Here is a 57,125-nt window from a genome sequence, read left to right as displayed (position 1 = left end):
CCCGGCCTCATCCCGCACGCCGCCGCGTCGAACTCGACGCCGCCGAGCAGACCGTAGGTGCGGACGTCGCGGACCAGCGGGGCGCCGAGGAACTTGTCCAGCGCGTTGGTGAGCACGGGCGCGGCGGCGCGGACCCGGCCGGGGATGTCGCGCTCCTGCACGATCGCGAGCGTCTCGCGGGCCACGGCGGCCGCGACCGGATGCCCGGAGTAGGTGAAGCCGTGCCCGAACGACCGGATCTCCTGCGAGCCCTTCGCGAGCACGTCGCAGACCTCGCCGGACACCAGCACCGCCGAGATCGGCAGGTAGGCCGACGACAGTCCCTTCGCGACTGTGATCATGTCCGGCCGCAGCCCGAACTCGGTCGTGCCGAACATCGAGCCGGTGCGGCCGAAACCGGTGATGACCTCGTCGGCGATGAACAGGATGTCGTGCCGCTTCAGCACTTCCTCGACGCGGGCGTAGTAGCCGTCCGGCGGGATGACCAGGCCACCGGCACCCATGATCGGCTCCGCGATGAACGCGGCGATCGTGTCCGGGCCCTCCTGGCTGATCAGCAGCTCCAGCTCGTCGATCAGCCAGTCCACGAACTCCTCGTCCGTCAGGCCGTTGGCCTGCGTGGACAGCACGTCCGGCGTGTGCATCCGGAGGAACCCGGGCAGCGGGATGCCGAACCCGTTGTGGATGTGGGCCAGCCCCGTCGCGGAACCCGCCGCGGTGGTCGCTCCGTGGTAGCCGCGGTGGTGCGACAGGATCTTCTTGCGGTGCGAACGGCCCTTGGCGCAGTGGTAGAACCAGGCGAACTTGATCGCGCTGTCGTTCGCGTCGGACCCGGAGTTGCCGAAGAACACCCGTCCCATCGGGATCGGGGACAGCGCGGCCAGGTCGTCGGCGAGCGCGACGGTGACGTCGGCGGTGCGGTGGTTGAACGAACCGTAGAACGGCAGCCTCTCCAGCTGCTTCGCGGCGGCCTCCACCAGGCGCGGCTCGCTGTAGCCGAGCGTGACGCACCACAGACCGGCGACGCCGTCGACGTACTCCTTGCCCTCGGTGTCCCACACGCGCACACCCTCACCTCGGGTGATCACGTGCGGTGCGGTCGGCAGGCCCACTACGGTGTGCGGTTCCAGCAGGGTCGAACTGTCCATCTCGGACTCCTCAGACGTGGTGGGGAAGGAGGTTCACCGGCCTCCGCCGACTTCGAGCACGGCTCCGGTGGTGTAGGAGGACGCGGGCGAGAGCAGGAACCACACCGCTTCCGCCACCTCGTCCGGCTCGCCGATCCGCCCGAGCGGAACCGAGGCGCGCAGCCGCGCCGGCCGGTCGGGAACGCCGTTGTCCTCGTGCAGATCGGTCTGCACCAGGCCGGGGGCGACGGCGTTGACGCGGATGCCCTCGCCGGCCAGTTCCTGCGCCGCGCCCCAGGTGAAGGTGTTGACCGCGGCCTTCATCGCCGCGTAGTGGACCCACTCGCCACCGCCGCCGGTGCGGGCTCCGGTGGACGACACGTTGACCACGACACCGCCATCACCGCCACGGCTGCGCGCCATCCGCCGCGCCGCCTCCCGCGTGCACAGCAGGGTGCTGCGCACGACGGTCCGGTACGCCTCGTCGGCCTGACCGAGGTCGAGATCGAGGATCCGGGTGAGTCCCCCGGTGGTGCCGGCGTTGTTGACCAGCGCGGTCACCGGGCCGAGCGCGGCGGTGGCGGTGTCGAACAGGGCGTGCACGTCCTCCTCGACCGCGACGTCCGCGCGCACCGCGATGGCCGTGCCGCCCACGTCCGCGATCTCCCGTACGAGGGCCTCGGCCGCGTCCTTGCTGGCGCGGTAGTTGACGCAGACGGGCCTCCCGGCGGCGGCAGCCCGCCGGGCGACCGCGGCGCCGATGCCGCGGCCCGCCCCGGTGACCACGATCATGACCGCGCTCAGCCGTTCACGACGCCGAAGCGCTCGGGCAGGAAGAAGCCCTCGAACGCCTGCAGGCTGTAGACGTTGTGCGTCTTGAGCAGCCAGCGCTGCTTGAGCGACTCGATGTCGCGGATCTCGTGCACCTCGCGGCCGTGGATGACGTGGTGGTTGGAGAACGTCACCGAGTCGCCGGGCCTGGAGATGCGAACCTGCTTGCGCTTGTGCAGTGCGGCGAGGAACCGGTCGAGCGCGCCCTGGGCCTCCTCGTCGAGCCCCTCCGTGCGGCCCTCGAACACCTTGGCGCCCTGACCCTCGATCAGCACCGGGTGGTCCTTGGCGCGGCCGAGCTCCATCGACGTCGTGGAGACGTCGTCGAACGGCGTGTAGAAGCGCTCCTGGCTGAGGACCTCGACGTCGCGGTCCGACAGCTCCTCCACCGCGTGCCGGGTCACCGTGAACGTGGAGTAGACCTCGTTCTCCGGGGTGTCGCGCAGGGTCAGCGTGTTCACGAAGTCCGGGCACACGAAGTGGTTGGTGAAGTCGCGGTGGAACTTCAGGGTCTTGAGCGTCTTCTGCGACTGCGTGTCGAACATCGACTCCTTCGGGTAGATGTCGTGGAAGAAGTCGCCGTCGTTGACGCTGAGGTGCCCGATCATCTCGGTGCCGGTCAGCAGCGCGTACATGCCGAGGAAGCCCTCGGCGACCCAGGTCTTCTTGAGCTGGTACTTGTCGTGCACCGGGTTCTCGGTGCCGAAGCGCGGCAGCTCCGGGTCGATGGGCGCGTTGCCGATGACCACGAACGGCTCCTTGGCGAAGTCGCGCAGCATCGAGGTCTCGCAGAAGTCGACGAACCGCGTCGGCACCTTGCGGTCGTCCCGCAGCTGCGAGAGCTCGTGCATGAACTTGTCGTAGTCGGTGTACGGGTGCGACTCGACGTCCAGCAGCACCTTGCCCAGTGCCTCGGACTCCTCGCGGGTGAACACGAAGCCGTAGTCGATGAACTTCACCGTTTTCCTCCAGGGTGGGGCGACGGACGGGCGGAATGCCCGGCCGTTCGTGTGGGAAGCGGGATCAGACGAGCTCGAACACCGTTGCGGCGTCGAGGAGGTCGAGGTCGCGGCGCAACGCCGCGTAGTCGTCGTTCCACAGCAGCACCGACGCGGCGAAGTCGCGGATGTCGGTGGCGTCGGCGAGGGTGTCGCCGGGTGCGAGGTTCCAGGTCCAGCGGTGGTCGGAAGCGATCTCCGGCCGGGTCAGGGCGGCGACGGTGCCGGCCTTCTTCGGGAAGTACACGTAGGCGGCGAACGGGCCGCGGTGGTTCTCGGGCGTGGTGAAGGGTTCTCCGCGCTGCAGGGTGAACAGCGCCTGCTCGATGTCGACGCCCCAGCGGATGCGGCCGGTCATCGGGATCAGCGCGGCGGGTGCGCGGGCGGCGATCTCCAGGAAGATCGGCTCACCGGCGGCGTTCAGGAAGATCTCGTGGTGGAACACCCCGTCGCGGGGCTTGTTCTCGAGGGTCGCGAGCACCTTCTCGTTGAACGCCTTGAGAACCGGCACGACCGGGTCGTCGTCGGGCAAGGTGAACGAGCCGTTCACCTTGCCGTAGGCGTATTCGTGGCAGGGGTGCAGGTCCTGGTTGACGTGCACGTGCACGACCTCGCCGTCCCGCACGGCGGAATCGACGTGGTAGAGGGTTCCCTCGACGAACTCGTCGACCTCGAACTCCCACGGTCCCGCACTCGCCGCCCAGGCCCTCAGCTCGCCGACCGTGTCGATGCGTGCGGCACCAACGGCACCGGACTCGTTGACAGGCTTGACGAACGCGGGAAGACCGACGGTGTCGAGCACCCGCGCCACGTAGGAGTCCGGGTCCTCGGCGTGGGCCTCGGCGTCCCACGCCAGGTGGCGCGGCACCCGGATGCCCGGCAGCGCGGCCTTCATGGCGAGCTTGTCGGTGAACGGTCCCACGTTCACCGGCCGGTCGCCGCTGATGCCGAGCTTCTCCCGCACGGCCGCGACCGCGCCCAGCACGTATTCGTCGTGGCACAGCAGCCGGGTCTCCCCCGCGTGCTCCTCGATGAGCGCGCCGACGGTGCGGGCAAGACCGTCGGGGGTGAAGTCCGACGTCACGACGACCTGGTCGAAGACGTCCGCCCGTCCGCGCTGGCGCAACGCCTTTTCCTTGACAGGACTGCAGATCAGGACCAGCGACCGGTCGGGCCGAGCCAACGACGCCGGATCGATGCGAAACGACGCGACGTTCTGGACGACGATGTCGAGCTTTCCGATGCGGTCGAACCGTTGCTCGTTCTCAGGCATGCCACGAATCTGGCACGCGTTCCGCGGCCCGGACAGCGCCTCGGCGGACATCAAGCTGCAGGCGTGTCTGCAGCTTGATGTCAGGGCTCCGGCGGGCGCTGTCCGGTCACGTGTTCGACGACGGCGGCAGGCGGATTCCGCACCGCTGTCGATCTGCCGCCCACCTGGTCCGTCGTGGGGTGGAGGCCGCCGGAGGAGGTGCCCGCACCGAAGGGTTGACGACGTGGCGAAGTACAGGATCCTCATCCACGGCGACGCCGAGCAGTGGGACGCGATGACCGAGGAGCACCGGAAGGCGCACAACGCCGTCACGCTGCGTTCGTGGACGAGGCCGGTGCCCCGCCCTCGGCGGCCGGCAACTCGAGACGGCCCCGGTGGCCACGTCGCCACCGGCGTCGAAGATCCACCCCCGGACGTCGTCCACAACAGGTTCGACGCGGGTCGCGGAAGTTCGCCCATCTCACCAGAGGTGTTCGTCGAATGCCTCACCATTCTTGTTCGGCAAAAATTTGACGACCGTCGCGGATCTGAATACCTTTTGCCTCTCGGTTCCGGAATCCCTGACCGGAGGTCGGCTTTGACCGCGCGCAGATCCACTTTCACGGCCCTCGTCGGCACGCTGCTCACCTTCGCCGGGATCCTGGTGGCACCACAGGCTTCCGCCGCGTCCCTCGTGGAGGTGACCGCCTTCGGCGACAACCCCGGCGGCATGCGCATGCACGTCTACGTGCCGGACAGCCGCCCGGCCAGTCCGGCGACAGTGGTGGCCATGCACGGCTGTGGCGGTTCCGGACCCGGCTTCTACTCCGGCAGCGAGTTCGCCTCTCTCGCCGACAGGTACGGCTTCATCGTCATCTACCCGAGCGCGCAACAGGAAGCGGGGTTCGGCAAGTGCTTCGACACCTGGTCCGACGCCGCCAAGCGGCGCGGCGGTGGCAGCGATCCGGTGTCGATCGTCTCGATGGTGACCTACGCCCAGCAGCGCTACGGCGGTGACCCCGGCCGCGTCTTCGCCACCGGGTCGTCCTCCGGCGGCATGATGACCAACGAGATGCTCGCCCTCTACCCGGACGTCTTCAAGGCCGGCGCGGCGTTCATGGGCGTGCCCTTCGGGTGCTTCGCCAACGCCGCCGACTACCCGCCCGGCGCCAGCAGGTGCACGGGCAACGGCGGCGCGAACCGCACCCCGCGGCAGTGGGGCGACCTCGTCCGGCAGGCCTACCCCGGCTACACCGGCACCCGTCCGCGGATGCAGCTGTGGCACGGTACGGCGGACACGCTCGTGCCGTACTCCTTGCTTCAGGAGGAGATCGAGCAGTGGACCGACGTGTTCGGTCTCAGCCAGACACCGACCTCCACCGACACCCCGCGAGCCGGGTGGAACCGCAGTCGCTACGGCGACAAGGTCGAGGCCTACAGCATCCAGGGTGCCGGGCACAGCCTGCCGTCGTCCGGCATGGCCGCCGCAGCCCTCGAGTTCTTCGGCATCACCGGCACCCCCGATCCGGACCCACCGGTACCGGGTACGTGCAGCGTGAAGCCGACCGTCAACGCCTGGAACAACGGCCTGACCGCAAGTCTCGCCATCACCAACAACGGCACCGCCGCGATCAACGGGTGGTCACTCGCCTTCACCCTGGCGAGCGGGCAGACCATCACCTCCGGCTGGAACGCCACCTACGCACCGTCGACCGGACAGGTCACCGCGCGCAACGCCGGCTACAACGGCACGATCCCACCCGGCAGATCCGTCGACATCGGGTTCCAGGCCACCCACACCGGTAACGCGGCAGCGCCTTCCTCGTTCGTCCTCAACAACACGGCCTGCTCCACCAGCTGAGCGGACACGAAAACCCGCTGGATCAACTCCGGTCGAGGAGCGGCAGGGTGAGGCGAAAGCAGGCGCCCTCACCCAAGGCCGTGTCGAGCGAGACGTCGCCGCCGTGGGCGCGGGACAGGGCGCGGGCGATCGCCGGCCCGAGGCCCGCGTTGGCGCCGCTCCCCGCGTGCGTGAGTGGTCGGCGCGGTAGAAGCGGTCGAACACGCCGGCCGCGTGGTGGGCGGCCAGGCCGGGGCCCCGGTCCGCGACGCGGTCACGGCGGCGGATTCACGGGGAACTCCCAGACCCCGGGCGGAGGAGAACCGCTCTCAGTTGGCGACGAGCCGCCACCGGTTGTCCGCGCTGCCGTTGTCCGAGTCCTGCACGATCTGCGCGCCCGCGCTGGTGGACCCGTTGAGAACGCCCAGCAGCTTGCCGCTGTGGGCGTTGCGGACCTTGTGGGTGCCGTCGCCGTTGGCGATCAGCGTCCACCGGTGGTCAGCGGTGCCGGTGTCGCTCCACTGCAGGACGCGGGCGTTGTCGGCGGTCGACATGTTCTCGACGCCCAGCACCTTGCCGCTGTGGACGTTGCGCAGCCGCACGTCGGACCCGTCGGTGATCAGCTGCCAGTTGTGGTCGGCGGTGCCGCTGTCGTGCCACTGCACGGCCAGCCCACCGTCCGAAGTGGACATGTTCTGGACACCCAGCACCATGCCGGTTGCGGCGTTGACCAGGCGGTAGCTGGTCACACCTCCACCGCCGGCGTTCCAGTAGACGGTGTAGTTGAAGCCGTGCGCGTCGTGGAACGGGCCGAGGTTCACCCGCGTCCCGTTCGCCGTCGCGGTGAACGCCAGCGACGACGTGCTGGTGCGGGTGACCGAGGCGATGTCCAGCGAGGGCAGCGACGACAGGGCCGTGTTGCCGTAGTTGCCCGCCAGCACGGCCGGGCCGCAGGTCAGCGCGACGACGTTGCTGTTGTCGTTGGCGGGCTGGGCGATCACGCGCATCGGCAGTCGCAGGGTCACCACGTCGCCGGACGTCCACGACCTCGTCAGCGCGGCGTAGGTGCCCGGTGTGGTGATCACGTTCTGCGCGGCGCCGTTGACGCTGATGGTGGCGCCGGAGGTCCAGGCGGGGATGCGAAACCTCATCGTCCACGAGTCGCCCGCTGTGCCGGTGATGGTGAACGTCGTGGTGTCGCTCGCCGGGTAGGTCGTGCTCTGGGTGACGGTGATGCCGCGAGCCGACCACGTCAGCACTGATGGTGCGTACAGGTTCACGGTGAGCGTGGTGCCGTTGTGGAAGTAGATCGAGTCGGCGAGTTTGGTGTTGGTCTCCAGCGCGGTGCCCTGGCAGCACCAGAACGTGGTGTAGTCCGTGCTCCAGTTGCCGCCGCCCCACGCGGGACCGGTGTTGCCGCGCCGGTGGCCGGGGTTGAGGCCGGTGAAGTAGCAGATGTGACCGTGGGCGTCCGCCGGGTTCTGCTGGCCGATGAGGTGGTTGACCAGGGCGCGCTCGTAGTAGTCGAAGTAGGCGGCCCTGCCTGGGTCGGTCAGCCACAGCTCGCGGGTCAGGTCGAGCATGTTGTAGGTGTTGCACGCCTCGCACGCGTCGGTGCTCAGATATCCGGCGATGGCGTTGGGGGCGCGGAAGTGCTCGGCCTGGCTGTTGCCGCCGATGACGTAGGTGTGCGCGCCGACGGTGATGTTCCAGGCGTTGAGGGCGATGTCGCGGTAGCGGGTGGTGCCTGTCGCCTTGTACTCGCGCGCCGCGCCGATCCACTTCGGCACCTGCGTGTTGGCGTGCAGGCCGTTCAGCCGGTCCTGGTTGGACGCCAGCGGGTCGAACACGGCCGCGTGGTCGAACCGCTGGGCCGTCGTCAGCCAGCGGGAGTCGCCCGTCTGCTGGTACAGGTCGGCGAGCACCGCGTTCATGCCGCCGAACTCGGTTCCCAGGACGCCCTGCATCTGACTGCGGGACAACCGGGCGGTGCGCCAGTCGACCCAGCCGGCGAGGCGCAGCAGCACGTCCCGCGCCTGGGTGTTGCCTGTGAGGCGCCAGGCGTCCAGCAACCCCGCCAGCGTCTTGTGCAGCGAGTAGTACGACACGGCCTTGGGCGAGCCGGCCTCCAGTGCGTCGAAGTCCGACTCCGGGAAGCCCGCCAGATAACCGGCGGTGAACCCGGCGGCCGCGTTGTTCGCCTGGCACTTGGCCAGTTCGGCGACCATCTGGTTCGCCCGGTCGCGGCACGTCGTGTCGCCCAGCACTGCCCACGCCTGCGCCCACGCGGTGAGGAAGTGCCCTTGGCTGTGCGTGCGGAACGGGAAGTCCGGTGCCTCCCACCCGCCCAGCGGCGCGGCACCGCCGGTGGACAGGCGGTGGTTGGCGCGGAAGTTGTAGAGCAGCCGGTCGACGTCGACGAACTTCAGGTACGACAGCGTCCTGTTCTGGTTGTCCATCCACCGGCCCGGAGTCAGCCGGACCTCGGACAGGTCGAACGCGAAGGCCGACACGCCCGCGTCGCCGCGGACCGGTGGCACCGCGGCGGCCTGCGCCGGACTCGGCGTCAGCACCGGCGCGGTGGTCGCCAGCGCGGCCACCCCCGCTGCCTGCAGAAGCCTGCGCCGACTCAACGATGAGGACATGGGTGCTCCAGCCACTCGGCAACGCTGCTCGTACAGGTGTAGCCACGTCACCACGCACAGTCAATGCTAAATGTGAGCGTTCACTTTAGCTTTGAAAGGACCAGTAGCGGTCGTCAGTGTTATCGCTCACATGGGCCAGCCGCTGACGGTTCGGGCTCCCGCTGGTCAGGACCACGACGTCTCCCCGTCACGGGAGACGAACCTGCCCGTACCGGCTTCCGGTCCCCGGGTGGCGAGCGCGACGGTGCCTTCCGCGACGGTCTGGAACCCGCAGTTCCCGTTCAGCTCGGAGCCGTGTGAGCCCACGACGGCGTTGACCCGGACGCTGCGCGGCGTCCAGTTCGGGCAGGTCGAGGTCGACGATCGGCTTGAGCCGCACCACCCGGCGGTGGGCACCACGACGTCGACACCGCCGAAGGATTCCTCGACCGCGTTGAACGCGGCGGTCGTGGCAGTCCCGTCGGCGACGTCACCGCCCACGGCGGTCGCCTGCCGCCTTGATGCCCTCGACGACGGCCCTGCCGATCCGTCACCCACCGCCTACCCCGGTATCGACCGCGACTCGGCTCCCCCGTATGGCGCCGGGCGCACAACCTCCACCGCACAGTTCACACGTCGTCGGGGAGACCGCGAAGGGACGGCACATGAGGTTGCGCAAGGGTGAGCGGCGTGAGACGGGCGATCCCGGACTCGCCGTCGAGCTGCGTGAGGTCCGGAAGCGCTACGGCCGCGGTTCGGGGGCCGGGCAGGCCCCCGCGGGCGTCGACCCAGCCCTGCCGCGCGGCACGTTCACCCGCTGCATGACGTCGAGGACCTCCTCGGCGACGAGGATCACCGCGGAGGCGGCCTCGCCCGAGGCGACGGCTTTGAACACCCTGGCCAGTTCGACCGCGGCCCGGCGGGGACGGTACGCGGTCGGGGTGAGCCGCGGCACGACCGCACGTGGTGTCAGCTGAGCGTTGAACGTCCCGCCGGAGATCGCGAAGTCGTTGTAGAGGTCGAGGTTCGCGCTCGCGCTCGTCAGCCAGGTCGAGGCCGTCGCGGAACCGGTGTCGCGGATGGTGAACACGGGGTCCACCGGCGACGTGTTCTCGTTGATGGCCACGATGACGATCCCGGACCCGCTCTTGAACGCCGAGATGCAGGCGTTCGACTGCGGGTTCCCGGTCGCGGTCATCCGCGAGTAGCCGGGGCGGACCCACTTCGCGAAGTGCGCCATGTCGGCCCCGCGCTTGCTGATCTGCCCGTCCTCGCGCATGGGGCAGTGGGAGCGGCGGATGTACCACCACACGTAGGTCTGGAACCGGCCGTCCACCAAGGCCCGGTGGATGTGCTCGCCCACGTCGAGGGCCTGCGGCCACAGAACAGCGGAGTCGCTGCTGTTGGGGTGGTAGACCTCCGTCATCCACAGCTCCTCGCCGGCGCCCTTCCGCCGGAAGGGCGGGGAGGGAGGTCCGCCGGCTGGGTGCCGCAGAGGTGCGCGCCGATGATGTCCACGTTCGCCAGCGCGGCGGGGTCGTTGAGGACGGGGGCGGAGAGGTTCTTGTGGTCCTCGCGGCCGCATCGGTGGATCCACCCCGCCCAAGGCGTTCCGGGAGGTCTGCACCGGTCAGGTGAACAGGCCGTCGACCTGACCGGCGTGGTCCCCGAGCACCCGGCCGGGCTCCGTCCCGAGCACGCGGTCGAGCACGGTCGCGTACACGTCGCGGAAGTCCGTGGTCTGCTTGAGGTCGCCGTCGTCGAGGTCGGTCAGGCTCGGCTGCGCACCGTGGAACCCGCCCTGGACGTTCGCACCGAGCAGGAAGACCGGTCCCGCTGTGCCGTGGTCGGTCCCGTCGCTCGCGTTGGCGCGCACCCGCCTGCCGAACTCGGAGTAGACCAGCACGGTCGCCCGTTTCCCCACCCTGCGGACGAACGGCGTCAGGGCACCGTCCAGTTCGGACAGGAGGCGTTGCTGGGTGGCGCGCTCGTCGGAGTGCGTGTCGAACCCGCCCAGGGAAGCCGAGTAGACCCGGCACGGTGCCCCGGCCTCGATCAGACGGGCGACCACGTCGAGCTGAGCGCCGAGCGCGCCCCCTCCACCGGCCGAGGAGCCCTTGTCACGCTGCTCGTCCGGGTCGTCGCTCGGGATCTGCCCGCCCGTGGGAGAGCCGGTGAGGGTCGTGGCGGTGTGCCGGACGTCCGCGATGGAGCGGGCGACACGCGCCTGCCACTGTTCCTCGCCGTCCGATGTCCGTCCCAGCGCGGAGAACGCGTCTCCCAGAGGGCCTGATGGCAACTTCAGGCCGTTGAGCGGGAACGACGCCGCCGCGGTGCGTTCGCCTGCGAGCAGCGGTGGCAGCAGGGGTTCCACCGACAACGCGCGCAGCGGGTCGTCCCCCGCGGTCTCGTCGAGCCAGCGTCCCAGCCAGCCGGACGGCACCGACGTCCGCGGTGAGGCGGTCTGCCAGATGGCCATCGAGCGGAAGTGGCTGTGGTCGGGCTGGGCGTAGCCCACCCCGCGCACGATGGCGAGGCCCCGCTCGTCCCAGAGCTGTTTGAGGCCGTTCATGCCGGGGTTCAGGCCGAGCCCCTCCCCCAGGCCGAGCACCTCGTCCGGCTGGTAGGCCAGATCGGGGCGCGCGTCCTGGTAGGCGCGGTCCTCGGCGGGAACGACGGTGTTGAGGCCGTCGTTCCCGCCGTAGAGCGTCACGACGACCAGCACACCCTGGTTGGGGTCGAGCGGGTTGTCGGCCGCAGCGCTCATCAGGTCGTCCCAGTTCACCCGCGTGGCGCCGAACGCGAGGGCGCCGGCCGCGGTGACACCGGACAACGTGAGGAAACGGCGTCGGGTCAGGGTGTTCACGAGATCACCTGCTCACCACGTACTCGGGGGCGCTCGCCGCCACGACGACGAGCTGCACCGGATTGCCCTCGACCTTCTGCAGCGCGGCTTTCGACCGGTCGGACCAGGAGTCGACGCCGAGCAGGCGCCGCACGCCCTCGATCTCGTCAGCGCCACCGAGAGCGGACTTGAGGTCCGCGCGCTCGGCGACGAGCTTCGCGAGGTCGAGCCGGGAGGGCCACGCGGCCGTCGTCAGCCACGCGCCGCCCGCCGGCCAGCCACCCACGCTCGGCGGCCGGAACGGGACCTGCCCAAGGCCGCGCAACGAACGCAACAGCAAGTCGGCCTGCTTCTTGTTCAGGTCAAGCGGTTTCACGCCAAGTGCGCGCATCAGCCCCACGGCCCAGTCGACGGGTTGCTTCACCAGCACGTTCGCGGGATCGCGGAACGCGGCCTCGGAGGCGAGAGCGCGCAGCAACGACCGCGTGTCGCGCCGGAACGCGGAGACCAGCCGATCGAGGACGTCACGGGCCGGCGGCTGCGCGGACACGAGCCGGAACCACACCCTGCCCACGACGAACTCCGGGCTCTCCGGCCTGTCCAGGATGAGCGTCATCAGCGACTGCGCCGTGTACCGGTCGGTCTTGCCGAAGACTCTCTTCGCGCCGTCGTCACGGCGTTTGGCCACCAGCTCCGCCTTGCCCGTGTCCGCACGCACCGTCCACCCCGTCAGCGAGCGCGCGGCCTCCCTGACGTCGACCTCGTCGTAGTTGCCGATCCCCAGCGTGAACAGCTCCATCAGCTCGCGGGCGAGGTTCTCGTTCGCCGCGCCGACCCGGTTGTCGTTGCCGTCGAGCCACACGAGCATCGCCGGATCGACGACGAGGGCCTGGGCCAGGTCCGCGAACGGCCCGAGGCCGAGCCGCCGGAACGTCTCGTTCTGCGCGAGCATCAGCGCGGGCGACCGCACCTTCTGCTCGCTCGTCGCGAAGTGACCGTGCCAGAACCACGTCATGCGCTCGGCGGCGGGACTTCCGGCGCTGACCAGGCGGTCGAGCCACCACACCGCCAGCGCCTGTTCGTCTTCGGCTCGTCGGCGCGCAGCCTCCTTCTTGGCCTGGTCGTCGCCCTTGGCCGGCCGGGGCGGGCTGGCGAGCTGCGGCGGGGCGACACCAGCGGCACCGCCGGACAGCAGTGCGTCGAGCGCGGCGTCGTACGAGCGGTCGAGATCGCCGGGTCGCGGCCCCACACCGAGCCTGTCGTGCAGCCTCCTCACCGCGGCGCGTTCATCCAGTTGCACCATGACGGACAGTGTTCGTGAGACGCTGGCCCGCGACCAGGCCGTGCGAGGATCTTCAGAGTCACTTCAGGCCACGGCGAACACCGGAAGACGGACGTTCCACCCGCTTGACCGTCCACATCGGACTTCCTCTGCCGTTCTCCTTCCCGGACACGCGGTCCGTCGTGATCAGCTTGCCGGGTGGTCCGCGGAGTTCTGACACTCGACAGGGTCAGGACACGCTCGAAGAGCCGCGTGTTCTCAAGAGTTGCCGATGCGGGCGTTCGGACTCGTCGTGCCGGTCTTCTGCCCGGCACAGCTCCAGGGCCTCCTGCCAGGCCGCGGCGGCGTCGGCGACGGGGTCGGACGGGTCCGCGTCGCCACCCTCGACGCCGTCACCGCAAGCTCGTCTCACGCGGCATCGACACCGAGATCATCGGCCTCAAGCCCGCCAGTCACCACCCGCACCAAGCTGTCCGGTCGACTCACCGGCTCACACCGATCAGCCGCGAAACCGGGCCGCGTCCCACGTGGTGCCGTCTGGTTTCGCATACTCCGAGACCGTGGGCGCCCCCCGTGGCACGATGCCTGGCTGATCTCGACGAATTCAGCGGCCGGCGTTCACGGTGGTGAACATGCGAAAAGACGATCCCGTTCACGAGTGTGACCGGCGGTGAACTTGCAGTTCACAGCGCTGATCAGTTCGATTGTCGGTTACCTCCACATTCGATGCTGTTCGACGACAAGAATCGACTGGAACCGCGAAATACCGACATTGACCTCCTCTGAAGAACACCCATAACATCCGCTGGGAACCCGCCGCGCAGCCGACCGGAAAAGCCTTTCTCCGGCGCTTGAGGAGTGGAGTCCCATGGGTATTTCGGAACAGTCGGCGCGCCAGCGCCGTGCGCGCGCCGGGATGGTGTCGGGTGGTGCCGTTGTCGCACTCGTCACCGCGCTGGCCGCGTGGCCCGGTGTGGCCGCGACGGCGAACGCCGCGCGTACCTACGTGCTGAAGAACACCGGCAGCGGACTGTGCCTCGACGCGGGGGCTGGTTCGTCGAGCGGGACGCAGTTGCGTCAGCAGGCGTGTGCCGGTCAGGAGTGGGTGCTGACCGATGTGAGCGGTGGGGTGCGGATCAGCTCGGGAGGCTTGTGCGTCGGAGTGCGCGACGCGTCCACCGGTGCGGGCAAGCCGGTCCAACTCGAGACGTGCAGTGGTGCGGCGAGCCAGGTCTGGGCGCTGACGTCGAGCGGGTCGGACTACCGCCTGGTCAACGCCAATGGCGGGAAGTGCATGAACGTCAAGGACAACGCCGCGGTGGCCGGGGCGTTGGTGCAGACGAATTCCTGTGACAGCGCTGCCACCAAGCAGTGGACGCTCGGACCGGCCGATGGCGGGCCGACCAGCACGACCACGACCACCACCACTACGACGACCACGACTGGCACGCCGCCTGTCAACGCGTTGTACGTGTCGCCGTCCGGCCGTGATGGTGCTTCCGGCACGATCTCCGACCCGACCACGTTGACGTCCGCTCTCCCCCGCGTCGCTGCGGGCGGCACCATCTTCCTGCGTGGCGGCACCTACAGCTTCGCGCAGACGGTCACGATCCCGGACACCAACAACGGGACCGCTGCCGCGCGCAAGAAGCTGGTGGCCCACCAGGGTGAAAGGCCGGTGCTGAACTTCGCCGCACAGGCCGAGGACCCGGCCAACCGGGGCCTGGCCGTCAACGGCTCGTACTGGCACGTGCAGGGCGTCGTCGTCGAACGCGCCGGGGACAACGGCATCTTCGTCGGCGGCAGCCACAACATCTTCGAGCGCACGATCACGCGCTTCAACCGCGACACCGGTCTGCAGCTGTCCAGGGCGCTGTCCAGCACCCCGAAGGACCAGTGGCCGTCGTACAACCTGATCCTCAGTGCCGAGTCGCACGACAACGCGGACTCGGACGGGGAGGATGCCGACGGGTTCGCCGCGAAGCTCACGTCCGGGCCGGGCAACGTGTTCCGGTACTCCGTGGCGCACAACAACATCGACGACGGGTGGGACCTCTACACCAAGTCGGACACCGGACCCGTCGGTGCCGTCACCATCGAGGACTCGCTCGCGTACGAGAACGGCACCCTCAGCAACGGTGGCCAGGCCGGCAACGGGGACCGCAACGGGTTCAAGCTCGGCGGCGAGGACATCGGCGTCGACCACACCATCACCCGCACCATCGCCTACGACAACGGCAAACACGGCTTCACCTACAACCGCAACCCCGGCTCCATGGCCGTGTCCAGCAACCTCGGCGTCGACAACGCCGAGCGCAACTTCTCCTTCGACGCGGGCACTTCGGTGTTCCGCACCAACACCTCCTGCCGCGGCGGCAGCGGGAGCAACGACAAGGTCGTCGGCAACTCCGATTCCACCAACCAGTTCTGGACGGGCACCAACGGCTCGCGGTGCTCCGGCTTCACCGGGCCCCTGGGCTGGTCCTTCGCCTCCGACGGCAGACTCGTCGTCACCTTGGGCGGCAGAACCGTCGTGCTCTGACAGGAGATCCGGCACCGCCGCCGCGACAACTCCGCTCAAGGGAACGAGGTGTCCCATGGTTGCTCCAACGACGTGCGCACCGGGACGAGTCGCACCGGCAACACTCGCGTTGCGCAGGTTCACCCTGGTCGTGGCGCTGACCCTGTCCGCCGCGGTCGCCACCGCACCCCAGGCGTCGGCCTACCCCCTGCCGGGCAGGGTCACCGGTGACATCAGCGTGCACGACCCGAGCGCGGTGAGGCGCGCCGACGGCAGCTACCTGGTGGCCCACACCGGCACGAACATCGCCCTCAAGACCTCCACCGACCGGATCGCGTTCCGCGACGCGGGCTCGGCGTTCCCCGGCGGCGCGCCGTGGGCGACCCCCTACACCAACGGCGGCATCAACCTCTGGGCCCCGGACCTGTCCTATCGCGACGGACGGTACTGGCTGTACTACTCCGCCTCGACGTTCGGATCGAACCGGTCCGCGATCTTCCTCGCCACGAGCACCACCGGGAACGCCGGCACGTGGACGCACCGCGGGCTCGTGGTCGAGTCCCGGACGTCGGACGACTTCAACGCCATCGACCCCGACCTCGTCGTGGACGACCGGGGGCGCTGGTGGCTGAGCTTCGGCTCGTTCTGGTCCGGCATCAAGATGATCGCGCTCGACCCGTCCACCGGACTGCGGTCGGGCACGTCCCTCCGGTCGCTCGCCGGACGCGGCGGCGGGCCGGTCGAGGCGCCGACCATCGTCAAGCGCGGGGCGTTCTACTACCTGTTCGTCTCGTTCGACCACTGCTGCCGAGGCGCGGCCAGCACCTATCGAGTGGTGGTGGGCCGTTCCGGCAGCGTCACGGGACCGTACGTCGCCCGCGACGGCACCGCTCTGACGTCCGGTGGCGGCACGGAGGTCCTGGCAGGGCGAGGAAGTGTGCACGGGACCGGTCACCAGGACGTGCTCGCCGACGTGGACGGTGACGTCCTCCTCTACCACTACTACACCGACAGCGGCGCGTCGCGGCTCGGCATCAACCTGCTCGCCTACGACTCGGCGGGCTGGCCGTTCCTGAGGTGATGAGACCGGCACGCGCTCACCCCGGCTCAGCGCCGCGGCTGCCGGGTCAGTGGCCCAGCAGCCGCGCGCTCTCCTCGGCGCGGTGCAACGCCGCCAGCAGCGCCGCCCGCCCGGTGTGGTCGATGTCCTCGATCAACGCGTCCACCGCGGCCTCCCCGCCACGCTGGAGCTTGTCGGCCAGCGCGCGGTGGACGGCCGCCAGGCTCGCGGCGTCGAAGTCGGGGCGGACGAACGTGAGCAGCAGCCGCACCTCGTCCTCGCAGCGGCGGTAGCTGTCCAAAAGGTGCCGGTTGCCGGCCACCGCGACGATCGCGCGATGGAACGCGCTGTGCACACTCGTGAGCTCCCGCCACGACGGCCGCGGCGACCGCTCGGCCAGCGACTCCAGGCGTTCTGCCTCGGCCAGCACGGGGGTCAGGTCCGCGCCCGCGGCCAGCGCCATGCGCAGCGCGCCCAGTTCGAGCACCTTGCGGTAGTCGAAGACCTCGTCGATGCGGGCCCGGCTGAGCGGCGCGACGACCGCCCCGCGGTGGCGCTCGTGCGCCACCAGGCCGCGTTCGACCAGCAGCCGCAGTGCCGAGCGGACGGTGTGCCTGCCGACGTCGAACCGCGCGGCCAGGTCCTCCTCGCGCAAGCGGGTGCCGACCGGGTGCGCGCCGTCGAGCAGCTCGCCCCTCAGGGCCGCGGCGATCCGCTCGGGAGCGGCCATCACGGTGTTCACAGGCAGGATTGTGTCACAATTGACAAAGTGTTGTTCCACAATCGGGCGCGGGTCTGGGCCACAAAGGAGCATCGATGCAGCTCGACGACGTTCGCGTGCACGGCGAGTCCGGCCCGCCGGTGCTGCTCCTGCCCGGTGGCGCCGAGTCCTGCGACGGCTTCTTCCCCGGTCTGCGCGAGGGCCTGACGGCGACCGCCCAGGTGGTCGAGCACGACCGGCCGGGCACCGGGACGTCCGCCGCGGAGGGATCGCTCGCCGGTGCCGCCGCCGCGCTCAGCTCGGTGATCGAGCGGCTGGACCGCGGGCCGGTCGTCGTGGTGGGGCAGAGCCTCGGCGGCGCGGTGGGCGTGCTGCTCGCCCGCGACCACCCCGAGCAGGTGGCGGGTCTGGTGCTGCTCGACCCGACGCCGATCAACGACCCCCGGCTCTGCGCGACCACCGAACGCATGACGGTCGTGCTCGGCCGGCTGGCCGCGGTGCCCGGGGTGCGCCGGCTGGTCGCCTCGGCGTTCCGCTCCGCCGCGCTGCGGACCGCGCGGGGTCTGCGCCCCGACTGCGCCGCCGCGGCCGAGCGCACGGCGAACCTCGACATCGCGGTACTGGCACGGGCGGTCCGCGGCCTGACCGCCCTGTCCCGCGACCTGCGCGAGTCCGACCTCCCCCGGCTCCCCGCGGTGGTGGTGACGGCCGACCGCAAGCCGGGCCACGCGGTCCGCCGGGCCCACGAACGACTGGCCGCCGCCCTCGGCGGCGAGATCCGCAGCTGGCCCGGTGCAACGCACGGCGTGCACCTCGACCACCCGGACGAGGTGCTGGCCACCGTCCGCGAACTCGTCGGCCGGGTCGCCGCGGCGAGCTGACCCCGGCGAGCGCGACCGGTGGCCGCCGACGGAAAACCCACCGCCGCGTGGTTCAGCCGGACGGACGCGCTCGGCCGGGTGTCGAGTGCGTTCTGCGGGGTAGTCCCCGCGCTGCGCGGCATCAGCCGTGCGGTGCCGAAGGGGAAACCATGACCACGCTGAAACCCACACCGGTCATTCCGCACCCGACGCGAGCCGCACGGGGCCGCAAGGGCACTGCGCTGCTGAAGCTGTTCAACACCACCGATCACAAGCTGATCGGGATCATGTACATGATCACGTCGTTCGGCTTCTTCATGGTCGGCGGCGTGATGGCACTGCTGATGCGGGGCGAGTTGGCCCGCCCGGGACTGCAGTTCCTCTCGAACGAGCAGTACAACCAGCTCTTCACCATGCACGGCACGGTGATGTTGTTGCTCTACGCCACGCCCATCGTGTTCGGCTTCGCGAACTTCGTGGTGCCGCTGCAGATCGGCTCGCCGGACGTGGCGTTCCCGCGCCTGAACGCGTTCTCGTACTGGCTGTTCCTGTTCGGCGGGCTGATCGTGGTCAGCTCGTTCCTGACGCCGGCGGGCGCCCCGGACTTCGGCTGGACCGCCTACACACCCCTGTCGAGCGCGACGCACTCCCCCGGCATCGGCGCCGACCTGTGGATCTCCGGGCTCGTGGTGAGTGGTCTCGGCACCATCCTGGGCGCGGTCAACATGATCACGACGATCGTGTGCCTGCGGGCGCCGGGGATGACGGCGTTCCGGATGCCGGTCTTCACCTGGAACATCCTGGTGACGTCGATCCTGGTGCTGCTGGCGTTCCCGATCCTGACCGCGGCGCTGCTCGGGTTGCTCGCCGACCGGCACTTCGGCGCGCACGTGTTCGACCCGGCCAACGGCGGCGTGATCCTCTGGCAGCACCTGTTCTGGTTCTTCGGCCACCCCGAGGTCTACATCGTCGCGCTGCCGTTCTTCGGCATCGTCACGGAGATCTTCCCCGTGTTCGGCCGCAAACCGTTGTTCGGCTACAAAGGCCTGGTCTACGCGGCGATCGCGATCGCCCTGTACTCCGTGGTGGTGTGGGCGCACCACATGTTCGCCACCGGCGCCGTGCTGCTGCTGTTCTTCTCCCTCACCACGTTCATCATCGCCGTGCCCACCGGCATCAAGTTCTTCAACTGGATCGGCACGATGTGGAAGGGGCAGCTGACGTTCGAGACGCCGATGCTGTTCAGCCTCGGGTTCATCGTGACGTTCCTGTTCGGCGGCCTGTCCGGCATCCTGCTCGCCTCACCGCCCATCGACTTCCACGTGCACGACACCTACTTCGTGGTCGCCCACTTCCACTACGTCCTGTTCGGCACCATCGTCTTCGCCACCTACGCCGGTATCTACTTCTGGTTCCCGAAGATGACCGGCAGGATGATGAGCGAACCGATCGGCAGGCTGCACTTCTGGACCACGTTCGTCGGCTTCCACGCCACCTTCCTGGTCCACCACTGGCTCGGCAACCAGGGCATGCCGCGCCGCTACGCCGACTACCTCCCGTCGGACGACTTCACCTTCCTCAACACCTTCTCCACCATCGGTTCCTTCGTGCTCGGTGCGTCCGTGCTGCCGTTCCTCCACAACATCGTGCGCAGCTACCGCTTCGGGGAACCCGCCGGCGCCGACGACCCGTGGGGGTTCGGCAACTCGCTGGAGTGGGCGACCACCTCACCCCCGCCGAGGCACAACTTCCACGAACTGCCCAGGATCCGGTCCGAGCGCCCGGCGTTCGAACTGCACTACCCGCACATGGTCGAGCGGATGCGCGCGGAGTCCCACGTCTCGTTGTTCAGGGGTCCGGCGGGCATCGACAAGACCACCGACGAGGCGCTGGCCCCGACCGACCGCGACGCGGAGCACTGAGCCGTGGACGCCGCTCGCGAACTCAGAGAACTCCGCCGGATAGAGCGCTGGTTCACCGTCAACGACCCGGAACTGGCCGCGACCCTGAGCGCGCACGGCGCCACGCCGCCGAAGGCGAAGCACCGGTGGATGCGACTCGTGGTCGACGCCCTCGGCGCGCTGCTGGTGATCATCGGGGTGGTCACGGTCCTGTTCACGCTCGTGTTCACAGGGGTGCTGGTGCTGATGACGGGCGCGTGCTGGCACGCCACGTGCCGACGTCGGCGAGCTACGCCGTGAGCGCTGACCTCATCACGTGGCGGGCAGCACCACGCTGACCGGATCCCGGTCAGGACGCATTCCGCGCCACGCCGGATGCCGCAACCGCCCGTCCGACGTCCACTGGCGGAACTCCACCTCGCCCACCAGCCGCGGTTCGACCCACCGCGCGTCGCGGGCGTGCTCGCGCGGCACCTCGACGTCGAACGGACTGGTGGCCCGTTCCAGCCTCGTCAGCCGTCCCTGCAACTCGGCGAGGACCACCTGACTGAAGCCGGTTCCGACGTGGCCGACGTACACGAGCCGGCCTTGCTCGTCGTGAGCTCCGAGCAGCAGGGAGCCGATCTTGCCCGCGCGGTTGCCCTGGCCCGCGCGCCATCCGCCGATGACGACCTCCTGGGTGTACCGGAACGGTGTTTTCACCCAGGCGGATGACCGTCGGCCGGGCTCGTAGCGGGACTTGATCCGCTTCGAGACGATGCCCTCGAACCCGTATTGGCTCGCGACGCGCAGCACGTCCTCGGGCTCGGTGTCCGGGAAGCTCGGCGGCACCTGCACCGCGTGCTCACCGGGCAGACCCAGGTCGACCAGCATCGCCCGGCGCACGTCGTACGGCTTCGACACCAGCGACCGCCCGTCCAGGTGCAGCAGGTCGAACACGAAGTACGCGATGCGAGGCCGGCTCGGCCGCAGTTCACGCACACCCGGCGCGGCCTTGTCGCGCTGCTGCAGCAGCGCGAAGTTCGGGCGGCCGTGCTCGTCGAGCGCCACGATCTCGCCGTCGAGCACGGCGGTCCGGTGGCGCAGCAGGTCGGGCAGGACGTTCAGCTCGGGGAAGCGGGGCATGAAGTCGAGGTCGTTGCGGCTGATCAACCGCACCTCACGTCCCTGGCAGTGGGCGACGCCCCGGTAACCGTCCCATTTGAACTCCACGGCCCAGCCGTCGTCCCGCGGCGCGGTGCCCGGCGTGGCGAGCATGGGCCGGATGAGGTCCAGCGGCCGGTTCGCCGGCGCTGCGCTTCCCATCTCGCTACCTCCTCCGCCTCCTTCTCACGTAGTCATGGTCGGCGAGAATTCACGAGGTCGCGACACGAGGAGACAGCCGACAACCGCGGTGCGACGTCCGCGAAGGAGCGAATGTGGCCCCGGAAGCCCCCGGCCGAGGTCTGCCCATTTCGTTCATCAGCCGCCGCGCGAGCTCGATCGGCAGCGTCGCACCCGATCACGGACCTTCGTGAAGCGGTGGACGCTGCTCGTCGGGTCCGAGGTCCGGATCGGTGGCGTGGTGGGCCAGGCCGGCCAACGTCATGATCATGTCGGCGTTGGTGCCCGTCGGTGCGTAGAGCAGCAGTTCCTCCTCGGTGCTCACCGGAACGCGCTCGGCCACCCCGATGATAGGAAAACCTCGGACACAGAGCGGAACAGATGAGCAGGACCCGCGGCGAGACGACGTTCGCGGAGGCGGCTTCGAGCACCCTGGTGCAGCGGCGAGCGGACGGTGCTGACAGGCGGATTCAGCGCGGCCGCGACCTCGGACGGGTCCGGCCCCGCCCACTAGGTCGTCCTTCACCGATGATGGTCGAGAACTCTCCACGCCGACAGGCGGGTTGCCTGCATGGTCTCGTCCACAGTGAACGGACAGCATTGGTCTCGTTCGCTGTTTCCGTTGTGCGGGAAGAACATGTCGAGACTGAAGTCCGTTCGCCGTGGCGTGGTCCGGGTGGCCGGTGTCCTGCTGGCGGGTGCGTTCGCCGCCACGGCGACGGCCGGAACCGCGGGTGCCATCGTCAACGTGGAGGACTCCTCCGAGCGCTACCCGTTCATGAGCTCGATCCCGATGACCGTGCCGAGCGCGGGCGACGCCGAGGGCGTGTGCGGGGCGTCGCTGGTCCACCCGCGGTGGGTCGTCACGGCGGCACACTGCGCCGGCCAGGGCGAAGGAGGTGCGGTGCTGGACGGGACCGTGCGCATCGGCAGCGACCACCGGACCTCCGGCGGCACCGTCCGGGTCGTCGACCTCGTGGTGCGCCGCCCCGGCTACGAGGTGCTGCCGGGAATGCAGCCCAACCGCAACGACATAGCCTTGGTGCGCCTGGACCGCCCGGTGGCGCAGCGGCCGATCCGGATCGCCGACCGGGCCGGCGCGCCCGGCACCCCGACCCGGCTGCTGGGATTCGGCACCACGGTCGAGGGGGCCGGACCGGAGGAGTGGGAGTTCGCCGAGCGGCTGCAGCAGCTCGACACCCGTCGCGGCGCCGAGTCCGAGTGCGCGCCCGGCTTCGCGAACCGGACCCGCCTCTGCACGGTGAGCCCGAAGGCCGGCGCCATGGCGTGCTCCGGCGACTCCGGCGGGCCCCAGCTCCAACGCGACAAGTGGGGACGGCGGGAGTTGATCGGCATCACCTCCGGCCCCGGTGACGAGGACGTGCCCTGCGCGAACAGGTGGACGTCGTCGACGGGGGTCATGCCCACTTTCGGGTGATTGAGGTGTGGCCGGGGAACGTTCGTCCCCTCGCGGGCTACCCCCGGCGTGCTGCCGCACCACACCCGAACAGCCACAAAGGACGGTCGAGGGGCCACCCCGGCACCTCGGCTCCTCCGTCACGATCACGTGGGGGCCTCGATGCCGATGGACGACGACCGCTCGCGTGGCCGGGTGGTGGCGCGGAAGCGCCGGGCCCTCGCCGTACCCCTGCTGATGTCCCTGGTGGTCACGAGCTGCACCGCCGGGCCGTTCGGGCTCTCGACCTTCGGCGCCGCCGACGCGGCGACGGCCGAAGTGGCCGCACCGGCCGAGAAGACCACGGTGCTCGACGCACCGCCCGGCCCGGCGTCGGCGGTCGCGATGAGTTCGGCGCTCTTCCACCGCGCGCCGGTCGTGGTGGTGGCCGCGGAGTCGGACCGCGCGGCCTCGGCCGGGGCGGGCGCCCTCGCGGAACGGCTGGGCGTTCCGGCGCTCCAGGTTCCCGCCTCGGCGGAGCCGGCGTCGAAGGACGCCGTGCGCGCGGAGGTGGAACGGCTCTCGCCCCGGGTGGTGGTCACCGTGGGCCCCGACGCGCGCCGGGAGGTCGAGTCGTGGGCCGGTGGGGCCGAGGTGGTCGGGATCGACGCGCCGCGGGACAGCGGCAAGGCTCCGGAGCCGCCCTCCGGGTTGCCGGCCGTCGAGCGCGCCCAGCCGGTGGACGTGACGGTGCTGGCGGACGCGGGTCGTGACGACACCGCGGCGGTCGCCACGGCGCGGGCGGCCGGCGCTCGGGTCGTGCGGCTCGAGGGTGCCGATCCGAGGAGCGACCAGGCCGCGATCGACGCGTTGCGCGCGGAGCCCTCCGGCGCGTTGCTGGCGCTGGGCGGGGACTTCGGTCCGCCGGACCGGCTGCGCGGGCGGGTCGACATGGCGGTGCGCGGCGGTCAGCTGCCGGGCGGTGGACAGGTCCTGTTCCCCGGCCGGATGCTCGTCTGCCTCTACGGCCACCCGGACGGGCCCGCGCTCGGCGCGCTCGGCGAGCAGGACCTCGAAGGCACCATCACCCGCGCCAAGGAGCTGGCGAAGCAGTACGAGCCGCTCTCCGACGTGCCCGTCGTGCCGAGCCTCGAGATCATCGTCACCGTCGCGCACGGCTCCCCCGGCCCGGACGGCGACTACTCGGGCGAGAGCGACGTCGAGTCGTTGCGCCCGTGGGTCGACCGTGCCGGGAAGGAGGGCCTCTACGTGATCCTCGACCTGCAGCCGGGCCGGGCGCGCCTGGTGGACCAGGCGAAGCGGTACGCGTCGCTGCTCGAACAGCCCCACGTGGGCCTGGCCGTCGACCCGGAGTGGAAGCTCGGGCCGGACCAGGTGCCGTTGCAGCAGATCGGCGGTGTCGACGCCGCCGAGGTCAACGAGGTCTCCGCGTGGCTCGCCGGCCTGACCGCCGCGAAGTCGCTGCCGCAGAAGCTGCTCGTGGTGCACCAGTTCCAGCTGACGATGATCCGCGACGAGCAGGCCCTCGACACCGGCCGCGACGAGGTGCAGCTGCTGATCCACATGGACGGCCAGGGCACCACGGGCCAGAAGGTGGACACGTGGAACTCCGTCGTGGGAGCGCGGCCGGGCGACCTGCCGATGGGCTGGAAGAACTTCTACGACGAGGACAAGCCGATGCTCACCCCGGAGCAGACCATGACCTACGAACCGAAGCCGTCGATGGTCTCCTACCAGTGACGCCGGGTCAGGTCTGGCAGACGCAGCGGTAGAACCGGGCGGCACCGAGCTTGTCGATCACGTCGTGCGCGGGCACCTCCTCGGATCCGAAGAGGACGGTGCGCTCGAAGCGGTCGCCGCCGCACCCGGACCTCGGCGTCCACACCAGCAGCTCGATCTCGTGGTCCGGGTGCTCGGCCTGCAGGCGCGCGAGAACGGCGTCGCCGGCGTCGGCGGTGCGCACGCCGCCTTCGGGCGACTCGGCCGCGACCACGGCGACGAGGTGGGCGATGCCGAACTGCCAGAGGTGCAGGGTGCGCGCGCCGTCCTCCTGGCGGTCGGAGAACGTCCACCGCGGGTCGTTGCGGAGGAGCTTCGCCTCCGAACTCCCCGGCAGGACACGGGATCCGCTCAGGCCGCGGGCGCAGCGCAGGCGGGCGAGCTGGTGCAGGAGCGCCTGGCGGACGGGCTCCACCTCGGCGACGAGCCCGGCGAGCTCGTCCAGTCCCGGGGCGTCCGGGTGGTTGAGGCGCCACCTCGCCAGTTGCCGCGCCATCGTCGCGTGGCCGACGCCGACGTCGTGGTACTCCTCCTCGAGCTGGTCGCACCACGAGCCGTCGGCGTCTTCCACCGCCATCCCGGACAACTCGCGCGCCAGCGCACGCGCCTCGCTCAACTCGGCGCGCAGGCCCGCCAGCGCGACGGGCACCATCTCGATGCCCAGGTCCGAGGGCTCGGCCGGATGCAGGTCTCCCACCCCCGCAACGATACGAACGGAAAGGCCACAGTGGATGATCAACACCCGGTCCGCGCCGCAGATTCGCCAATCCGTGCGACCCGGCCGTGCACGCGGATCGCCGCTGCCGCAACACGAAGAGGCGATCAAGGCCTCGACGGGCACGCTGGGTGACGAAATCCCCGTGTCGGATTCATTCGATGTGGGCGCCTGAGCGCGGACTCGCGGGGTAACCGCCCGCAGCCGCATCGACTGAGGGAGCCCGTCCTTGGACCGCAAGAAGATCGTGCCCTGCGCCGGGAAGCTGGCCGGGCTGTGCCTGCTCGCCGGCGTGCTGCTCGCAGGACTCCTCTTTCCGGTCACCGCGGGGATGGGGGTGCTGTCCAACGAGCTCAGCGACCAGGTGGACGCCACCCTCGCGCAGATGTTGAACACCGACCCGCCGTTGATGACGACCGTGACCGACAGGGACGGTGCGCCGATCGCGTACCTGTACGACCAGTACCGGGTCCGGACACCGCCGGACAGGATCTCGCCGCACATGAAGGACGCGTTGCTCGCGATCGAGGACCGCCGCTTCTACGACCACCACGGCGTCGACTGGCTCGCGACCGCACGGGCGGCGGCCCGCAACAACGCCAGCGGCGCAGTGGAGCAGGGCGCGTCGACGCTGACGCAGCAGTACGTCAAGAACTACCTGGTGCACGTGCTCGCCCGCGATGACACGAGCGCCCAGCGCCTGGCCCAGGAGCAGAGCGTCACCCGCAAGCTCCGCGAGGCCCGAATCGCCGTGGGCGTGGAAACGGCGCTGGGCAAGGACGAGATCCTCGCGCGCTACCTCGACCTCGTGCCGTTCGGCTTGACGATCTTCGGGATCGCCGCCGCGGCGCAGGCCTACTTCGGCACGACCCCGGCCGAGCTGACCGTGCCCCAGGCCGCGATGCTCGCGGGCATGGTCAACAGCCCGAGCGCGCTCGACCCGGAGACGCGGCCCGACAAGGCCTTCGAACGCCGCAACCTCGTCATCGACGCGATGGCGGCCGACGGGAGGCTCTCGGCCAAGGACGCGGCACGCCACAAGTTCGCTCCGCTCGGACTGAGCAAACCCGTCCGTCCACTGCGGACCGGGTGCGTGGGCGCCGGTCCGTCGTACGGCTTCTTCTGCTCGTTCCTGGTCGAGTACCTGGGCGAGTCCGGGTTCAACCTGGAGGAGCTGAAGATCGGCGGCTACCGCGTGGAGACGACGCTGGACCCGCGGATCACCGAGCACGCGAAGCAGGCCGTCGAGGCTCAGGCGCCGAAGAACACCCCCGGTGTCGCGAACACCATGGCGGTCGTCCGTCCGGGCAAGGACGCGCACGAGGTCGTCGCGCTGGTCGCCAACCGCGACTACGGGCTGAAGCAGGAGGAGTTCCAGACCCAGTTCGACCTGCCGAGCGGGGTGGAGAACAAGTTCGGCACGGGCTCGGTCTACAAGATCTTCACCGCGGCCGCCGCGCTGGAGAAGGGGATCGGCATCGACACGGTGATCCCCTCCCCCAACACGTACACGTCGAGGGTGTTCAAGGGCGGGGCGCGCTCATGCCCTGCCACCGGGGAGCCGGACACGCGCTGGTACTGCCTCTCCAACCACAACGACCGCTACCCGCCGCAGATGCCGCTGAAGCAGGCGCTCGCCACCTCCCCCAACACGGCTTTCGTGATCCTGGAGGAGAAGACCGGCGTCGACGCGGTGGTGGACATGGCGTCCCGGCTCGGCATGCGCAGGACGATGGCCACCAACATCGCCGGTGTGCGGCCGACGCCGAAGGCACCCCGGGACCTGCGGCTGTCCCAGGCGCAGTACTACGCGTCCAACGCCAACGCCTCCTTCACGCTGGGTCCCGCACCGTCGAGCACCCTCGAACTCGCGAACGTGGCGGCGACGGTCATGAGCGGCGGCACGTGGTGCAAGCCCACCCCGGTCCGCCGGGTCCTCGACCGGAACGGCCGGCCCGTCGAGCTGGCGAAACCACCGTGCGAACAGGCGGTGCCGAAGAAGCTGGCTGACGCGCTGGCCGTCGGGCTCAGCGAGGACGCCACAGGCACGGGCAGCTCCTCGAACGCCGCGCGCAAGGCCGGGTGGACGCGCCCGATGATGGGCAAGACCGGCACGACCGAGGAGTACAAGTCCGCGGCCTACGTCGGGGCCACGCCCGACTACGCGGGCGCCGTCCAGGTGTTCAACGACGGCACCTCGCCGAAGGGCATCTGCATCGGCTCCGGGCCGCCCCGGCTGTGCTCCCAGGGCAACGTCTACGGCGGTACCGTGCCCGCCGCGACCTGGTTCGACACGATGGTGAAGGTGCACGAAGGCCTGCCCGAGAAGCCCCTGCCCGAGGTCGAGGACCGCTACCGCCACGGCGACAGCAGGATGTCCGTGCCGGACGTCGTCGGCACGGACGTCACCAAGGCCTCGGCGGTGCTGCGCCAGGCCGGTCACCAGGTGACGACGGTGTCCGTCAGCTCCCCCCGACCTCGCGGCACCGTGATCGCCCAGTCGCGCAAAGGTTCTTCCCTGCAAGCCGCGCCGGTGACGCTCTCGGTGAGCAGCGGCCCCGCCGCGCCGACGACTCCCCCGCCGGACCTCGCCTCGTCCACCGCGGTCCCGCCGCCCCCGGACCCCGGGCGGCCCGCCGCCGCTCCTCCGCGATGACACCGTTCGAGTGATCATCGCGGGACGGACGGCGGGCCTTCCCGCACGTCGTGCCCCCGGCGTCCGCTCGGCGGGACGAACAGCTCGGCGCCGAGGTCCAGTAATGTCGTTCGGGTCGTGAGGTTTGCTTGAACACACAGGTCTGCCTCCACGTGTTCGAGTCGTGCAGTGGAGGACCTGGGATGAGTGGCACGAGCGCGCCTGCTGACGGTCGGGACGCGCGAAGAGCAGTCGACCTGCCCGAACTGCGGCAGTTGCTCGCCGGGCTCACCGCCGTGCGCGACGGCGACTTCGGCATCCGCCTGCCCGACGACTCCGACGGGCTGCTCGGGGAGATCGCGACGGTCTTCAACGGCATGGTGGACCAGCTGTCGCTGTTCACCTCCGAGGTCACCCGCGTCGCCCGGGAGGTCGGCACGGACGGCCGCCTCGGCGGCCAGGCCGAGGTGCCCGGGGTGTCCGGCACCTGGAAGGACCTCACCGACTCGGTGAACGCCATGGCGGGCAACCTGACGAGCCAGGTCCGCGACATCGCCCAGGTCGCCACCGCGGTCGCGCGCGGCGACCTGAGCCAGAAGATCGACGTCGACGCGCGCGGCGAGATCCTCGAGCTCAAGAACACCGTGAACACGATGGTCGACCAGCTGTCGTCGTTCGCCGACGAGGTCACCCGCGTGGCCCGCGAGGTCGGCAGCGAGGGCAGGCTCGGCGGCCAGGCCGAGGTGCCCGGCGTCGGCGGGGTGTGGCTCGACCTCACGAACTCCGTGAACTTCATGGCGGGCAACCTGACCGACCAGGTCCGCAACATCGCCCAGGTGACCACCGCCGTCGCGCGCGGCGACCTCAGTCAGAAGATCACCGTCACCGCGCGCGGCGAGATCCTCGAACTGGCCAACACCATCAACACGATGGTCGACCAGCTCAGCTCGTTCGCCGACGAGGTCACCCGCGTCTCCCGCGAGGTCGGCACCGAGGGCGCGCTGGGCGGCCAGGCCGACGTGAAGGGCGTCTCCGGCACGTGGCGCGACCTCACCGACTCGGTGAACTTCATGGCGGGCAACCTGACCGCGCAGGTGCGGTCCATCGCCCAGGTCGCCACCGCGGTCGCCAGGGGCGACCTCAGCCAGAAGATCACCGTCACCGCCAGGGGCGAGATCCTGGAGCTGAAGAACACGATCAACACGATGGTCGACCAGCTCAGCTCGTTCGCCGACGAGGTGACCCGCGTGTCGAGGGAGGTAGGCACGGACGGCCGCCTCGGCGGTCAGGCGGACGTGAAGGGCGTCTCCGGCACGTGGAAGGACCTCACGGAGTCCGTCAACGTCATGGCGGACAACCTCACCGCGCAGGTGCGGTCCATCGCCCAGGTGACCACGGCCGTCGCGCGCGGCGACCTGAGCCAGAAGATCCGCGTCGACGCGCGCGGCGAGATCCTGGAGCTCAAGGAGACCATCAACACGATGGTCGACCAGCTCTCCGGTTTCGCCGACGAGGTCACCCGCGTGTCCCGCGAGGTCGGCACCGAGGGCAACCTGGGCGGCCAGGCGACGGTGCGGGGCGTCTCCGGCACGTGGAAGCACCTGACGGACAACGTGAACGTCATGGCGTCCAACCTGACCAACCAGGTCCGGTCCATCGCCCAGGTCGCCACCGCCGTCGCGCGTGGCGACCTCAGCCAGAAGATCACCGTCGAGGCCAAGGGCGAGGTCGCCGCGCTGGCGGGCGTCATCAACACGATGGTCGACACGCTGTCCGCGTTCGCCGACGAGGTCACGCGCGTGGCCCGCGAGGTGGGCACCGAGGGCATGCTCGGCGGCCAGGCGCGCGTGCCGAACGTGGCGGGCACGTGGAAGGACCTGACCGACAACGTCAACTTCATGGCGAACAACCTGACGAACCAGGTGCGCAACATCGCCCAGGTGACCACCGCGGTCGCGCAGGGCGACCTGACGAAGAAGATCGACGTCGACGCCCGCGGCGAGATCCTCGAACTCAAGACCACGATCAACACGATGGTCGACCAGCTCTCCTCGTTCGCCGCCGAGGTGACGCGCGTGGCGCGGGAGGTCGGCAGCGAGGGCCGGCTGGGCGGCCAGGCCGAGGTCGAGGGCGTCTCGGGCACGTGGAAGCGGCTCACCGAGAACGTGAACGAGCTCGCCGGCAACCTGACCCGGCAGGTGCGGGCGATCGCCGAGGTGACGAGCGCGGTGGCCGAGGGCGACCTGACCCGGTCGATCACGGTCGAGGCCTCCGGTGAGGTCGCGGAGCTCAAGGACAACATCAACTCGATGGTCGGGTCGCTGCGCGACTCCACCAAGGCCAACCAGGACCAGGACTGGCTGAAGTCGAACCTGGCGCGCATCTCCGGCCTGATGCAGGGCCGCCGCGACCTCGCCGTGGTCGCCGAGCTGATCATGGACGAGCTGACGCCGCTGGTCTCCGCCCAGTTCGGCGCGTTCTACCTGGCCGACGACGCGGACGACCGCCAGGAGCTGCGCCTGATCAGCTCCTACGGCCACCCGGACGACGACTCGCGGCCGACCCGGTTCCAGTTCGGGCAGTCGCTGGTCGGCCAGGCCGCGCGCAGCCGCCGCACCATCGCCGTCGACGAGATGCCCGCCGACTACGTCGCCATCACCTCCGGGCTCGGCCGCACCGCGCCGGTGAACCTCGTCGTGCTGCCGATCGTGGTGGAGGACCAGGTCCTCGGCGTCATCGAGCTGGCGTCGGTGCACCGCTTCACCGACATCCACCGCGACTTCCTCGAACAGCTGATGGAGACCGTCGGCGTCAACGTCAACACCATCATCGCCAACGCCCGCACCGACGAGCTGCTCGTCGAGTCGCAGCGCCTGGCGGGCGAGCTGCAGTCGCGGTCCGGCGAACTGCAGGTGCGCCAGGAGGAACTCCAGCGCTCCAACGCCGAGCTGGAGGAGAAGGCCGCGCTGCTGGCCACGCAGAACCGCGACATCGAGGCCAAGAACCTCGAGATCGAGCAGGCGCGCCAGGAGCTCGAGACCCGTGCGCGGGAGCTCTCGCTCGCGTCGAAGTACAAGTCGGAGTTCCTGGCCAACATGAGCCACGAGCTGCGCACCCCGCTCAACAGCCTGCTGATCCTCGCCCAGCTGCTGGCGCAGAACCCGAGCCGCAACCTCACGCCGAAGCAGGTCGAGTACGCGGGCATCATCCACTCCGCGGGCTCGGACCTGCTGGGCCTGATCAACGACATCCTCGACCTGTCGAAGATCGAGGCGGGCAAGATGGACGTCACGCCCGAACGCGTGCCGCTGCGGCAACTGCTGGACTACGTCGAGATGACGTTCCGACCGCTCACCTCCCAGAAGGGGCTGGGCTTCCAGCTGACCACCTCGCCGGGCACACCGCCCGAGCTGGTCACCGACGACACGCGACTGCAGCAGGTGCTGCGCAACCTGCTCTCCAACGCCGTGAAGTTCACCGAGACCGGCGGGGTGGAGCTGCGCATCGGGCTCGCCGACCCCGAGGAGCTGCCGCTCGCGGTCCGGGCGCACGGGCCGGCGATCGCGTTCCGGGTCAGCGACACCGGCATCGGCATCGCCGAGCACCAGCTCGACTCGATCTTCGGCGCGTTCCAGCAGGCCGACGGCACGACGAGCCGCAAGTACGGCGGCACGGGTCTCGGCCTGTCGATCAGCCGGGAGATCGCCTACCTCCTCGGCGGCTCGATCACCGCGGAGAGCGCGCTGGGCAAGGGCAGCACGTTCACGCTCTACCTCCCCGTGCACAGCACGGACTTCACCGAGCAGCCGCGGGAGACGACCGCGGAGGAGCTGCCCTCCGCACCCGCGGAGGAGCCCGCGCCGGTCCCCGTCCACCGGCGGAGGCTGCTCGTCGTGGAGGAGCGGCCGCAGGGCCTGCTGTCGCTCGTCGCGCAGAGCGCCGTGACCGACCTGTCCGCGAGCAACGACCCGCGCGGACCGGTCGAGGTGGTCACCGCGGTCGGCAGGGAGGAGGCCGCGGCGGCGCTCGCGACCGATCCGTGCCACTGCGTCGTGCTGGAGCTGGACATGCCGGACGGCGCCGCGCTCGCGTTCCTGGAGGCGCTCGACGGCGATCCGGCGACCCGCACGATTCCCGTGCTGGCGCACAACAACCGGAGGTTGTCGCCCTCGTACGAGAAGGAGCTGCAGGCGCGCAGCGGCACGCGGCCGCTCGAACTGCTGTCCAGTTTGGACGAACTGCGCGAGCGGATCGCGTTGCACCTCGACGCCGACGGTCCCGAGGACGTGCTGCCGCTCGTGCGGCCGGAGCAGCCGCGGCCACCGGCCCGCCAGCAGGGCAACGGCGCCCTGGCCGGGCGGACGGTGCTGATCGTCGACGACGACGCCCGCAACCTGTTCGCGCTCAGCAGCATTCTGGAACTGCACGACATCCGCGTGCTGCACGCCGAGAACGGCAGGGAGGGCATCGAGGCCCTGACCGCGCACCCGGAGATCGACCTGATCCTGATGGACGTGATGATGCCGGAGATGGACGGGTACGCCGCCACCGCCGCCATCCGCGCCATGCCGGACCACGCGGAGCTGCCGATCATCGCGGTGACCGCGAAGGCGATGCCCGGCGACCGCGACAAGAGCATCGCCGCGGGAGCGAACGACTACGTCACCAAACCCGTCGACGCCGACGACCTGGTCTCGTGCATCCACCGGTGGATGCGGTCCCGGTGACCGCGGACGAGGTGGGCGTCGGGCGGCTCGCGGGCACCGTCGCCCGCCTGCGCAGGGAGATCGACGAGGCGCGGGCCGAGGCGGACGGCCGCGCGCTGGTGGAACTCGCGAAGGGTGTGCTCGTCGAACGGCTGCGCTGCGGTCCCGCGCAGGCCGCGGCACAGCTCGCCCTGCTCGCCGAACGCGCGGGCACCACGCAGTTCACGCTCGCCGTCGACATCATCAACGAGGTCTCCGGCGACGAGCTCACCGCCGTCCCCGCGGCGGGAACGGACACCGCCACCGCGATCCGGTTGCGCACGGCGGAAAGCGGCGCCCTGCACGCCGGCGACACGCAGTCCGTGGCCGAGTCGCTCTTCGCCCACGCGCTCGCCCCGCTGGGCGCGAGCGCCGTGGCGATCTGGCTGGCGGGCGCCGACTCCTCGCTCACCCTGGCCGGGCACGCCGGGTTCGCGGCGGGCGAGGCGAACCGGTGGCGCTACGTCCCTCCGGGCGTGCCCACCCCGGCGCGGCGCGCGCTCGTCGAACGCGAGGCGGTGTGGATCCCCGACCTCGGCGAGTCCGGTCTGCCGTCGATCGGGTCCACCCTGCGCGGCCGCGCCACCGTCCCTGCCGGAACCGGCGGCCGGATCGCGGGCGTCCTGGAGATCTGCTGGTCCTCGCCACTGCCGCCGCAACCGCTCAGCGTGCTGAAGCAGGTGGAGGCGCTGGCGGAGCTGTGCGCGGCCACGCTCGACAGCACGGCACCCGCCGGCCCCGCCGCGCCCGCCCCGTCCGAGCTGACGGACCTCGCGGACGGCCTGCTCGACCCGGCCCTGGTGCTGGGCCCGGAGGTCTCGCCCGACGGGACGATCACCGACTTCCGGGTGCACCACGTCAACAGCGCGTTCGTCGACCTCGCGGGCAGGCCGCGCACCGCCGTGGCCGGCAAGACCCTGCTGGAGGCCTATCCCCTGGCCGCCGCCGAGGGCGACCTGTTCGACAAGATCGCGCACGTGCTCGCCACCGGTGAGGCGTTCCGGGCCGAGCAGATGAACCTCGCGGCGCTGGTCGACGAGGTCCCGCTCACGGTGACGGCCGGGGTGAGCATCACCCGGCACGGCGCGCTGGTCCTCGTGGTGTGGCGGGTGCAGGACGAGACGACCCGCCTCGCGAACCTGTTGCAGCACGCCCAGCGCCTCGGCCGCGTCGGCGGTTTCGAGGAGGAGCGGCACAGCGGCACGATCGTCTGGAACAGCCAGCTCTACGCCCTCCACGGCCGGGACCGCGGCGCGGGCCCCATCCCGCTGGAGGAGATCGCGGACCACGCCCACCCGGACGACGTGCCCGCGCTCAACGGGTTCGTGCAGACCGTCCTGCGCGACCACCGGCACGCCTCCGCGGCGTTCCGCCTGCAGCGGCCGGACGGCGTGACCCGGCACGTCCGCGTGATCGCGGAACCCGTGCTCGACCCCCTGGGGACGCTGCTCGCCGTCCGCGGCGCCTACCAGGACATCTCTGCCCAGCACTGGACCGAGGTCGCGCTGTCCGCGACCCAGGACCAGCTCGCGATCACGGCCCAGGAGGCGGCGGAGCGCAACAGGCTGACGTTGCAGCTCCAGCAGGTGATCATGCCTCCGACCCATCCCACCCTGGAGGCCTTCGGACTGCGCGTCGCCGTGCGCTACCAGCCGGCCGCGCAGGAGGAGCTGGTCGGCGGCGACTGGTACGACGCCGTCGTGCTGCCGTCGAAGCAGATCCTGGTCTCCGTCGGCGACATCACGGGCCACGGCGTCAAGGGCGCGACCGGAATGGTCGTGCTGCGCAACGCGTTGCGCGGTCTCGCCGCCACCGGCGCGGGCCCGGCCCAGCTGCTCACGTGGCTCAACCTGGTGGCCCACCACCTCGCCGACCACATCTTCGCCACGGCGATCTGCGGCGTGTACGACCCGAACACCCGCGTGCTGCGGTGGGCCCGTGCGGGCCACCTGCCACCGGTGCTGGTCCGGGGCGGGCGCGGCGAACTGCTGCCGATGCTGCCCGGCATGATGCTCGGCGCGTTCGCCGAAGCGTCCTACGTGGAGGGAGAGGTCGTCCTGGAGTCCGGGGACACGCTGGTGCTCTACACGGATGGCCTGGTGGAGCGCAGGGACCTGCCGCTGGACGACTGCCTCGACCGGCTGTGCGCCGCCGCGCAGGAACCACGGGCGAACCTCGACGAGCTGCTGGACCACCTGCTGGTGCACAGCGACTCCAACACCGACGACGACACGTGTGTCGTCGGTGTGCAGCTGCCGTGACGAGAGCCTGGGTTCCGGCCCGCAACGCCGTGAAGCGCCCGGCTGGAAGGTTCAGCCGGGCGCTTCACTGTTGGCACACGCCCATCGCGATCGACGCCTCTTCAGACGACGACGACCGCGGCTGCACGGGCGCGCCTGGTCACCACCACACCGCGCAAAACGCCGCCCCGGGCCGTACCGGCCCCGAAGTGATCAACCGGTAGGAAACCGGTGCGTCGCCGGCCTTGCGCGGTGTGCGCGCGGATCAGCGGTCCGAGTCGCCGTGGACGTCGAGGTCCGGGTTGGCGCACGTACCGCTGTCGTTGTTGGAGAACAGCGGCACCGCGATGACGTTCACGTCGACGTGGCAGACGTTGATGTCGCTGAGGACCTCGGACTCGTCGAGGTTGACCAGGCCCACCTGGTGGGTGTGGTCGTACCGCGGAGCGATGTCCACGGGCTCGTCCTGCGTCGCGAACGCGGGCGTGCCCATCATCAGGAAACCCGCGCCCACAGCGGCCACGGCACAAGCCTTCTTCAGCATCACGTCTTCTTCCTCGAGAACCGGGTGGATCGAACTGCGGGGGTGCTACGACGGGAGGCGGAGCAGGCATCCCTGGTCACACGCTCCGCCTCCGTTCGGCGGACGGCGCGCCGTCGGGGCAGGGCGCCGTCTCACGTCACTTGTCGTCGGGGTTGGCGCACAGGCCGCTGTCGTTGCCCGACAGCGCCGGCACCGCGATGACGTTGACGTCGATGAAGCAGGCGTTGATGTCGCTCAGCACCTCGGAGTCGTTCAGGTGCGCGACACCGGACTGACCCGTGATGTCCAGCTCGGGGGTGTCGGCCAGCGCGGCGGAACCCATACCGAGGAAAGCGCCCGCGATAGCGACGGCCGCCCCTGCCTTCTTCAGCACAGAAATCTCCTCAATCAAATCTTTCGGGAACTGACCGCGGCAGCGGCGAATGCCGTCCGCAAGTCCGCCAGGACCGTATCCAAACGATGCGGGCGAAGCAAAATCAGCGATGGCGCCGCAGCGTTCGGAAAGCCTCCAAACCACACCTTCGAGTGATGCATTGTTTTGGAGGTTTGAGCGCCACCGACGAGATGAGCTGCCGAAATCCGACACATTCGCAGCGACACCTTTCCATGGGGTGAACAATCGTGCCCCAGGATCTCCACCAGGCCCGCCGCCGCCCCGCCAGGCACGCTCACGCCACGCCAGGCCGCACCGGCCCGCCGAGCACGTCCGACAAAGGCGCACCTGCGTTTGTCGGCGGCACCGGAAACCAATACGGTCACGAACCGAGATCACCGGAACTGGTCGAGTTGAGCCGGCAGCTCGAAATCACACCGAGGATGTGACCGGTCGAATGCGAATCGCGATGGTGTCCGCGCAGGCGAGTCCGCTGGCGGAATGCACGGCACAGGGCGCGCACGTCACCGAACTCTGCGCGGGATTGAGCGCCTCGGGCCACGACGTGGTCGCCTACACCCGGCGCGACGATTCCACGTCTCCCGACGTGGTGCGCGCCGACGAGGGCCACGACGTGGTGCACGTGCCCGCCGGGCCCGCCCGCGTCATCACCGAGGACGAGTTCACCGCGCACCTCGGCGACTTCGCCGCGTTCCTCGCCGAGCGGTGGCGGGTGCTCCCGCCGGACGTCGTGCACTCGCACCACTGGACGTCCGGACTCGCCTCGTTGATCGGCGCGCACCACCGGCAGATCCCCGTGGTGCACTCCTACCACGGTCTCGGGGAGTCCCCGGAGCGGCAGCGCTCCGACGCCGAGACCCTCCTCGCGCGCCGGGCCGCGTGGATCACGGCGACGAGCGCGGAGGAGGCCGCTCACCTCTGGCAGCACGGCGTGCGCCGCGCCAGGGTGTCCGTCGTCCCGAGCGGCGTGGACGCGTCCCTGTTCACCCCGGAGGGCCCGGCCGAGATCCGCGACGGCCGGATGCGCGTCGTCACCGCGAACCTGGATCCCTGCAACCGCACGGCGATCGACGCGGCTCTGTCCACACTGGACCACGTCGAGCTGGTGGACGTCAGCCCCCTCCCCCGCCGGGTGCGGCCGGGGGTGCTGAGGTCGGCGGACGTGGCGTTGTGCGCCCCCTCCGCCGACACGTTCGGCAGCACGGCACTCGAGGCGATGGCCTGCGGCGTTCCCGTGGTGGCCACGGCGGTGGGCGCGCTCAGCGACATCGTCCTGCCGGACGTGACGGGCCTGCTGGTGCCGCCGCGGGACAGCGGACGGCTGGCGCGGTCGCTCAAGACGCTGCTCGCCGACGAGACGCTGAGGGAGCAGTTCGGCATCGCGGCGCGCGACCGCGTTCTCAGCCGGTACTCGCGACGCCGGCTCGCACAGGAGACGCTGGCCGCGTACGAGCATCTTGGCCTTGCCGCGCACGGTGACCGCTCCCGGTAGGCATCGGTACGGCGTCGGCGGCGCGATCCGCGCTCAGCAGGACCCATCGTGGTCCTGAGCGGGAATCGCGCCGCCGCCTGGGCCCCGCACTAGATCGGCAGCGTCTCGCCGCGCCTCACGACCCGCACGCCCCTCTCCTGCCGCCGCGCCGCCTCCGCGGTGAAGTCCGACAACGGCGACTTCATGACGGTGTACTCCTCGTAGTGCACGGGCACGGTGGTGCGCGGCGCGAGCAGCTCCACCAGGTCGGCTCCCTGCACGCCGTCCATCGTGAGCAGCACTCCCAGCACCTTGGTGCCGCCGAGGTGCACGACCGCGAGGTCGATGTCCCCGAAGCGGGTGCGGATCTCGCTCAACGACGGGTGCACCAGCGTGTCACCGCTCAGGTAGATGCGGAACGGGCGCCCGCCCGCCCGGTACTCCAGCATGGTGCCCATCACGGGCGGCAGCAGGTGGCCCACCAGCCCGAGCGCGTGCCTGCCCGGCAGTGACGTGATGGTGAGCGTCGCCGTGCCCCGTGACAGCGTGGTGGTCTCCCACGTGCGCAGCGGCGCGGTCTCGCGGAAACCGCGCCGGGACAGGCGTTTCGCCGCGTGCGGGGTGGTGAAGACGGGCAGGTCGCGGCCGAGCTCCCGGCTCGCCACCCGGTCGAAGTGGTCGCCGTGCAGGTGCGAGAGCACGACGCCGTCGAGGTCCGGCAGGTCGGCGATCCCGAGGGCGGGGTCGACGAGCCGGCGCGACACGATGCCCTGACCGATGTGCGTCCACTGTCCTCTGTGGAGGAAGTTGGGATCGGTCAGGAGTGTGAACGGGCCCAGTCGCAGCACGGTGGTGGCGTTGCCCACGAAGAACAGGGAGCCGTGCGCGCCTTCCCCACCCGGCTGAGGATCGCCTGCGGTCATGGGCGGAACACCGAACGGATGCAGTCGTCTTCCTTCTTCTTGAACAGCTCGTACCCGCGCGCGCCCTCGGCCAGCGGCATGACGTGCGTCGCCAGGTGGCTCGTGGCGAGCTCGCCGGACGCGATGCGGTCCAGCAGCATCGGGATGTAGCGCTGCCCGTGCTGCTGCGCGCCGCGCACCGTCAGGCCCTTGTTCATCAAGGCGCCCAGCGGGAACTTGTCGACCATGCCGGTGAAGACGCCCAGCACGAACACCGAACCGCCCTTGCGGCAGTTGTAGATCGCCTCGCGCACCGCGATGGGGCGGTCCATCTCGAGCTTCAGCTTGCTCTTCACCTGGTCGTACACGTACTGCGGGCCCGTGGAGTGCGCCTCGCAGCCGACGGCCTCGATGCACACGTCCGGGCCACGCCCACCGGTGGCCTCCAGCAGCGCGTCGCCGACGGACGTCTGCTCGTAGTTGATCGTCTCGACCCCGAACACGGACTCCGCCTGCCGCAGGCGGTAGTCGAAGCGGTCGATGACCAGCACGCGTTCCGCGCCGAGCAGCTGAGCCGCCCGCGCCGCCATCTGGCCCACGGCACCGGCGCCCCACACGGCGACGACGTCACCGGGCTGGACGCCGCCGAGGTCCGCGCCCATCCACCCGGTCGCCGCCGAGTCGGACGTGAACAAGGCGCTCATGTCGTCCACGCCCTCGGGGATCGGGATCGCGGTGTGGTCGGCGAACGGCACGCGCACGTACTCGGCGTGGCTGCCGCGGAAGCCGCCCATGGCGTGCGAGTAGCCGAAGATCCCGCCGGGGTCGGCCCCCCACAGGTGCTGGGTGATCGCCGGGTTGGTGTTCGTGTTGTCGCACAACGAGTACAGCTCGTTGCGGCAGTACCAGCAGTTGCCGCAGGCGATGAACGAGCACACGACCACCCGGTCACCGGGCCGGTGCTTCGTCACGCCCGGCCCGACCTCGACGACCTCGCCCATGAACTCGTGACCGATCACGTCGCCCGCCTGCATGAACGGGATGTAGCCGGTGAGCAGGTGCAGGTCCGAGCCGCACACGGTGGTGAGGCCGACCTTGAGGATCATGTCCTGGTCGTTCAACAGCTTCGGGTCGGGGACGTCCTGCACGCGGACGTCGTTGATCCCCTCCCAGCACAGAGCCTTCACAGCCTGCCTCCTCCTGCCGCACGGCTCGTCACGAGCTGCAGCGCCTTGCCCATCGGTCCGGGATGGGTGGGCGCGGTGTCGGCCCGCACCACCTCACCGGCTTCCAGCACCGACTTGGCCCGGCGCAGCGCCACCCGGAGGTCGTGCGCCGACGTCCCGGCGGTGGGCTTGGCCCTCAGTTCGGTGCCCTTGTCCCCCGAGGCGGGGGTGATCTGGAGTTCGACCTCCTCCCGCAACCGCGCCAGCTCCTGCGGGAGCGCGGCCTGCACCTCCTGCGGTGCGCGGTTCACCGTCACGACGAGCCACTGTCCGCCCGAACCACCCGCTCCCGCGCGTCGCCGTCGCCTGGCCACCACCGCGGCGGTCGCCGCACCCGCTGCCAGCAAAGCCTTGCCTGCTGTGTTCATGTATCCGCCCTCTCTAGGCGCACGAGGGCCGTGGATACCCCTGCCCGAGCGGGAAAACCGGATGCACGACATCGGTTGGACCGGATTCGCGCGGGTATGACCCGACTACCGACACACCAGGGGAGGTACGCGATGGCCACGGGTGAAACCGGCTTCGACGACGTCAGCTACGACCTGATCTCCGTGCAGTACCACGCGCTCAAGGCGGGCCACGACTACGGCCAGTACGTCCGCGACGCCGACAACGCCGGCCGTCAGGACATCGCCGACTTCTTCCGCCGCGTCACGGAAGAGGACTCGGCGAGGGCCAAGCAATGCCACGAGTACCTCAAGGACCTCTCGGGCTCGGGTGATTCCGGACCGGCCGTCAGCTGACCGCTCGCCGACGTCGTGCCGCGGCGCCCGTTTGCCCGGCAAAGGCACGGGTAGCCGGGCACGACCGAAGCGAGACCCTGCTCCCCACCTGGAGTTCTCATGTCCCGGACCGATCACGCGGTGCGGACACCCGTGCAGAAGGCGGCACTGGCGGTCAGCATCGTGTTCGTCCTCGTCGGCGTCGCCGGCTTCATCCCCGGCCTCACGACGAACTACGACACCCTGATGTTCGCCGGCCACGAGTCGCAGGCGATGTTGCTGGGCGTCTTCATGGTGTCGATCCTGCACAACATCGTGCACCTGGCGTTCGGCGTCGCCGGGTTCCTCCTGTCCCGCACGGCGCAGGGCGCGTACCGGTACCTCGTCGGCGGTGGCATCGTCTACCTGCTGCTGTGGCTGTACGGCCTGGTGATCGACCACGACAGCAGCGCGAACTTCGTGCCGCTCAACACCGCGGACAACTGGCTGCACCTGCTGCTGGCGGTCGGCATGGCCGGACTCGGGTTCGCGCTCGGACGTGGCGCCGGCCAGCGCACGCGGCGCGTCTAGAGCTCTGCTCCCCCGGTGATGATCAGCAGGGCGACGTCGACGAGTGCCACGACGGGCAACGCGGTGAAGTTCGTCCGTACCCCGGCTTTCCGGCCGCGGATCCTGCCGATCACGAGGACCACGACCGGCGACGGCACCGCCACCAGTCCGGTGAGTACCGGCCAGGCCTTCTGCACCACGCTGTTCCGCGTCACCGGATCGCCGGCGTGACACAGGCGTACCCGGACGCAGGCCGGATACCCCGGTGCCATGGACAACGATGAACTGCGGACGTTCGTCCTCGACCGGCTCGACGAGGACGAACGACGTCTGGCCGGCGAGGAGCTCCCGTTGATCGACGACGCGGAGCGCCGCGGCAGGCTGCGCATCACCCGCACCGACGACGGCGCGGGACTCCTCCTGCTGCCCGGCCCGGCCCAGGCGGCCGACGAGCGGGAACTCGTGCCGTTCCGCGACAAGGTGGGCTTGCTGAGAAGCGAGGTCGAGCAGACGGACGACGACACGGTGCTGCGGCTGCTCGCCGGGGCGTTCGACACGCACCACGACTGGCAGGAGGAGTGGCGATGACGACGCCCGAGCCCGACCGCATGACGGCGGAGAGCGAGCTGGAGGACGCGGACGTCGGTGCCGAGCACACGCGTCCCACCCTGGCCGACGAGAACCCGGGCGGGCCGCACCGGGGGCGCGACGAGTCCGAACCGGACGGACGCGGCGGGGACGGCGGGATGGATCCCTCTCCGTAGGGTGCTGGAAGGATTCCTCACGCCTGGCAGGCCTCGCCTGTCAGGCGTCCTCCGCCCGCACGACGAGGCCGCGCACGGTGAGCACAGTCGACTCCGGGCTCTCCGGCAGCACGAACTCGACGTCCGCCGGGTCACCTCCGACGCGCAGCGGTTCCCGTGCGGCCAGGCGGATCTCGCCGCCGGGCTGGGTCACGGTGGCCGCGTCCCGCTCCAGCACGACGGTCCCGCCGTCCTCGGCACCGCCCGCGTCCGGCAGCTCGGCGACCAGCCGCAGACCCGCGTCGTCGTACTCGCCGGCGAAGTCGAGGACCATCGGCTTGGACCGCAGCGTCACTTCGACACCTGTTGCGTGACAACGAGTTCGGCTCATGCGCGAGCGATACCCGCCCGCTCGGGGACGAAAACACGGGGTGCCGGAAGTGCTCAGACCATGACCTCCCGCAGGACCCGCAGCACGTTCTCGCCCAGCACCTTGCGGATGTCGGCCTCCGCGAACCCGCGCCGCACCAGCGCGTCGGTGATCCTCGGCAGGTCCGACGGGCGGGAGACCTCGGCGTGCGCGGTCGTGGCCTCGAAGCCCGGCGGGAGCATCCAGCCGCCGTAGACCTGCTGGTAGTAGTCGTCGATGAAGTCGGGACCGAGGCCGACGTGGTCGATGCCCGCCACCTCGACGATCCGCTCGACGTGGTCGGCGACGCGGTCGGCCGTGGGGTTCTGGGCGTCGATGAAGAACGGGACGGCCGCCGCCACGCCGATGACGCCGCCGAGGTCGGCGATCTGCTTGATGTGGTCGTCGTGGAGGTTGCGGTGGATGTCGGTGATGCCGAGGCAGGCCGAGTGGGTCGCGAGGAACGGCCTGGTGGCGAGCTCGAGCACGTGGTCGACGCCGCCGAGGCCGAGGTGGCTGATGTCGAAGACGATGCCCAGCTCCTCCATCTCCCGCAGCGCCTGGATGCCCTGCGGGGTGAGGCGGCTGCGCGAGGTCGCGTCGAGGCCGCTGCCGTCGGCGAGGAACGTGCGGCCGAAGTGGGCGAGGGAGATGACCCGGACGCCCACCCGGTGCAGGGTGCGGACGAGCGCGACGTCCTGGCCGATGCCGTGCGCTCCCTCCAGCGCGATGACGAGGGCGATCCTGCCGGCGGCGACGGCCGCGTCGATCTCGGCGCCGGTCACGCAGACCGCGACGTCCTCGCTGTGCTCGGCGGCGAGGCGGTGGATGCGCTCGACCAGCAGCAGCGTGCGCCGCAGACCGCCCTCGGACTGGAAGGCCTCTTCGAGGCAGATGGGCAGGATCTGGACGTCGACTCCTCCCGCCCGCAGCTCGGGGAGCCAGAACTCCCGGAAGTGACCGGGCTTGGCGCGCTGGTCGAAGTGGTCGACCAGCAGGATGAGGTCGTTGTGGCAGTCCACCACCACGGCGTCCTGGTGCAGAGACATGGTCATCCTGTGGGTTGCGGGACCGAGATGGTCGTCGAGTCTAGGTGCCGCCACTTCCGCACGAACGCTCGAAACGTCGCCCCGTGGCGGGGATCCGCGCGACATCGGTCGCGTCAGATGTCGCCGAGCAGTCTCGCCGCCTTGATGCCGAGGTGCAGGACGAGGCGGCGCTCGCCGTCGCTCAGGTCGAAGCCGGTGAGCTGCTCGATGCGGCGGAGCCGGTGGTAGATCGTCGCGCGGTGCACGTTGAGGCGCTCGGCGACCGCGCGGGAGTCGCCCGCGCGGTCGAGGAACGTCTCGGCGGTGACGAGGAGCGCCGGATCGGCGTCGACGAGCGCGGTGATCGCCTGCTCGACCCCCATGCTGCGGAGCTGCTCGCGCGGCTGCGCGACCAGCAGCGCGTAGATCCCGAGCGCGTCGTGGCGGGCGACGGGCCGGAACACCGGGATGACGTCGGCGACCCTGATCGCGTCGAGGGCCTGCTGGTACGAGGTGGCGACGTCGGTCAGCCGGACCGTCGGGCGGCCCACCCCGGCGACGACGGCCCGCCACCGGTCGGCGCGCCCGAGCCTCCGCACCGCCGACGAGCACAGTTCGTCGGCGAGCCGCGGGACCCGCTCCATGGCGCGTTGCGTGGCGACGAACAGCCCGTGGCCGGGGCGGACCAGGTACATGCTCTCGCGGAACGGCATCGTGTGGGCCGCCGCGCGCAGAGCCGCTCCCAGCGCGAGGCGGTCGCCCTCGTCGACGTCCTGACCGGCCACCGGCAGGGGTGCGACGACGATCGCGACGACACCCCCGCGTGCCGCGAAGAGGCCCGACTCGACGAGCCCGTCCGCGGCGAGCGTGCGGGCGACGTGGTCGTCCGACATCAGGTCGCGGAGGAACTCGCCGACGCGGGCGTCGTGCAGCTCGCCCAGAGCCCGTTCGCGGAACAGCACCTCCGCGGCCTCGTCGGCCGCGACACCGGCGAGGGCCAGCCCGGCGTCGTCCACCGGTTCGTCGGCGTCGATGAGCCACAGGTAGCCGAACTGGACGCCCTGGAACCGGATCGGGATCGCGACCCGCGGCAGCAGGTTCATCTCGTCGGTCGCGGGCAGGCGCACCGGTCCGTCGGCGCGCTGGAGCCGGAACTTCCGCAGCCACGCGACCGCCTCGGGCGGCGCCTCCCTGGTCAGCACGACCCGTGCGCGCATGTCGTCAATCGGACCGGCCTGCGCGCTGTAGGCGAGCAGCCGGAAGTGGACGTCGTCGACCGCGACCGCCCGGCCGAGTTGCCGGGCGAGCGTGTCCACCACCCGCTGCAGGTCCTCGCTCATGGTGCCGCGTTCCGATGCATCGCCACGCCTTTCGTCAGCCCGATGGTAGAGACGACAGGGTGTGCTTTCGCACGACAACAGTCACTGTATGACTGCCTCCGGTTCGACACCTGTCGAGTGGGTGCACGAACGCCCCGTTGTGGGTAGTCGGAAGTCATGAGCAAGATCAGTGCAACGGACCTGTTGCTCGACGGGTTCAACAGGGTCCAGCAGGCGGTGGCGGAGGTCGTGGACGGCCTGTCCCCCGACGACCTGGCACACCGGGTCGACGGCTCGGCGAACTCGATCGCCTGGCTCGTCTGGCACCTCACCCGCGTGCAGGACGACCACGTCGCCGACCTCGCGGACACCGACCAGGCCTGGACCGCCGACGGCTGGGCGGACCGGTTCGACCTGCCGCTGCCCCGCGGCGACACCGGCTACGGCCACGACGACGAGCAGGTCGCGGCCGTGCGGGCGTCGGCCGACCTGCTGCTCGGCTACCACCGGGCCGTACATGAACGCACCCGGGCGTACCTGCGTGAACTGGACGTCAACGACCTCTCGACGGTGATCGACGAGTCGTGGGACCCGCCGGTGACCCGCGCGGTGCGCCTCGTCAGCGTGCTGGAAGACGACCTGCAGCACGTCGGGCAGGCCGCCTTCGTGCGAGGGCTGCGCGAACGCTAGGACTGCGGCCGGGCACCGGGCCCGGGTTCGGCGCGGATGTCACCGATGCTGTCGACGCGGTGGCCCTCGCCGCAGCGGATCTCGGTGCGGATCGGCGCGCCGCACTCGCGGTGAGACAGCGCCACGGTGGGTCCCGCCGGGCTCGGCAGCCAGCGGTCGGCCCAGGTGAGCAGGCTGATGATGGCCGCGGCCAGGTCACGTCCCTTGTCGGTGAGCCGGTACTCGTGGCGGCCCCGGGAGCCGACGTCGTGGTAGGCGACCCTGACGAGGATGCCCTGGCCGGTCAGCTCCCGCAGGCGCGCCGACAGCACGCCGCGCGTCATGCCGGTGTGGCGCAGGAAGTCGTCGAATCGCCGCGTGCCGTAGAAGGCCTCGCGCACGATCTGCCCGGCGCTGCGCGGCACGAGCACGTCCAGCGCGCGCTGGGCGGAGTCCGGTTCCAGCCGCCAGGCCTCGCGCCTCCACCGCAACTCGTGCGCGTCGTCCGCAGGTGGCGTGGCGGTCGGCTCCGGCGCGCCGTGGTGCTGCATGCGCGCACTCTGTCACAGGTTCCCGGCACCCCCGCGGAGGCCGTGCGGGAGACGTCCCCCGGTATGGACTACCGTGCTGAGTATGGTTGACAGTACTCAGCCGGTGCGGCGGTTCGTGGCGCTGGGCGACAGCGTCACGGAGGGAGTCGGCGATCCCCGCCGGGACGGCAGCCTGCGCGGCTGGGCCGACGTCCTGGCCGGCGAGCTCGCCCACGCCTGGCCGGGTCTCGAGTACGACAACCTCGCGGTCCGCGGATGGCGCACCCGGGACGTGCTGGAGCACCAGCTCGAGCCCGCACTGCGGAGCAAGCCCGACCTCGTCAGCGTCGTGGCGGGCGCCAACGACGCGTTCGACCGCGACGGCTTCGACGGTCCCGCCGTCGGCAAGGCGCTCACCCACGCCGTCGCCGCCCTGCGCGACAGCGGCGCCCGCGTGATCATGGCGACCCTGCCCGACGTCACGCGGCGCTGGCCCGGTCCCCCGGCCCGGCACCAGGCGACGCGCTCACGCCTGCAGCACGTCAACGACCTGGTGCGCACGATCGCCGCCCAGCACGAGGCGGTCATGCACGACCTCTGGCACGACGAGCGCACCCACGCGCCGCGCATGTGGTCGATCGACCGCGTGCACCCCGGTACCCACGGCCACGCCGGCATCGCCCACACGTTCGCCGAGCTCCTCCTCGGCCGCGCCCGCACGCCCTGGACCGCCACCGGCCCACCGGTCGGCGCGGCGCAGCGGATGGCCGAGATCCGCTCGCTGTGCACGATCGTCCGGACCGACTTCCGCCGCAGCCTGCCGAGCCAGCTCCCGCGCGGCCGGTGGGACATCGCGGTGAACGCACCGGGTCAGTCGCTCTGAGCGCTCAGCACGCGCCGGGCACGACCGGCCAGAAGTCGCTCTCGTCGTCACGCCACCCGCCCACCAGCCGGTGCAGCGAGTCGACGGCGAGACCGGTGCGGCCCCGGTCAGGCGCCGATCAGTCGCCGGACTCGCGAACCGATTCGACGGCGTCGTCGACGGTGTCGGCGAGCGGGAGGACCTCGCTCAACCCGCTGATGAACAGCGGGTGCTGAGCGGCGTTGTCCTGCGCCACGATCACGAACCCGATGCCGTCGTTCTGGGCCCGGCCGTGCAGCTTCAGCAGCATCGACAACCCCGCCGAGCTCAGGAACGACACGGCGAGGTCGACCACGAGGGCGGCCGGCTGCTTGTCCAGGAGTTCGGTCAGGGCGGTGCCGGCGGCGTCGACGGTGGCCGCGTCGAGCTCCCCGGTGACCGTGGCGACGAGCACCCCGTCCCGATCGGCGGTCTGCACAACCGCCGCAGTGCCTTCGGCTGGCTCGACCGTCATCGTGCACCCCGCAGACGCATCACTACCGAATCCTCCAACGCACTTCGTCACCACGCGTACATCCGGACGTTACGTTGCGCTTACACGATCCTCAACTCGGTTGCGCTCGTGCTCGCGCCGCAGGGGTGACATACCCCGCGAACAGAGCTTTCACGCCGCCGATACGACATTCGGGTGACACGCCAGAAGGAAGAGCCCGATTCCCATATTCCGGGAGCGCTCCCAGTATCGCTGGTCTTTCCGGCAGCACTGCGAACCGATTCGCTCCGGCCCGTCATCAGGTTCGCCAGGTATGCGTTTTCAGCATTGCCGCAGCTCAGAATCCTAGATGTCACCACAGAACAGCAAGTGCGGGCATTACTCAGGACGCGGAGCTTGACACGTCGCGCGGGGCAATATGACACTCCCCAACCTGGGAACGCTCCCAGCTCTACCGCCGCCGCTAGAGGAGTTCTCACGTGCGTCCCCGCCACTGGGTCAGAGTGGTGGTCTGTGTCGTCGTCTCCACCGTCGTCGCCGCCTGCGGCGCGGGAGGAGCGGCGAACCGGACCGCCGACGGCAGAACCGAGTTGACCGTCGCCACGTTCAACGAGTTCGGCTACGAGGAGTTGTTCCGGGAGTACGAGGCCGCCCACCCGGACGTCAAGATCACTCCGCGCAAGACCGGCCAGGGCGCCCCGCACCACCAGAACCTCTTCACGAAGCTGGGCGCGGGGTCGGGTCTCGCCGACGTCGAGGCCGTCGAGGAGGGGTACCTGAGCCAGGTCATGGCCAGGTCCGACCAGTTCCACGACCTGCTGGAGATCGGCCCGGAGGCCGTGACGCCGGATCGCTGGCTCAGGTGGAAGGTCGAGGCCGCGACCACCAGGAACGGCAGGCTCATCGGCTACGGCACGGACATCGGCCCGCTCGCCCTGTGCTACCGCAAGGACCTCTTCGCCGAAGCCGGCCTGCCCTCCGAACCCGACGACGTCCGGCAGCTCTTCGCCACCTGGGACAGCTACTTCGCCGCGGGTGACAGGTTCGTCGCCGCCGTCTCCGGTGTCGCCTGGTTCGACAGCGCGGCGCAGATCTTCAACGCCATGCACAACCAGCACGACGTCGGCTACTTCGACACCTCCGACACGCTCGTCGTCGAGTCCAACCCGGACATCCGCAACGACTGGAACGCCGTCACGAACGCCGTGGCGAGAGGGCAGTCGGCGAAGCTCACGGCCTTCAGCAACGAGTGGAACACCGGCTTCAAGCTCGGCAGGTTCGCCACCACGACGTGCCCGTCGTGGATGCTCGGCGTCATCGAGACGCAGGCGGGGCCGGAGAACGCCGGCAAGTGGGCCGTCACCGACGCGTTCCCCGACGGCGGCGGCAACTGGGGCGGCTCCTACCTGACCGTGCCGAAGCAGAGCCGCAACGCCGGGAAGGCCGCCGAGCTCGCCGCCTGGCTGACCGCGCCCGAACAGCAGATCAAGGCGTTCCAGGCCAGGGGGACCTTCCCCAGCCAGATCGACGCGCTGGAGAACCGGGCACTGCTGGAGCAGGTCAACCCGTACTTCGACAACGTGAAGGCGGGCGCCCTGTTCGCCGCGCAGGTGCAGAAGGTCAAGGCCGCGCAGCACAAGGGGCCCGCCGACGGGCAGATCCAGGAGGACGCGTTCGGCCCGGCGCTGCGGTCCGTCGAACAGGGCAAGAACGCGAACGACGCCTGGGGCACGGCGGTGAAGGAGGCGAAGAAGATCGCCGGGTGAGCGACTACTCGCCAGACGGGGTCCGGCCGGCTCCTCCCCCCAGGCACGCCACGACCGCCTCGGCGATCCGCGCCGCGAACGGGTTCCTGACCACCTCGAAGTGGTCGGCGTCGACGTCCACCAGCACCATGCCGGGCCCGAGCAGGGACCTCCACCGCGCGACGGCCTCTTCCGGCAGTTCGGCGGCCACCAGCACCGAGGGGACGTCGACGGGTTCGTCCGAGACGAAGCCGTCGACGGCCGTCCAGTGCCGCCGGATCACGTCGAAACGGCTGCGCAGGGCGTCGACGGACAGCGAGGAGCCCACGGCGTTCAGCAGTGCCGCCAGAACACCCAGCCCGCGTTCGGGTTCTTCGGGCGACAGCCGCAGCTCGGCCGGAACCAGTGCCGGTGCGTCCACCGCGCGCAGGACCGTGTGGAGGAACGACTCCAGCTCGCGCCCGGCCTCGGTGGAGGAACTGCCGTCCGGGGCGGGCGGGTCGATCAGCACCAGCGGCGGTGGCGTGGCACCGCTTCGACGCAGGCGCACGGCCATGACGTAGCCGATCAGGCCACCGAGCGACCAGCCGCCCACCACGTCCGGCATCCGGCCGGTGCGCAGGCCCTCCAGGTGGTGGTCCGCCATCCCCACCAGGGTCTCCTGGTCCCCGTCGGGCGACATGGTCACCCTCCAGCCCTGCGGCAGCGCGGCCGCCAGGTCCTTGTACGTGCCCTGGTCGGCACCGCCCGCCGGGTGGATGAGGTGCAGGTGCGGCTCGTTCCGCTCGCCCTGCCTCAGCAGCACGCCGGGCGAGCCCGGCTGTTCCGCCACCGCCGCCTGCCCGGTGAGCTCGACCAGCCTGCCCAGGGTGGGGGTGTCGAGCCAGTCCATCATGTCCACCTGGCTGCCCGTGGCCTCCTGGACCTCCGCGAAGAGGTCGAACACCTGCAGGGAGTGCCCGCCCAGCGCGAAGAAGTCGCCTCCCGCTTCCGCCGAGGGCAACCTCAGGGTCCTGCGCCAGATCTCGGCGACGGCTCCCCGGGTTCCCGACTCCTCGATCGACGAGGTCCGTTCGTCGTCTGCGAAGTCCTCCTGCGCGGCCTGCTCACCGACTGCGAAGTCGTTGGCAGCGGCCAGGTCCGCCGTGGTGCGGGACCGGACGTGCAGGGTGCTGACCGGCACATCGGCGCGCACTCCCGCCTCCAGGACCCGTTCGAGGTCCGTGAGGAGGGTGTGCACGGTGGACTCGTCGAAACGGCCGGTGTCGTACCCCGCCTCGATCACGGTCCCTTCAGGGCCCTCGAAGACGCCCAGCGTCACGTGGTTGACCGCGCTCGTGTTGGGACTGGCCTTCAGCCGGGTCTCCCGCTCCCCGAGCAGGACGCCGGCGCCGATCTTCCCGTGGTAGGTCAGCATGACGGCCGGGGTGGCGCCCAGCCGGTTCCTGTCCTCGACCGGCAAGGCGTTGTGCAGCAACGAGAACGGGACGTGCTGGTGGGGCAGGCCGTCCCAGAAGCCGTCGCGCGTGCGGGCGACCAGGTCGTCCAGGGTGTCGCCCTCGAGCAGCTCCCCCGTCGCGACGACGACGTTCGCGAGGTAGCCGACGCAGTCTGCGTCGGGTTCGCTGAACCGGTTGGCCACCCCCACGCCCACCGCGGGCCGCCCGCGCACACCTCCGAGGCCGAGCACGGCGTACAGGGCGGCGAGGTAGGCTGCGAACGGGGTCATGCCACCGCGGTCGGTCAACGCGGCCACGCCGTCGGACGCCTCGGGGCTCAACGGGTGCCGCAGCACGGCACCCGGCTCGCCGGGAACCTGGTGCGGGCGCGGGCGATCAGGCACCAGCGTCGCACTCTCCACATCGGACAGTGAGCGCACCCAGTACGCCGTGTCCGCCTGCCAGCTCCCGTCGGTCATGGCCTGCCGCGCCCTCACCGCGTGCTCGGTGAACCGCACCGCGGGTTCGGGGAACTCGGCGCTGCCGGGCCGCGCCAGTTCGGCGTGGTAGGCGTCGGCCAGGTCCTGCACCAGCCGCTGCATCGACCAGCCGTCCACCACCGCGTGGTGCGCGGTCAGCACCAGTTCGCTGAGCTCCCCCACCACGACCAGGGAGAGGCGGGCCAGCGGAGCCCTGCCCAGGTCGAACGGCGTGCTGTGGAGGTGTCGCGCCACCTCGTCGAGGAGGTCGCGCCCCGGCAGGACCGCGTCCTGCGCCTCTCGCGGCCACCTCCAGACGTCGAGGGTGACCGCCGCCTTGGCGTCGACCTCCTGCCACACCGCGCCGTCCTCGTGCACGAGCGCCGTCCGCAGGACCTCGTACCGCTCCACGACGGCCTGCCAGGCCCGGTCGAGCGCGTCCGCGTCCAACCGGCCGACGGACATCCTCCAGGTCAGGTTGTAGAGGTCCTTGCGGGCCGAGCGTTGCTGGATCCACCACAGCGCTTCCTGTTGCGGCGCTGAGACGTGACGAGTCATGACACTCCTCCGCGTGCCCCGCCGGTGGCGCGCTTCGCCCACTCGGTCACCACCAGCAACGCCTGGCCTGGGTTCAGCCGGGGGTCGCAGAACGTCGTGTAGCACTCCCCCACCAGACTGAGCTGTCCCGAGTCGTACACGCACTCGGTGACCTGCTGCGGCGTGGTCTCGACGTGCAGGCCGCCCGCCACGCCACCGGCACCGCGGATGGCCGCCACCGACCGCCGCACCTCCGAGGTGATGTCCTCGAGGAACCGCGTCTTCAGCGCGCCGGGGGTGTTCACCGTGTTGCCGTGCATGGGATCTATCGACCAGATCACCGGGTGGCCCGCCCCGCGCACCGCTCTGACCAACCTCGCCAGCTGCTCCGCTGCCGCACCCGCGCCCATCCGCGCGATCAGGGTCAACCGGCCGGGGGCGCGATCGGGGTCCAGTCGCTCGCACAGGTCCAGCAGTTCGTCCTCGCCGGTACCTGGGCCGACCTTGCACGCCACCGGGTTGGAGACCCGCGCCAGCAGTGCTACGTGAGGGCCCTCGGGACTGCGGGTGCGGTTGCCGATCCACGGCCAGTGCGTCGAGCCGAGGAACTCCTGCCCGAGTTCGTCACGCCGCACCATCGGCGTTTCGTAGTCGAGCAGCAACGCTTCATGACTCGTCCACACCCGCGCGTCCTGCGCCAGGTGCTTCATGATCTCCCGCGCCGCGTGGTAACCGTCCAGGATGCGCCGGGGTTGTGGTTGCCGGAGCAACGGATCCGGCACGGGACTGTTCACCATGTGCCCGCGGAACACGGGCAGTTCCCGGCCGTCGACCCACTCGGTCGGCTGGGACCGCGGCTTGGCGAACTGCCCGGCGATGCGCCCCACGCGGGTGACCGGCAGCCCGGTGATGTCCGCGACGCGGTCGGCCAGCTGGTCGAGCAGCGCCACCTTGCCGCGCACGTGTGCGGCCGTCCGCTCGGCCGGGTCCTCGGCGCAGTCCCCCGCCTGGACGACCACCCCGTTGCCCAGGGCCACGTTCGCGAGGACGGTTCGCAGATCTCGCACGGCCGACGCGGTCACCAGTGGAGGGCTGACCGCCAGCCTGGCGGTCACGTGGGCCAGTGCCGTCCGATCGACCCACTCCGGCTGTTGTTGTGCCGCGGCAGTCAGGAGTGCGGCCATGAAGTCTTCCCGACCATCTCGTACAAGCTGCCTGAAGACACGATTCTCCTGATTCTGAGAGCCTATTCCACACCCGACGGTGATGCTCCTGCCGACGCCTTGCCGGCATTCATGCGGCGCTCTCCCCACTTCGCCGCCGGAACCATGAGGAAACTCGCCACGACGAAGAGCACGCCGAGCAGGATCCAGCCGGGCGGTCCCCAGTAGACGAGCAGTCCGGTCAGCACGAGCGGGCCGATGAGTTCCGCCACCGTGTGGCCGGAACCGAAGAACGCCTGATATTGCCCGTGCCGCCCGTCGGGGGTGAGACCGAAGCTGATCTCCCACGTACCGGCCGACTGCATCATCTCGCCCGCGGTCTGGATCGCGGCGGCGGTCAGGAGCAGCAATGCCGCGGACCACAACGAGTCGCCGCTCCCGGAATAGGCGAAGACCACGCAGCTCAGACCGAGCAGCAGGCCGCCCTTCACCACGTATCGCCCCGCGCTCGTCAGGTCGGTCACGCCGCGCGCCACGCGCACCTGGAACACGACGACCGCCAGCGTGTTCAGGATGAACATCGCCGCCAGGACCCATTTCGGGGCCTCGGTGTGGTTCACGATCCACAACGGCAGGGCCACGTCGATCAGCGGACCGTGCAGCACCAGGACCAGGTTCAGCAGGCTCACGGCGACGTAAGGACGGTCCTTGAGCACCGACCGGGACTTCTCGCCCTCGGTGGCGGCCGGTGCCGGGGCGACGGCCGGCACCCTCGTCAGCACCAGCGATGCCGCGAGGAAGACGCACGCGTTGACGGCGAAGGCCGTCAGGTACGCCTCACGGGTGTCGAAGAGCAGCACCACGCCGCCCAGCGCGGCGCCGAACGCCAGTCCGGCGTTGCTCGCGGCCTGCAGGAACGCGCGGACCGTGGTGATGTTCTCCCGTTGCACGACCCCGGCCAGCAACGCCTGCTGCGCGGCGGAGCCGCTGCGCTGGCCGATGGCGTACACCGTGGCCGCCAGGACGAACAGCGGGAAGGAGCGCACGAAGACGTAGGAACCCGCGGCCAGGGCGGCACAGCAGAAGAAGAAGATCGCGGTTTCGCGGGGGCCGATGCGGTCCGACAGGTGACCGAGTGGCACGCCGACCGCCAGCGCCACGGTCCAGGCGATGGTGAGCCCGAGGCCGAGCTCGGCCGGCGACAACCCGACGACCTGCGTGAAGAACAGCGCCGAGGTCACGTAATACGCGCCGTCGCCGGTTTTGCTGATCAGCTGGCCCACGGCGAGGGTCCTGGCCGAACCGCGCAGGGTTGTTTTCAACGCTTCCATGTGTCTCTTCTCGTGGCTTCCCATTGCGTTTTCATCGCTCACTGGACAACACGCGACTCCGTGCCGCTCACACTTTTTCCTCCGAAGCGACGAGCGCGGTGCTGGTGAACAGTCGGGCGCACATGCCTTGCCAGTATTGCAGTCGATCACCGAGCACTTCGGCGGCATCGCGCAGAAGTCGTTCGAAATCCGCACCGTCGCCGTTTTCGACGACGTCGCGCACGTGTTCCACCCCGCGGGCGAGTGCGTCACGGGCGTCCGGTGCCAGCGGATTTCCTGATTGGACGTCCCAATACACCTCCGGCTCACCGGAGGCGATTCTCGCCAGCAGGGCGAGCAGTGTCGCGTGGGGCGGGGGCGCCACGGCGACCAGTTCCTCGACGTCGGCGTCGAGGGTGCGCAGCGCGTGCCCGAACGCCAGGACGGTGGCGTGCGTCAACGCCTGCGAGGTGGCGGCCAGCCTGTCGTGCCGCGCCGCGTCCATGCGCACGACCCGGCCGCCGGACGCCCCGACCAGGGCCAGCAGGTCGTCGACCAGCGGCCCGTCGCGGAACACGACGGACACCACCGGTCGTCCCCGCATTCCCAGCGCCGGCGCGAACATCGGGTTGAGCGACACGGCCTGCCGGTCCGGGAAGTCCCGCACGGCGTTCGCCATCCGCTCCTTCACCGAGAGGGTGTCGGCCAGCAACGCCCGGCCGGGGAGCAGGCGCGCGAGCACCGGGACCGCCGCGACGGCGACCGGTTCCGGCACCGCGAGCAGCAGCAGGTCCGCGCCCGACACCTCGGCGCTCACCGCCTCGCCGGGTGCGCGGACGTCACCGCCGATCCAGCGGACCCCTGGCGGCGTCGACGCGGGAGGGCTGGGATCCACCACGCACACCGCGACGCCGGACCGGGCGAGCAGCGCGGTGAACATCTGGCCCACAGCGCCGGAACCGCCCGCGACGACTGCACGCCGGATGCCTCCGCGAAAGGCCTCGGACTCATTCACGCCGCACCTCCCCCTCGGCGGGCGGCGCCTCGGAGCCGGTGATGGCCATCGCCATCGCGCGGGACTTCACCAGGGTCTCCTCGAACTCCTCGACGGGGTCGGACAGGCTCACGATCGCGCCGCCGACCCCGAAGGAGACCCCCTCGGGTGTCGCCACGATCGTGCGGATGACGATGCTGAGGTCCGCGGCACCGTTCAGCGAGAACCAGCCGAGCGAACCCGAGTACACGCCGCGCGGCCCGCCCTCCAGCCGGTCGATGATCTCCATCGTGCGCAGCTTCGGCGCACCGGTCATGGAGCCGCCCGGGAAACAGGCCCGCACGCACTCCACCGCCGAGACGCCTGGGCGCAACCGGCCGCGGACGGTGCTCACGAGCTGGTGCACCGGCGCGTACGTCTCGACGTCGAACAGCTTCGGCACGTGAACGGACCCGACCTCGCACACGGTGTTCAGGTCGTTGCGGAGCAGGTCGACGATCATCAGGTTCTCGGCGCGGTCCTTCTCGCTGTGGCGCAGTTCCTCGCTCAGCGCCAGGTCCTCGGCGGGCGTCGCCCCGCGCGGGCGCGTGCCCTTGATCGGCTTGGACTCCGCGACCCCGCCCGCGTCGATGGCGAGGAACCGCTCCGGGGAGGCGCTGAGCACGGCCACTCCCGGGAAGTCGAGCAACGCCCCGTACGGGACGGGGCTGATGTCCCGGAGCACCCGGTAGGTCTGCTCCAGGTCGTGCACCGCGCCGGCGGTGACCATGTTGGTCAGGCAGATCTCGTACGACTCGCCGTTGCGGATCTCCTCGAGGCAGTCGTCGATCCGCGCCAGGTACTGCGCCCGGTCGTGGCGCGGGACGAACCCGTCCCCGAGCGCCGCGGCGGTGACCGGCGGAGTCCGCCTGCCGGCCTCCGCCGCGGGCAGCAGCTCGAGGCGGTGAGCGGTCTTGTCGAGCCACTTCACCGCGTCCGGGTCGCCGGGAGACGCGCCCAGCGCCAGCAGGTACGTGGAGTTCTCGACGTGGTCCACCACGACCGCCCGGTCGGCGAACAGCAGTGCGGCGTCCGGTGTGGACGAGGTGTGTTCGGCCCGCGCCCCGACCTCGGCCTTCAGTTCGTAGCCGAGGTAGCCCACGTAGCCGAGGTTGAAGTCGAACGGCAGGTCGTGGGCGGCGGGTACGTGCCGGGAGCGGAGTTGCGAGTCCAGGTACTCGAAGATGCCCTCGTCCCGGTGCTCGGCCACTCCCCCGGCCGTCTCCACCCGCACCGTGCGCGTGGCCACGTCGTAGGTCACGTACTCGGCGAGGGGACCCGTGCCGTCGCCCAGGACGGAGAAGCGGGAGCGCGCGTCGGCGTCCGTGCCGCTGTCCAGCCAGAAGCCGCACCGCTTCCCGGCGAAGAGCTCGGTGTGGGCGGTCGCGGTGTCGGGGGCGAAGTCGAGCTTGCGGACGTGCAGCAGGTCGTGGGACGGCTGCGGGGTGAGACGGGCCTGGTCGCGATGCTCCAGCGTGAGCGCGCTGAAGTTCCCGAGCAGTTCGCGCCCGTACTCCGTCGAGATGGACTCGGGGTGGAACTGCACGCCCCAGATCGGCTTGCTGCGGTGCCGCAACGCCATCAGGACGCCGTCCTGCGTCCACGCCGTGCCGACCAGCTCGTCGGAGAGTTCGGTGACCGCGAGGGAGTGGTACCGCACCGCGGAGAACGGCGACGGGAGGCCGGCGAAGAGGTCCTCGCCGTTGTGGAGGATGCTCGAAATCCTCCCGTGCATCGGCTCGGGCGCGTGCCGGACGGATCCGCCGAACAGCTCCGCCACACCCTGGTGCCCCAGGCAGATCCCGAGCACCGGCAGCCGGGAGTCGAGGATCGCGGTCGCGCTGACGCCGAAGTCCCGCCGCCGGTTGGGGTGCCCGGGACCCGGCGAGATCACGATGTTGTCGTAGTCGCCTGGGTGCAGGGCGGACCAGTCGACGTCGTTGCGCACGACCGTCGGCGGCTGCCCGTTCACCTCACCGAGCAACTGGTAGAGGTTGTAGGTGAAGGAGTCGTAGTTGTCGACGAGGAGTGTGCGCACCGGGCCTTTCATCGCGTGGCCTTCGAAGCGGGCTCCTCGCCGTGGCGCCCCTCCTCGATCACCAGGGTCTCGACGCGGCAGGTCTCCTCGATCATCAGGTCGTAGAGGCGGGACAGGAAGTCCGCGCTGACCCCGTTCTCGGCGCCGTAGGCCGCGGCGCGGCGGTGGACCGCGTCGATGCGGTGCGGCTGCATCATGGGCACCGCGTGCTCCCGCTTGTGGTGGGCGATGCGCACGCAGCACTCGATGCGGTCGCGCACGGCGTCCAGCAACCGGGCGTCGATGCCGTCGAGTTCGTCGCGCAGCCGGGCCAGGCCGTTCTCGTCGCCGTTTGCCGTAGTCGTCATGGCGGTCACTTCCTGAAGGCGGTGGTGTAGCGAGGACGGTCTTCCTGGTCGCGGTGGCCGACGGCGGCGCCGAACAGGCCGGACTCCGCCAGCAGGGCCGGCACGACCCCGATCTGCGGGTCGTCGTGCTCGATCGCGATCGCGCCGCCGGGCCGCAGCAACCGGCCCGCGGTGGAGATCACCTGGCGGATCACGTCGAGGCCGTCCGCTCCGGAGAAGATGGCGCGGGCGGGGTTGTGCGTCGCGAACTCCGGCGCGAGCTCCGTGCCCTCGGGGACGTACGGCGGGTTGGCGAGCACGAGGTCCACCTGGCCCGCGAGGTCCGCCAGCAGCTCCTGGTCGGCGACATCGCCGGCGTGGACGGCAACGGGCGTGTCGCCTGCCGCCGCACGCATCGCCGCGTTGCGGTGGGCGCACGCCAGCGCGGCCTCGTCCACGTCGACCGCGTGCACCCGGG

The 57,125-nt window shown here is 70.5% G+C and carries 52 protein-coding genes and 1 pseudogene (2 of these 53 running past the window's edge); 20 read left to right on the top strand and 33 right to left on the bottom strand.

The window, feature by feature from the left end; genetic code table 11:
* The 4 genes from ND450_RS05560 to ND450_RS05545 all read right to left on the bottom strand — a co-directional run.
* On the bottom strand, positions 1-1,148 hold the 5' portion of the coding sequence (locus ND450_RS05560; RefSeq protein ID WP_253325079.1) for an aminotransferase. Its footprint begins 181 nt before the window's first position; the window shows 1,148 of its 1,329 coding nt (coding positions 1-1,148); it begins with the start codon at positions 1,146-1,148; its stop codon lies beyond the left edge, outside the window.
* Between the two features lie 33 nt (positions 1,149-1,181).
* Complete coding sequence (locus ND450_RS05555; protein WP_089925197.1) at positions 1,182-1,919, bottom strand: SDR family oxidoreductase; 738 nt, start codon at positions 1,917-1,919, stop codon at positions 1,182-1,184.
* A gap of 8 nt (positions 1,920-1,927) precedes the next feature.
* Positions 1,928-2,917, bottom strand: coding sequence for a hypothetical protein (locus tag ND450_RS05550; protein WP_253325078.1), 990 nt, complete (start codon positions 2,915-2,917; stop codon positions 1,928-1,930).
* A gap of 64 nt (positions 2,918-2,981) precedes the next feature.
* Positions 2,982-4,229 (bottom strand): acetyl-CoA carboxylase biotin carboxylase subunit family protein, encoded by a 1,248-nt coding sequence (locus ND450_RS05545; RefSeq protein ID WP_253325077.1) that lies wholly within the window; start codon positions 4,227-4,229, stop codon positions 2,982-2,984.
* 577 nt (positions 4,230-4,806) lie between these two features.
* On the opposite strand from ND450_RS05545, the gene ND450_RS05540 reads away from it, so the two are divergent.
* Complete coding sequence (locus tag ND450_RS05540; protein WP_253325076.1) at positions 4,807-6,069, top strand: PHB depolymerase family esterase; 1,263 nt, start codon at positions 4,807-4,809, stop codon at positions 6,067-6,069.
* 22 nt (positions 6,070-6,091) lie between these two features.
* On the opposite strand, the gene ND450_RS45975 is transcribed toward ND450_RS05540, so the two are convergent.
* From ND450_RS45975 to ND450_RS05510, 7 genes and pseudogenes are all read right to left on the bottom strand, one after another.
* The gene (locus ND450_RS45975; protein ID WP_371927753.1) at positions 6,092-6,187 is read right to left on the bottom strand and encodes a hypothetical protein; all 96 of its coding nucleotides are present in this window, start codon (positions 6,185-6,187) and stop codon (positions 6,092-6,094) included.
* 190 nt (positions 6,188-6,377) lie between these two features.
* Entirely contained in the window at positions 6,378-8,693 is a 2,316-nt protein-coding gene (locus ND450_RS05535; RefSeq protein ID WP_253325075.1) for a beta-L-arabinofuranosidase domain-containing protein, read from the bottom strand.
* A 165-nt stretch (positions 8,694-8,858) separates the two neighbouring features.
* Positions 8,859-9,173, bottom strand: a complete 315-nt coding sequence (locus tag ND450_RS05530) for a hypothetical protein (RefSeq protein WP_253325074.1) — start codon at positions 9,171-9,173, stop codon at positions 8,859-8,861.
* Positions 9,174-9,486: 313 nt separating this feature from the next.
* A pseudogene (locus ND450_RS05525) lies at positions 9,487-9,621 on the bottom strand (diiron oxygenase); the annotation flags it as partial.
* Between the two features lie 681 nt (positions 9,622-10,302).
* On the bottom strand, positions 10,303-11,538 hold the full coding sequence (locus tag ND450_RS05520) for a DUF1501 domain-containing protein (RefSeq protein WP_253325073.1): 1,236 nt from the start codon (positions 11,536-11,538) through the stop codon (positions 10,303-10,305).
* A gap of 4 nt (positions 11,539-11,542) precedes the next feature.
* Complete coding sequence (locus tag ND450_RS05515; RefSeq protein WP_253325072.1) at positions 11,543-12,820, bottom strand: DUF1800 family protein; 1,278 nt, start codon at positions 12,818-12,820, stop codon at positions 11,543-11,545.
* Between the two features lie 208 nt (positions 12,821-13,028).
* Positions 13,029-13,211, bottom strand: coding sequence for a hypothetical protein (locus ND450_RS05510; protein ID WP_253325071.1), 183 nt, complete (start codon positions 13,209-13,211; stop codon positions 13,029-13,031).
* 456 nt (positions 13,212-13,667) lie between these two features.
* Here ND450_RS05510 and ND450_RS05505 point away from each other — a divergent pair, with 456 nt between their 5' ends.
* The gene (locus ND450_RS05505; RefSeq protein WP_253325070.1) at positions 13,668-15,341 is read left to right on the top strand and encodes an RICIN domain-containing protein; all 1,674 of its coding nucleotides are present in this window, start codon (positions 13,668-13,670) and stop codon (positions 15,339-15,341) included.
* Between the two features lie 55 nt (positions 15,342-15,396).
* On the top strand, positions 15,397-16,401 hold the full coding sequence (locus tag ND450_RS05500) for an arabinan endo-1,5-alpha-L-arabinosidase (RefSeq protein ID WP_253325069.1): 1,005 nt from the start codon (positions 15,397-15,399) through the stop codon (positions 16,399-16,401).
* 46 nt (positions 16,402-16,447) lie between these two features.
* Here ND450_RS05500 and ND450_RS05495 read toward each other — a convergent pair whose 3' ends face one another.
* Entirely contained in the window at positions 16,448-17,122 is a 675-nt protein-coding gene (locus tag ND450_RS05495; RefSeq protein WP_253325068.1) for a GntR family transcriptional regulator, read from the bottom strand.
* A gap of 74 nt (positions 17,123-17,196) precedes the next feature.
* On the opposite strand from ND450_RS05495, the gene ND450_RS05490 reads away from it, so the two are divergent.
* The 3 genes from ND450_RS05490 to ND450_RS05480 all read left to right on the top strand — a co-directional run bounded on the left by ND450_RS05490 (position 17,197) and on the right by ND450_RS05480 (position 20,162).
* Positions 17,197-17,982, top strand: coding sequence for an alpha/beta hydrolase (locus ND450_RS05490; RefSeq protein WP_253325067.1), 786 nt, complete (start codon positions 17,197-17,199; stop codon positions 17,980-17,982).
* Positions 17,983-18,131: 149 nt separating this feature from the next.
* Positions 18,132-19,883, top strand: a complete 1,752-nt coding sequence (gene ctaD, locus ND450_RS05485; protein ID WP_253325066.1) for a cytochrome c oxidase subunit I — start codon at positions 18,132-18,134, stop codon at positions 19,881-19,883.
* Positions 19,884-19,886: 3 nt separating this feature from the next.
* Positions 19,887-20,162: a DUF3040 domain-containing protein gene (locus ND450_RS05480; protein ID WP_253325065.1), complete on the top strand. Its 276-nt coding sequence runs from the start codon at positions 19,887-19,889 to the stop codon at positions 20,160-20,162.
* Between the two features lie 12 nt (positions 20,163-20,174).
* Here ND450_RS05480 and ligD read toward each other — a convergent pair whose 3' ends face one another.
* Positions 20,175-21,167 carry a non-homologous end-joining DNA ligase gene (ligD, locus tag ND450_RS05475; protein ID WP_253325064.1) on the bottom strand — a complete coding sequence of 331 codons (993 nt, stop codon included), beginning with the start codon at positions 21,165-21,167 and terminating at the stop codon, positions 20,175-20,177.
* Positions 21,168-21,363: 196 nt separating this feature from the next.
* Positions 21,364-21,528 (bottom strand): hypothetical protein, encoded by a 165-nt coding sequence (locus tag ND450_RS05470; RefSeq protein ID WP_253325063.1) that lies wholly within the window; start codon positions 21,526-21,528, stop codon positions 21,364-21,366.
* Positions 21,529-21,822: 294 nt separating this feature from the next.
* On the opposite strand from ND450_RS05470, the gene ND450_RS05465 reads away from it, so the two are divergent.
* Both ND450_RS05465 and ND450_RS05460 read left to right on the top strand, forming a co-directional pair.
* A complete protein-coding gene (locus ND450_RS05465) occupies positions 21,823-22,623 on the top strand; it encodes a trypsin-like serine protease (RefSeq protein WP_253325062.1) in 801 nt (266 codons plus the stop codon).
* 141 nt (positions 22,624-22,764) lie between these two features.
* Positions 22,765-24,342 carry a hypothetical protein gene (locus ND450_RS05460; protein ID WP_253325061.1) on the top strand — a complete coding sequence of 526 codons (1,578 nt, stop codon included), beginning with the start codon at positions 22,765-22,767 and terminating at the stop codon, positions 24,340-24,342.
* 7 nt (positions 24,343-24,349) lie between these two features.
* On the opposite strand, the gene ND450_RS05455 is transcribed toward ND450_RS05460, so the two are convergent.
* Entirely contained in the window at positions 24,350-25,078 is a 729-nt protein-coding gene (locus ND450_RS05455; RefSeq protein ID WP_253325060.1) for a hypothetical protein, read from the bottom strand.
* 34 nt (positions 25,079-25,112) lie between these two features.
* Here ND450_RS05455 and ND450_RS05450 point away from each other — a divergent pair, with 34 nt between their 5' ends.
* The 4 genes from ND450_RS05450 (at position 25,113) to ND450_RS05435 (ending at position 34,737) form a co-directional block, all read left to right on the top strand.
* Positions 25,113-25,271, top strand: coding sequence for a hypothetical protein (locus ND450_RS05450; protein WP_253325059.1), 159 nt, complete (start codon positions 25,113-25,115; stop codon positions 25,269-25,271).
* Between the two features lie 54 nt (positions 25,272-25,325).
* The gene (locus tag ND450_RS05445) at positions 25,326-27,752 is read left to right on the top strand and encodes a penicillin-binding protein (RefSeq protein WP_253325058.1); all 2,427 of its coding nucleotides are present in this window, start codon (positions 25,326-25,328) and stop codon (positions 27,750-27,752) included.
* Positions 27,753-27,934: 182 nt separating this feature from the next.
* Positions 27,935-32,458 (top strand): HAMP domain-containing protein, encoded by a 4,524-nt coding sequence (locus ND450_RS05440; RefSeq protein WP_253325057.1) that lies wholly within the window; start codon positions 27,935-27,937, stop codon positions 32,456-32,458.
* On the top strand, positions 32,455-34,737 hold the full coding sequence (locus ND450_RS05435; RefSeq protein ID WP_253325056.1) for a GAF domain-containing SpoIIE family protein phosphatase: 2,283 nt from the start codon (positions 32,455-32,457) through the stop codon (positions 34,735-34,737). Before ND450_RS05440 ends, ND450_RS05435 begins: the two co-directional genes overlap by 4 nt.
* 244 nt (positions 34,738-34,981) lie before the next feature.
* Here ND450_RS05435 and ND450_RS05430 read toward each other — a convergent pair whose 3' ends face one another.
* Both ND450_RS05430 and ND450_RS05425 read right to left on the bottom strand, forming a co-directional pair.
* Positions 34,982-35,260, bottom strand: coding sequence for a hypothetical protein (locus tag ND450_RS05430; RefSeq protein WP_253325055.1), 279 nt, complete (start codon positions 35,258-35,260; stop codon positions 34,982-34,984).
* Positions 35,261-35,396: 136 nt separating this feature from the next.
* On the bottom strand, positions 35,397-35,633 hold the full coding sequence (locus tag ND450_RS05425) for a hypothetical protein (protein ID WP_089925141.1): 237 nt from the start codon (positions 35,631-35,633) through the stop codon (positions 35,397-35,399).
* Between the two features lie 457 nt (positions 35,634-36,090).
* On the opposite strand from ND450_RS05425, the gene ND450_RS05420 reads away from it, so the two are divergent.
* The gene (locus ND450_RS05420) at positions 36,091-37,146 is read left to right on the top strand and encodes a glycosyltransferase (protein ID WP_253325054.1); all 1,056 of its coding nucleotides are present in this window, start codon (positions 36,091-36,093) and stop codon (positions 37,144-37,146) included.
* An 89-nt stretch (positions 37,147-37,235) separates the two neighbouring features.
* Here the strand turns inward: ND450_RS05420 and ND450_RS05415 are convergent, their stop codons facing one another.
* The 3 genes from ND450_RS05415 to ND450_RS05405 are packed head-to-tail and all read right to left on the bottom strand — an operon-like array spanning position 37,236 to position 39,621.
* A complete protein-coding gene (locus tag ND450_RS05415; RefSeq protein WP_253325053.1) occupies positions 37,236-38,048 on the bottom strand; it encodes an MBL fold metallo-hydrolase in 813 nt (270 codons plus the stop codon).
* Entirely contained in the window at positions 38,045-39,214 is a 1,170-nt protein-coding gene (locus ND450_RS05410) for a zinc-dependent alcohol dehydrogenase (protein ID WP_253325052.1), read from the bottom strand. The genes ND450_RS05415 and ND450_RS05410 overlap by 4 nt, the downstream gene beginning before the upstream one ends.
* Positions 39,211-39,621 carry a hypothetical protein gene (locus ND450_RS05405; protein ID WP_253325051.1) on the bottom strand — a complete coding sequence of 137 codons (411 nt, stop codon included), beginning with the start codon at positions 39,619-39,621 and terminating at the stop codon, positions 39,211-39,213. Before ND450_RS05405 ends, ND450_RS05410 begins: the two co-directional genes overlap by 4 nt.
* A 132-nt stretch (positions 39,622-39,753) precedes the next feature.
* Between ND450_RS05405 and ND450_RS05400 the strand changes: the two genes are divergently transcribed.
* Together ND450_RS05400 and ND450_RS05395 are read left to right on the top strand one after the other, a co-directional pair.
* Entirely contained in the window at positions 39,754-39,996 is a 243-nt protein-coding gene (locus ND450_RS05400; protein WP_253325050.1) for an acyl carrier protein, read from the top strand.
* Between the two features lie 99 nt (positions 39,997-40,095).
* Positions 40,096-40,545, top strand: a complete 450-nt coding sequence (locus tag ND450_RS05395) for a DUF4383 domain-containing protein (RefSeq protein WP_253325049.1) — start codon at positions 40,096-40,098, stop codon at positions 40,543-40,545.
* On the opposite strand, the gene ND450_RS05390 is transcribed toward ND450_RS05395, so the two are convergent.
* Positions 40,542-40,739, bottom strand: coding sequence for a hypothetical protein (locus tag ND450_RS05390; RefSeq protein WP_253325048.1), 198 nt, complete (start codon positions 40,737-40,739; stop codon positions 40,542-40,544). The genes ND450_RS05395 and ND450_RS05390 overlap by 4 nt on opposite strands.
* A 55-nt stretch (positions 40,740-40,794) precedes the next feature.
* Between ND450_RS05390 and ND450_RS05385 the strand changes: the two genes are divergently transcribed.
* Together ND450_RS05385 and ND450_RS05380 are read left to right on the top strand one after the other, a co-directional pair.
* On the top strand, positions 40,795-41,112 hold the full coding sequence (locus ND450_RS05385; RefSeq protein ID WP_253325047.1) for a hypothetical protein: 318 nt from the start codon (positions 40,795-40,797) through the stop codon (positions 41,110-41,112).
* Positions 41,109-41,288, top strand: a complete 180-nt coding sequence (locus ND450_RS05380) for a hypothetical protein (RefSeq protein WP_253325046.1) — start codon at positions 41,109-41,111, stop codon at positions 41,286-41,288. Before ND450_RS05385 ends, ND450_RS05380 begins: the two co-directional genes overlap by 4 nt.
* A gap of 40 nt (positions 41,289-41,328) precedes the next feature.
* Here ND450_RS05380 and ND450_RS05375 read toward each other — a convergent pair whose 3' ends face one another.
* The 3 genes from ND450_RS05375 to ND450_RS05365 form a co-directional block, all read right to left on the bottom strand.
* Entirely contained in the window at positions 41,329-41,622 is a 294-nt protein-coding gene (locus tag ND450_RS05375; protein ID WP_253325045.1) for a hypothetical protein, read from the bottom strand.
* 89 nt (positions 41,623-41,711) lie between these two features.
* Positions 41,712-42,725: a dipeptidase gene (locus ND450_RS05370; RefSeq protein WP_253325044.1), complete on the bottom strand. Its 1,014-nt coding sequence runs from the start codon at positions 42,723-42,725 to the stop codon at positions 41,712-41,714.
* 113 nt (positions 42,726-42,838) lie between these two features.
* Positions 42,839-44,044, bottom strand: a complete 1,206-nt coding sequence (locus ND450_RS05365) for a CdaR family transcriptional regulator (RefSeq protein ID WP_253325043.1) — start codon at positions 44,042-44,044, stop codon at positions 42,839-42,841.
* 165 nt (positions 44,045-44,209) lie between these two features.
* On the opposite strand from ND450_RS05365, the gene ND450_RS05360 reads away from it, so the two are divergent.
* On the top strand, positions 44,210-44,713 hold the full coding sequence (locus tag ND450_RS05360) for a DUF664 domain-containing protein (protein WP_305885226.1): 504 nt from the start codon (positions 44,210-44,212) through the stop codon (positions 44,711-44,713).
* Here the strand turns inward: ND450_RS05360 and ND450_RS05355 are convergent.
* On the bottom strand, positions 44,710-45,243 hold the full coding sequence (locus ND450_RS05355; RefSeq protein WP_253325041.1) for a helix-turn-helix domain-containing protein: 534 nt from the start codon (positions 45,241-45,243) through the stop codon (positions 44,710-44,712). The two genes, ND450_RS05360 and ND450_RS05355, sit on opposite strands and share 4 nt — an antisense overlap.
* 82 nt (positions 45,244-45,325) lie before the next feature.
* Between ND450_RS05355 and ND450_RS05350 the strand changes: the two genes are divergently transcribed.
* Positions 45,326-46,105: an SGNH/GDSL hydrolase family protein gene (locus ND450_RS05350; RefSeq protein ID WP_253325040.1), complete on the top strand. Its 780-nt coding sequence runs from the start codon at positions 45,326-45,328 to the stop codon at positions 46,103-46,105.
* A gap of 118 nt (positions 46,106-46,223) precedes the next feature.
* Here ND450_RS05350 and ND450_RS05345 read toward each other — a convergent pair whose 3' ends face one another.
* Complete coding sequence (locus tag ND450_RS05345; protein WP_253325039.1) at positions 46,224-46,598, bottom strand: STAS domain-containing protein; 375 nt, start codon at positions 46,596-46,598, stop codon at positions 46,224-46,226.
* A gap of 458 nt (positions 46,599-47,056) precedes the next feature.
* Between ND450_RS05345 and ND450_RS05340 the strand changes: the two genes are divergently transcribed.
* Complete coding sequence (locus ND450_RS05340; protein WP_253325038.1) at positions 47,057-48,343, top strand: ABC transporter substrate-binding protein; 1,287 nt, start codon at positions 47,057-47,059, stop codon at positions 48,341-48,343.
* A gap of 4 nt (positions 48,344-48,347) precedes the next feature.
* Here ND450_RS05340 and ND450_RS05335 read toward each other — a convergent pair whose 3' ends face one another.
* The 7 genes from ND450_RS05335 to ND450_RS05305 form a co-directional block, all read right to left on the bottom strand.
* Positions 48,348-50,798, bottom strand: a complete 2,451-nt coding sequence (locus ND450_RS05335; RefSeq protein WP_253325037.1) for a condensation domain-containing protein — start codon at positions 50,796-50,798, stop codon at positions 48,348-48,350.
* On the bottom strand, positions 50,795-51,961 hold the full coding sequence (locus ND450_RS05330) for a 3-deoxy-7-phosphoheptulonate synthase (RefSeq protein WP_253325036.1): 1,167 nt from the start codon (positions 51,959-51,961) through the stop codon (positions 50,795-50,797). Before ND450_RS05330 ends, ND450_RS05335 begins: the two co-directional genes overlap by 4 nt.
* Before the next feature lie 62 nt (positions 51,962-52,023).
* Complete coding sequence (locus ND450_RS05325) at positions 52,024-53,271, bottom strand: MFS transporter (RefSeq protein ID WP_253325035.1); 1,248 nt, start codon at positions 53,269-53,271, stop codon at positions 52,024-52,026.
* Positions 53,272-53,338: 67 nt separating this feature from the next.
* Positions 53,339-54,265, bottom strand: a complete 927-nt coding sequence (locus ND450_RS05320; protein WP_253325034.1) for a prephenate dehydrogenase dimerization domain-containing protein — start codon at positions 54,263-54,265, stop codon at positions 53,339-53,341.
* Positions 54,258-56,321: an aminodeoxychorismate synthase component I gene (gene pabB / locus ND450_RS05315; protein WP_253325033.1), complete on the bottom strand. Its 2,064-nt coding sequence runs from the start codon at positions 56,319-56,321 to the stop codon at positions 54,258-54,260. The genes ND450_RS05320 and pabB overlap by 8 nt, the downstream gene beginning before the upstream one ends.
* Positions 56,322-56,329: 8 nt before the next feature.
* Positions 56,330-56,668, bottom strand: coding sequence for a chorismate mutase family protein (locus tag ND450_RS05310; protein WP_253325032.1), 339 nt, complete (start codon positions 56,666-56,668; stop codon positions 56,330-56,332).
* A gap of 5 nt (positions 56,669-56,673) precedes the next feature.
* Positions 56,674-57,125, bottom strand: the 3' end of a protein-coding gene (locus ND450_RS05305; RefSeq protein WP_253325031.1) for an FAD-dependent oxidoreductase. Its footprint extends 1,870 nt past the window's final position; only the last 452 of its 2,322 coding nucleotides appear in the window; the start codon falls outside the window, past its right edge; it ends in the stop codon at positions 56,674-56,676.

The sequence above is a fragment of the Lentzea sp. HUAS12 genome, assembly GCF_024125735.1.
In the GTDB taxonomy this organism is placed as follows: Bacteria; Actinomycetota; Actinomycetes; order Mycobacteriales; family Pseudonocardiaceae; genus Lentzea; species Lentzea albida.
This window is presented reverse-complemented; position numbering and strand designations above follow the sequence as displayed.

What these genes read in the sequence shown, in the direction of transcription:
- ND450_RS05555 (WP_089925197.1), bottom strand. Translation starts at nt 1,919, where the DNA reads ATGATCGTGGTCACCGGGGCGGGCCGCGGCATCGGCGCCGCGGTCGCC.
- ND450_RS05545 (WP_253325077.1), bottom strand. Translation starts at nt 4,229, where the DNA reads ATGCCTGAGAACGAGCAACGGTTCGACCGCATCGGAAAGCTCGACATC.
- ND450_RS05535 (WP_253325075.1), bottom strand. Translation starts at nt 8,693, where the DNA reads ATGTCCTCATCGTTGAGTCGGCGCAGGCTTCTGCAGGCAGCGGGGGTG.
- ND450_RS05515 (WP_253325072.1), bottom strand. Translation starts at nt 12,820, where the DNA reads ATGGTGCAACTGGATGAACGCGCCGCGGTGAGGAGGCTGCACGACAGG.
- ND450_RS05505 (WP_253325070.1), top strand. Translation starts at nt 13,668, where the DNA reads ATGGGTATTTCGGAACAGTCGGCGCGCCAGCGCCGTGCGCGCGCCGGG.
- ND450_RS05500 (WP_253325069.1), top strand. Translation starts at nt 15,397, where the DNA reads ATGGTTGCTCCAACGACGTGCGCACCGGGACGAGTCGCACCGGCAACA.
- ND450_RS05490 (WP_253325067.1), top strand. Translation starts at nt 17,197, where the DNA reads ATGCAGCTCGACGACGTTCGCGTGCACGGCGAGTCCGGCCCGCCGGTG.
- ctaD (WP_253325066.1), top strand. Translation starts at nt 18,132, where the DNA reads ATGACCACGCTGAAACCCACACCGGTCATTCCGCACCCGACGCGAGCC.
- ligD (WP_253325064.1), bottom strand. Translation starts at nt 21,167, where the DNA reads ATGGGAAGCGCAGCGCCGGCGAACCGGCCGCTGGACCTCATCCGGCCC.
- ND450_RS05465 (WP_253325062.1), top strand. Translation starts at nt 21,823, where the DNA reads ATGTCGAGACTGAAGTCCGTTCGCCGTGGCGTGGTCCGGGTGGCCGGT.
- ND450_RS05460 (WP_253325061.1), top strand. Translation starts at nt 22,765, where the DNA reads ATGCCGATGGACGACGACCGCTCGCGTGGCCGGGTGGTGGCGCGGAAG.
- ND450_RS05450 (WP_253325059.1), top strand. Translation starts at nt 25,113, where the DNA reads ATGATCAACACCCGGTCCGCGCCGCAGATTCGCCAATCCGTGCGACCC.
- ND450_RS05440 (WP_253325057.1), top strand. Translation starts at nt 27,935, where the DNA reads ATGAGTGGCACGAGCGCGCCTGCTGACGGTCGGGACGCGCGAAGAGCA.
- ND450_RS05430 (WP_253325055.1), bottom strand. Translation starts at nt 35,260, where the DNA reads ATGCTGAAGAAGGCTTGTGCCGTGGCCGCTGTGGGCGCGGGTTTCCTG.
- ND450_RS05420 (WP_253325054.1), top strand. Translation starts at nt 36,091, where the DNA reads ATGCGAATCGCGATGGTGTCCGCGCAGGCGAGTCCGCTGGCGGAATGC.
- ND450_RS05415 (WP_253325053.1), bottom strand. Translation starts at nt 38,048, where the DNA reads ATGACCGCAGGCGATCCTCAGCCGGGTGGGGAAGGCGCGCACGGCTCC.
- ND450_RS05405 (WP_253325051.1), bottom strand. Translation starts at nt 39,621, where the DNA reads ATGAACACAGCAGGCAAGGCTTTGCTGGCAGCGGGTGCGGCGACCGCC.
- ND450_RS05400 (WP_253325050.1), top strand. Translation starts at nt 39,754, where the DNA reads ATGGCCACGGGTGAAACCGGCTTCGACGACGTCAGCTACGACCTGATC.
- ND450_RS05395 (WP_253325049.1), top strand. Translation starts at nt 40,096, where the DNA reads ATGTCCCGGACCGATCACGCGGTGCGGACACCCGTGCAGAAGGCGGCA.
- ND450_RS05385 (WP_253325047.1), top strand. Translation starts at nt 40,795, where the DNA reads ATGGACAACGATGAACTGCGGACGTTCGTCCTCGACCGGCTCGACGAG.
- ND450_RS05380 (WP_253325046.1), top strand. Translation starts at nt 41,109, where the DNA reads ATGACGACGCCCGAGCCCGACCGCATGACGGCGGAGAGCGAGCTGGAG.
- ND450_RS05370 (WP_253325044.1), bottom strand. Translation starts at nt 42,725, where the DNA reads ATGTCTCTGCACCAGGACGCCGTGGTGGTGGACTGCCACAACGACCTC.
- ND450_RS05365 (WP_253325043.1), bottom strand. Translation starts at nt 44,044, where the DNA reads ATGAGCGAGGACCTGCAGCGGGTGGTGGACACGCTCGCCCGGCAACTC.
- ND450_RS05355 (WP_253325041.1), bottom strand. Translation starts at nt 45,243, where the DNA reads ATGCAGCACCACGGCGCGCCGGAGCCGACCGCCACGCCACCTGCGGAC.
- ND450_RS05350 (WP_253325040.1), top strand. Translation starts at nt 45,326, where the DNA reads ATGGTTGACAGTACTCAGCCGGTGCGGCGGTTCGTGGCGCTGGGCGAC.
- ND450_RS05345 (WP_253325039.1), bottom strand. Translation starts at nt 46,598, where the DNA reads ATGACGGTCGAGCCAGCCGAAGGCACTGCGGCGGTTGTGCAGACCGCC.
- ND450_RS05335 (WP_253325037.1), bottom strand. Translation starts at nt 50,798, where the DNA reads ATGACTCGTCACGTCTCAGCGCCGCAACAGGAAGCGCTGTGGTGGATC.
- ND450_RS05330 (WP_253325036.1), bottom strand. Translation starts at nt 51,961, where the DNA reads ATGGCCGCACTCCTGACTGCCGCGGCACAACAACAGCCGGAGTGGGTC.
- ND450_RS05325 (WP_253325035.1), bottom strand. Translation starts at nt 53,271, where the DNA reads ATGGAAGCGTTGAAAACAACCCTGCGCGGTTCGGCCAGGACCCTCGCC.
- ND450_RS05310 (WP_253325032.1), bottom strand. Translation starts at nt 56,668, where the DNA reads ATGACGACTACGGCAAACGGCGACGAGAACGGCCTGGCCCGGCTGCGC.